Source organism: Vibrio sp. Isolate33 (genome assembly GCF_022397895.1).
Taxonomy (GTDB): Bacteria; Pseudomonadota; Gammaproteobacteria; order Enterobacterales; family Vibrionaceae; genus Vibrio; species Vibrio pomeroyi.
The window spans coordinates 56,630-114,300 of the sequence record NZ_JAKEUP010000004.1 but is presented as its reverse complement, the minus strand read 5'-3'; the positions used below and the strand labels follow the sequence as shown (position 1 = coordinate 114,300).

Here is a 57,671-nt window from a genome sequence, read left to right as displayed (position 1 = left end):
AGCATCTCGCGTTTACTACTTGGAAGCCTGTTTCAATATCCTCAATGAGCTTATCGATAAGCTCCATTGGTGAAGTTTCGTCGCCATGAACACCGGTTGAAAAAATGATGTTCTTGGTTTCAGAATTAAAATCCGCGGGAATCACTTCCAAGACACCGCGTTGATGAAGCTTAATTTGAACACCGTTACTCAGTACGGTCTGTCCTGCAAACACTTCTTGCTCAAGATCTAGGCTGTCAAAAAGAAATGATTGGCGAAAGAGGGTCTTCGTCATGCGCTACTCCTTAATTGCACGGCCGTATGTTAATAAATTGTACATAGAAATTGTGTTGCTAGGATCGCACTTATCAACAGAAACTCCGTTATCACTCACAAATACTACCCATATATTTTTATATTACCTGCTGACTTTACTAACCGACATCTGTTCCAAATAACTTTCTCTATTTAAAGAGACTTTTGGTTGTTTCGGCTTTTCTCAGGTTATGCCAGCAAGATAAGAGCCACGTAAGCTAACACAGCTCTTACCTGCCATGAACAGATTGAGATCAATTAATCTTCCTGATCGAGCAATCTTTCAAATTCATCGATTTGAACTTTGACCATGTCGATGCTTTGTTGCCAGAAATCAGCCTGAGTCAGGTCCATTCCCAAGTGTTTTTGAACCACTTCTTCCGCCATCATGCTACCCGTATCACGAAGCAATGAAACGTAATCGCCGTAGAACTGCTCGCCTTTCGCATCACGTTGCGCGTAAACACCTTTGCTGAACAGATAACCGAATAAGTATGGGTAGTTGTAGAAGCTCACCTGAGAAATACTGAAGTGCAATTTGCTCGCCCAGAAGTAAGGATCAGCTTCTGTCATTGCATCGCCGTACCACTCTTTCCAAGTGCTTTCCATTAAGTCACACAATTGCTGAGCCGTCAGTTCACCTTTCTCACGCTGCTCGTAGAACGCTTTTTCAAATTCAAAACGTACTGGAATGTTCACCATCAAAGCGAGTGAAGAAGACAGCTCTTCCCACAGCATTTCAAGTTTCTCATTACGTGTCTGAGCTTGTGTTAACAAGTGATCACGAACGATGTTTTCAGCAAAAATAGAAGCTGTTTCTGCAAGCGTCATTGGGTAGCGAGTCTTACACAACGGCATGTCTTTCATTACCCAGTTGTGGAACGCGTGGCCCAGCTCGTGTGCCAGTGTCATTAAGTCAGAGCGGCTACCACTCCATGTCATGAACACAAGCGGCGTGCGTGTCGCAGCAAACTTAGTACAGTAAGCACCTAAACGCTTGTTGGCTGCTGGTGCTGCATCAATCCAACCATTCTCAACCATCAAAGCAACAAAGTCAGCCATCTCTGGGCTCACTTCTGCGAAAGCGGTTTTGATCACTTCAATCGCTTCATCAAATGGATAAATCTTAGATTCGCTGTCACCTAATGGCGGCATCGCAGCTAAGTGGTTCCAAGGCTTCATTTCATCTAAGCCGTGAACTCTTGCCATCAATAGACCCGCTTTCTGACCTACTGTGCGATTAGCTTTCGCCACCGACATCATAGTGTCTAGCGTTTCAGGCACAATTCGGCTGCCGTGCAAGCTTGGATCTAAGAAATGCACATCTGCGATTTTCGAACGCTTTTTATTTTCAGTCAGACGCCAACCTGCAAGCGCATTTAGAATCGAAGCAAATGACTCTTGGTGTGTCTTCATTGCACCTTGAACCGCGCGCCATGCAGGCTCTTGTTTGTCGAATTCGCTACCGTACAACAAGCTCGCCGCTTGCGAGAAACCAAGCGTTTCTTCTTCACCATCAAGTTTTAGCGACAGTTTCAAAGAGCCAGTTAGGTTGTCGTATAAACGACCCCATGCGTCGCGGCCATCTACTTTCATGGCTGCTAAAAGCTGTTCTTCGGCAACACTGAGTCGGCTGCTTGATAACTTACGTGAGCTTTCAATCGCGAAGCGTTGGCCCGCAACATCGGCACTCTCGTGTTCTAAAACCGCATCAATAAACTCTGGTTCAGCGTGAATTAACGTGTCTTCATAAGGGCTAAACGCTTGAGACATTTCAGAGTTAAGCTTTGCGACACGTCCAAGCAGCGCTTTGGCTTCTGTGTGGGTCGCGTCGACCGATGCGTGGCAGTTAGCAAAGGTATTGATAGTGCTCAGTAGCGTGCCTGCCGCTTCTGAGGTCTGGATTGCGTTTTGCATTGCCAGAATGATGTGACGCTTTTCAACATGCAGGTACAAGAGTTCGATACACTGTTGAATGAGTTCGATGTCTTGTTCGATTTTTGCATCATCAAGATCGCGATAAGCAATGCTTAGATCCCAACTCGGTGTTGTCATGACTAAATTCCTTTCACGTAGGTAGTAGTGCCAATCTGGCACAGCGGTTATAGACACCGCTTTATACTTCTAATACTTTTTCTATTTACAGATCTAATTAGATGTTAATTCTTAAAACTGTATTTTTTGAACACTCAGAGAACAGGCAGCCCTATCGCTTTGACGCTGATAAAGCTCTGCGCAAACTGAGTGACTTGAATATGAGTTATTGATGCATTCTCTATCGATAACTTCGAGTACAAGCTCGGATTTTTCCAATCAATATCAAGGCAATGCGCCAATAACATTCGAATTACGCCACCATGAGTAACCAGCAATAGATTGTCACTTGGGTTATTCAAAAGTTGCGACCAAGCTTGAGTTACTCTGTCGTGGAAGCCCTGTAAACTTTCTGCACCAGTCAGCTGATGATTTGCAGGGTCTTGCCAAAAAGTGTCTAGCATCGCCCACTTATCTTCAAGCTCATCAAACGCGATGCCGTCCACTTCACCAAAGTTCATTTCTTGAAATTTTGGTGCAACTGATAAAGGTATAGACACGCGCTCTGAATAAAGGCTCGCTAGGTCACTGCAGCGTCTTAATGGCGAGGTAACCACACCATCAAAAGCCACATTGTGCTGCACCAAGGCTTCGCATATTTGCTGTTGAAGTTCTGGATTCACCAATACGTCAGATACACCGTTTAGCGCCGCCTTCCCTTCCACCTTACCGTGTCTTAGCAAATAGATATTTTTGGTTGTTCCATTGACCATGTATGTGACCTAGCCTTGAGCATCAAACGAATGATTTGAGGGTTTTAAATTCAACGGTAATCCTGCGGCGATCAGCGTAACTCGTTCGACAACACGAGCGAGCGCTTGGTTCATTCGCCCTGCATTGTCTACAAACAAGCGCGAAACCTTACCCAGAGGAACAACGCCTAAACCCACTTCATTAGAGACCATGATGATGTGTGCAGGGCTTTGCTCTACGCTTCTGACCAAAGCTTCAACTACAGCTTCGACTTGCTCATTGGTCGCTTCATCACCCAGTTCAAAGATAATGTTGTTGAGCCAGAGTGTTAGGCAATCAATCAATACGACATCATCTTGATTAAATGACTGCAATTTCGCTGCTAATTCAACGGGCACTTCATGCTCAATCCACTCTTTACCACGACGATCTTTATGATGAGCGATTCGCTCGCGCATTTCATCGTCTAAATAGGTGGCTGTCGCTATGTAATGCAAACGCCCATTTGAACATGCTTCAAGTGCACATAATGCTTGTTGTTCTGCAAAACTCGACTTACCCGAGCGCGCGCCGCCTAAAACAAGATGGCGATGACTCTGATACGCTTGATTGTTGGTTGTCATATGTTGCCTCTAATCCTGAATGCGTTACATCAAGCCGTTATAAAAAGCAGCGGCGAACACAACGTGAACCAGTAGTTCCATCAATTGTTGAGCCGCGCCCAAACAGTCACCAGTAAAGCCACCAATGCGTGCAATTAACCACTTTTTGAAGCCCATTCTAAACAGGTAAGCAATCACAGCTAAAACACACGTAAACGCCAATCCAAACCACAAGCTTGGTAACAGGCCAATCAACATGAGGAAGACTAGTTCACCCTTGGTTTGTTTGTTGGCTAAAGGCTTACTCTTGCTCGTGTCTAAATCGCTGACATAAGGCATGTCATAAATAAGGGATGCCGCAACCGCACGGCTAAAGGTGTAGCTCGTCACGATGACCATAAACAACCCAGCCATGCTGACGAGTTCATTGAGCAGAACCCACTTACCTAGCAACGCCATGATCAGCGCAGACGCACCGTATGTTCCTATGCGACTGTCTTTCATGATGGTCAAGCGACGTTCCAATGTCATGCCGCCACCGATGCCATCCGCCATGTCAGTTAAGCCATCTTCATGGAAAGCGCCGGTGAGCATTAAGCTAAAGCTCATCATCAAAAAGATGGCAATCGAACTTGGTAACACAGTATCAAGAAACAGAAACAAACCACCACACAAGGCGCCAAGCAACAAACCGACTGTTGAGAAATAACGACCAGAACGGTTCATACGCTCTTCTGAATAGGGCGTATTCTTTGGCATTGGCAAACGAGAAAAGAAGCCCATAGCCAACGAAAACAGCTCCCACTGATAAGCAGTGCGATCTTTCCAAGATCTTTGTGGCGTATCACTCATTAAACCGTGACTCCAGCGCTCTCGAAGCTCGCCATGTTGTTATAGAACTCAGCTGCCGCTCGGATGATTGGCATAGCTAAAGCTGCGCCCGTGCCCTCGCCTAATCTCAAGCCAAGGTCGAGCAACGGTTCAGCGTCTAGCAACTCTAATAAGATTTTGTGCCCTGACTCTTCAGAGCGATGCGCGAAGATCATGTAGTCACGGCAATTCGGTTCAATTAAGGTCGCGACATACGCAGCGACTGACACGATAAAACCATCGACCAATACTGGTGTTCTGTTTTGATAAGCACCAAGGAAAGCACCAACCATTTGAACGATCTCATAACCGCCGACTTGAGCCAAAATCGATTTAGGATCAAGTCCTTTGCAGCGAGCTACTCCCTGCTCAACCACCGCGACTTTTCGTGCGAACTGTTCGTTGTTGATACCAGTGCCTAGGCCAACACATTCAACTGCAGTGCGGTTTGCTAATGCACTTAAAATTGCTGATGCGCTGCTAGTATTGCCGATACCCATTTCACCAAACATGATGATATTTGTGCCATTCGAAATGGTTCTAGATACAAGCTCTGCGCCCAGTTCAATCCCACGTTCTACAGTTTCTAAACTCATTGCGGCTTCATTGGCAAAGTTATTGGTTCGTGTACCCAAACGCTGGGGGATCAATATTGGGCTATCAGATTCGACTGGTAACAATATTCCTGTGTCGACCACGGTAATATCGATGTTGCTCACTGCGCAAAAACAGTTAATCGCCGCGCCGTCGTTTAAAAAGTTCAATACCATCTGTTGTGTGACAGCACTCGGGGCAATACTCACACCTTCATCAGCAACCCCATGATCACCTGCAAAAATGATGATGCTCGGCTTGTTCAATTCGATATGTTCAACCGCAGACTCTTTACCTTGGCTTTGAATCAGAGCCAGTTGATGAGCAACCTTTTCCAGTAAACCAAGAGCGCCTAACGGCTTGGTTTTTTGGTCAATGCGATGTTGGATGTACTGCGAGTATTTTGTATCTAACATAATATTAGTGGCACTTAGATTGAGGAACGGGGTTTAACGATCTTATCCGCTGGAGCTAAATAGTTAACGCTTACTTAGGACGAGCGACAGAGAACACATTGGACAGCGTGGCGTATTCGCCTCCGCCCAGTCGAGATAAAGGATCAAGTGCTAGTGCATCAATCTTCAAGCGTTCGCTCTCTTTATCGATCACACCTTCAGAGATATACACCTGTTCAACTTGAGCAAAGACAAGGCTTTGCGGTACTTCACCGACTTCTTTAACTTCATACAATGTGCAACCAAAAGCCACAGCGCACTCCTTCACTCTAGGTAAAGAAAAACCTTCAAACTCAACCAACTCGATATTATTCGCGGTTACTTCAGACTCACCATGGTCGAGCGTGGCTGCTGTCGCCGTCATTACTTCTGCAGAACTGGCTGACGCGATGTGAATGACCAACTTACCCGTTTCTAGGACATTACGAGTGGTGTCTTTGATTTCGCCCGATGGCTTCTTCCCGACCGATAACATCAGTAGCGGCGGATTGCTGGAAACAGGCGTGAAATAAGAGAAAGGCGCTAGGTTATACTCTTGTTCTGAAGATTCCGTCAATGCCCACGCAATCGGGCGAGGAACGACGGTTTGTGTCATCAGGTGATAAATCTGAGTGGGAGCGAGAGTATCAAGCTTGAGGTTCATAGCACGTCCTTGGTCTATGTGAATTACGACTCAGTTTACGTGTTAAGCAAAGCTGTATCTATGCCTAAGTAACAGAAACCGCAGAGAGTGTTCTTAATTTAAACAGTTCCTGACCGTTTTTCTCAAATTGAGAATCAAAAAGACACGAGTTCAATTCCAAATCTCTTCTAAGACGAAAGATCAACAGCTTACGTTTTGGCATCGTTTATGCTTTATATAATGTAACTGACTAACCTCTCCTTAGTGAGTTAAGCAAAAAGCTTTTCAATCTCTCTCCATTGTTAAGTTAGAAACAAAGTAAGTTCAGTAAGACGTAACACAAAGTGATTGCCCTCACTTAGCAACAAATAGTCGACTACTAGTAAGAACAAAAGAAAGATTTAGGAGGTGTAATGATTCCAAATTCAAGTAAAAGAAAGCCAAATAAATCCGGTAAGAAAGCTAGCAAAAAGGTAAGGAAAATCCCACTGTCCTTTACCTGAAAAGTAACAAAGCAAATAACAAGCCCGTCGCCCAGCGGGCTTTGTTATGTTTGGAGCTAAATTAATACCGGACTCAGAACTCTACTCTCCAACCACACCATTAACGACCAAGTCTTAGCCCCTCATTTATCAAACTTTTATTCGCTTAAAATTCAAACACTGTTTATATTAAACAAGCACTTGCAAACGGGTTAAGGACAGCTATGAGCATTTCTGGAGACAAAACATCAGTTGTAGTGGCTGGTGCTACTGGGCTAATTGGTCGTCATGTGATGAGCCTACTCATCGATGAACCTGCGGTTGACCATATTTATGCCTTATCCCGCAGAGCAATAGATTCGCAGTTTCATTCCGACAAACTCCACACGCTCATTCACAGTGATCTGCAAGTCACCAGTTGGGACGATACCCAAGCCACACCCAATCTAGGGGTTATCTGTTTAGGTACGACCAAGAAAAAGGCTGGTTCGAAAGAAGCATTGCGTAAAGTCGATGTAGAGTTGGTCAGCCATGTAGCTCAATCGATGAAGTTTCTAGGGGTTCAACGTGTTGCGGTTGTGTCCAGTTACGGAGCGTCCGTCGATTCCTATTCGCACTACCTCAAGTGTAAAGGACAGATGGAGCAGAACTTAAAGCGTATCGGTTTTAAGCAACTGTTCATTGCACGTCCCGGGCCACTGGCTGGCGAGCGAGAAGAACCAAGAGCCGATGAAAAACTGCTTCAGAGCATCTTTCCTCTGCTGTCGCCATTTATGTTTGGCAAATTCAAAAACCTGCGCCCAATTCAGTCGAAAGACGTCGCACAGGTCATGTTGTTCCGATTGTTCGAAAATAATTTCCAAAATATCGAAATTTACTCGTCAAGCGACATGCTTAATTTATTGGCAAAATATCGCTAAAAAGCTCATCTATTCACCACAATGTTGGATATCCACTCATTCTATTCAGTGGATATTACCTATCGTTCTATTTAATTACTTTTCCTTATTTTACGTTTTGTTACAGGTCGCTACTGTAGCTAACAGTATTTGCGCCCATATATCTAAGCGCCCTATCGATTCAAAGAAATTCATAAGGAAAACAAATGTCATTTTCAGCTATCGCTGCCTTAGCGGTATTCACTGGTATCCTCTTCTTTCTCTACGGACAGCAGAAAAAAGAAAACACATTATCGCGCTTAGTTCTATTAGGTTTAGTTTTCGGTAGTGCTTTCGGCCTAGGTCTTCAGCTGCTATTTGGTGAAGGCAATCCTGTAATTAAAGAAACGCTAGATTGGGTAAACATTGTTGGTCGTGGTTACGTTGGCCTACTGAAAATGGTGATCATGCCATTAGTATTGGTTTCAATGATTGCTGCGGTAGTGAAGCTTGAAAAAGGTGGTTCACTGGGCAAAATCTCTGGCATCACAATCTCTGTATTGCTAGCAACCACAGCGATTTCTGCGATTGTCGGTATTGTTGTGACTCAAGCATTCGGCCTATCTGCTGAAGGTTTGACAGAAGGTGCGCGTGAAACAGCACGTATCGCAACGCTAGAAAGCCGTATTGGTACTGTTTCTGACCTAACAATTCCACAAATGTTGGTTAGCTTCATTCCAACCAACCCATTTGCAGACCTGACGGGCGCTCGCTCAACGTCTATCATCGCGGTTGTTATCTTTGGTGTGCTAACGGGTATTGCTGCACGTAAAGTAATGGCAGAGAAAGAAGAGCTAGAATCTCCAATTCGTACGTTTGTTGAAGCGGCTCAATCTATCGTGATGCGCTTAGTTAAGATGATCATGGCACTAACGCCATACGGCATCGCAGCATTAATGGCGAAAGTAGTAGCAACATCAAGCGCTTCTGACATCTTAAGCCTACTCGGTTTCATCGTCGCGTCTTACGTTGCAATTCTGTTGATGTTCGTTGTTCACGGTGTGTTGGTTTCTTTTGTTGGTGTAAACCCGAAAGAATACTTCCAAAAAATCTGGCCTGTTCTGACATTCGCTTTCACTTCGCGTAGTTCTGCAGCAACGATTCCACTGAACGTTGAAGCTCAAATCACGAAGCTAAACGTGCCACCAGCAATTGCTAACCTATCTGCCTCTTTCGGCGCAACAATTGGTCAAAACGGCTGTGCGGGCATCTACCCAGCAATGCTAGCAGTCATGGTTGCACCTACGGTTGGTATTGACCCAATGGACATCAACTTCATTCTGTCTCTGATTGCAATTATCACGGTTAGCTCTTTCGGTATCGCAGGTGTGGGTGGCGGTGCAACGTTCGCAGCACTTATCGTACTGCCAGCTATGGGCCTTCCTGTAACGATTGCAGCACTGCTTATCTCTATCGAGCCACTTATCGATATGGCCCGTACAGCACTTAACGTATCTGGTGCGATGACAGCCGGTACAATCACAAGTCACCTATTAGGTAAGAAAGACAAGCAACAAGATCTGGAACAAGCAAACGCTTAATTCTGAATCGAACAGCTCGACCAACAAAAAAACCGATGCATGTGCATCGGTTTTTTATTATCTCTTTTATGTCAGAGCCACTGTGTAAACAGTAGAACTTAAAGCACTAATCGAATCACTTTCTCAGCTAATGCTTCATCCTCATCTTCACTTAATCCGCTAATACCAATAGCGCCAATCACCTGCCCTTGATGTTCAATTGGAACACCACCTTTGAAGCCAGTGATCTTTGAATCCGTCCAGTAACTGAGGTCTTTCCCTGTTTCTCTTGCCCAAGCGCCTAAGTTACCACTCGGTTGTCTATCTCTAGCAGAGGTATAAGCCTTATTCTGAGCCAACAAACCCGCTTGCACGCTGACGTTGTCCATTCGGGAGAACGCCAGCAGTTCACCATGTGTATCACATACACTCACAGCGATGGCTTGGTCGTTGTGCCCTGCTATATCGAGTGCGCTGTACACAAGTTGCTGTACTATTTTTTGATTCAACATATTCATCCCCTATGGCAACGCCTGACCACGTGAGTACACGTATAAGTTGTACCACTCTTCACGAGTGAGATTAATCTGAGTCGCAACTGCAGATGCCTTAATTCGATCGAGATTAGTAGTGCCGATGACAGGCTGAATACCAGCAGGGTGACGAAGTAAAAACGCCAACACAATCGCTTCACTTTCTACGCCATATTGCTTGGCTAACTGCGCGACATAATGCGCGGTCTTTTTCACGTTCTCGTGCTCTGAATACAAGCCTTGTTCTGCAAAACGACCTTGTGCCAAACAGCCCCAAGCTTGCAATTGAATGCCCTTCATTTGGCAATGCTCAAGCGTGCCTGCAGCAAAATTAGATTGATGGTGCCCTTGCGAGTTAATCATCACGCCATCATTAAGCCAATCAAGCTTTACCAAGCTCATTTCAATTTGGTTCGCGACAATCGGCTGACCGAGCGCCGACTGTAAATACTGGATTTGGTGACTGTTCATGTTAGACACACCGAAGAAATCCACCTTGCCCTCCGCTTTCAGGTTCTCAAGCGTTCTTGCCATTTCATCCAATTCCATCAGCGGATCAGGCCGATGCAAAAGCAACACGTCGAGCTTTTCGGTATTCAGACGGTTCAGAATGCCTTCTACCGACTGGCTTACCCAATCTGCCGAGAAATCATAACGGCCAACGTTGCCTTCACCTTCAAAGCGAATACCACACTTGGATTGAATGAACATCTGGTCACGCAGTTCAGGTGCTTGTTGTAACGCTTGGCCAAAGGCTTGCTCTGCTTTACTGAAAGTATAAATATCAGCATGGTCAAACAGGTTGATTCCCGACTCCAGTGCTGTGTCGATTACGCTACGTGTTTGCGCTACATCAGCGGTCGTGACCGGGTTGTCGTTCCAGCCACCTCCAAGCCCCATGCATCCATAGGCGATTTGCCCAACACCCTCTAGATGGTTTGATAGTGGGATGTTCTTTTGATTATCGTTTTTGTTTGTTGAATCAATGCTGTTCGTCATACCTGATCTCGCTTAGAAGGTTTGATGCCAATAGATATGCTTCTATCATATTGTTCTTTTTAAAAAACAGAATATGCTAGTTACGAAATGATTGTTTGGTATAGCGAACAATATAAATAGGCAGCTTTTAAGGAATACGCGAATGAACGAGCACAAAAGAATAGAACGATTGATCCTATTTGTAGAACTTGCTCAACAACTTAACTTTACCAAAGCAGCGGAAAAGCTTGGTATATCCAAGAGCTACCTTTCAGAGCAAATCAAACGACTAGAAAGCGATTTACAGTGCCCTCTTCTTGTAAGAACCACGCGCAGCGTTCGACTAACCCAAGAAGGCGAACGCGCACTACAACAAGGCTTAACCATTCGCTCTCAAGTATTGCAGCTTGAGCGCAGCGTTTCCGAGCAACACGACATCGTCAAAGGCACGTTACGCCTTACGGCACCAAAGATGTTTACAGAGGTGTTCCTGTTCGATATCTGCCAGCAATTTAGACAGCAATACCCTGAGGTTCGCTTTGAGATCAATAGCAGTTACACCAACTTCAATCTCAACCAAGATGATATCGATATCGCCTTTCGTGCCACTAATACCCCACCAGATAACATGATCGCGAAACGATTGATTACCTACCAACACGATTTGGTTGCAACTCCCGGCTATCTTGAGCAATTTGGTCGCCCCACCAGCGTGAGCGACTTAAGTCATCATCAATGTTTAGCGACACTGCATCAAACCGAGTGGCCTTTAAAATCGGCGAATATCGATGTGTCAGGTTGGCTCTCAAGCAATGACAATCACTTACTTAAGCAACAAGCCATGGTAGGAAACGGTATTATTCGTATCGCAAGTTATTACGTTGACAAAGAAGTTGAGCGTGGTGAGTTAGAGCGAGTATTACCTGACGAGTGTCTACAACAAGGTAACAGTATTTATCTGTTCTATCCGCAAGTCATCTACCCTGCTAAAAAGCATCAAGTGTTTATTAAGTTTGTTCAGAATTACTTTGAAAGTTTAAGTCGATAAATGATGGGTAGTGATTTAAGGCAAGCGAAAGTAACTGATTTAAATAACACGAAATAGGGTTTAAACAACTCCTTCGTTTATATACCTATATTTTATTAGGGGTTATTGAACAATAATAAATCGCTTTTAGTCGTGCTCCGATTAGTTATCGTATTTAATCACAATAAATCGTGCATTTGTTCAATAATACAATGAGTTAACTATGAAGCATCATCATGATTGATATATGATGCAACACCTCAATATGCTGCATCAAATTGACACCAGTTCAGTAACGGGATCACCATGAGCTTTATTATACTTTTACTTCTTCTACTCTTCGTTTTCATAACACGCTTACTTCAATGGCGAGCAACTTCCACTTTTTTGTCTCTTGTTCTCATATCGTCATTTGTGTTGATTAGTTCAGGTTTTATCCCTCGCTATTTATTAGACGACCTGCAAGCGAATTACGAAAGTAAGCCAAATATCCAATGGTCGGATAATAATGCGATTGTTCTTCTTGGTGCTGGAACGCAGTTAATTAAAAGTACACAAGAGTTCGAGCCAGCCTTTTTCTCTTATGGCCGAATCAGTGAAACGGCAAGCCAATATAAAGAGTGTGCAAAAACACAAAATGCATGCAAAGTGATCATCAGTGGTGGTGACGCTCAGAATAACGGTGTCACAGAGGCTGAAGTTTACGAGCAACAACTGCTTAGACTTGGCGTCCCAATGGACGATCTTATCCAAGAGCCAAACAGCGTCAACACTTGGAAAAATGCGCAACTGACCAGCGACCTGATGAAACATCACCAATTCGACAACATTGTGCTGGTTTCATCTGGCCTGCACATTCGCCGTAGTGAACTTTACTTCAACCACTTTGGATTGAACGTGATTCCGGTAAGAGCCGATTACATGGCAGCTCAAATTTCATGGCTGCCACTGTGGTATAACTTTGCGGTAACAGACTTTGCTCTGCACGAACAAATCGGGTTTGCTCGCTACAACATCTACAACTTTATGGGCTGGAATAGCAAACGTGAAAAGCCAGGGGATGCTTAATCGCGTCCAATTAACTTAACTCGATCGATACATAAAAATGCAGCAACAATCGAAAGGTTGTTTGCTGCATTTTTTGATCCTACCTATCACAATATTTTTTCTTATTTAGGCTTACATCTACACTCCCTATCCTGTAAGCAATAATTCTTTCTAATCAATCTTGCTGACTTATTTTTCCAAACCCATTTCCTAAATAACAAAGTTACAGAAACACAAACGTTCAACAATTAACCACCCATTAATTGGATGGTTGAAAGTAATTAAAATCAATCAAGATAAGTCTTTATCAAACGACAAGTTGATCAGTACAACTATCTGATATTTATAAGTATTTATTTTCAATTCATTTCAGTACTTTTGGCTTTGTTTTATATGACAGAGTACACCCCGCTAGAGACCCTCGGCTGTAACAAATACTCATAACAACACATATAAATCGCATCTAAAAACAATAGCCAAATAATGGCACCTAGGAATTAATTCATGCTCAACGTCAGTAAAACCATTCTATTTAGCACTGCCCTATCAGTACTACCTTTGACGGCCCATTCAAAAATATACTCAGACCAAATTATCTTAGACAAACTTGGGGATGATGTTTGCCGTTCCGACTATCGCCCACTTACACATACCGAAGCACAAGAGCACAAAACAGCGCTTATCTCTCGTATGAACGTGTGGGACATAGCAGGCCTTCAAGATGACTGGGTAATCATGGGCTCAGGCTATCACGGCCTCATTAAACGAGACCAAGACAGCGACGACACATGGTGTTATCCCAACCACCCAGACGCAGGTTTGCCTTACTATCAAGAACAGGCCATTGAAGAGCACAACAACCTCGAGGTTCAACGAGCCTTAGTCAGCGATAATGCGAGCTTTATTCGCCCATTAAGTTACTTAGCACATAACCTTGGTTACGCTTGGGTTGGCGGCGACAACGGACGCTACGTAGGCCAAGATATGGCGATCAAACAGCTTAACGATGGCTGGGAGATAAAGGGCAACAGCGATGGTTCATGCTCTGGTGAACGTTGTGACGAAAAGACAACAATCACGGTCGATAACTTCTCTTACACTCTTGATAGCACGGCATTTTCTCATGGTGAGGTTAGCGAACCAGAACAAGCGCTGATTAATACCGTGTCGGCTTACGCGATCAATGACGGCGACGAACCGAAGCAGATCATCGTTGACCTTCATTTTGAGCAATCTACCCAGTGGCGAAAAACCAACAGCTGTGACCTCTCAGAATCAGTAGCGATCAACGAGAACTTTACTTGGCCTCAGGTTGGGAAAACAGATGTAACAGTAGTGCTTGAACAAGACCAGCGTTTCTCTGATACCAACAACGGTTCTCGCTCTGAATCCACAGAGAGACAAGCCATCATCACCGTACCGGCTAATTCTGTTTTACCGTTCAGAGTCGAGTTTTATCGCTCAAGTATCTCTTACCCGTACCGCATCAAAGCAAACATGAGTTACGACGTCAGTCTCACCGGCTTCTTACGCTATAGCGGCAATGCACTAAGTTCACACCCAACGGACCGACCAACAATCTCACACACCTTCACCATGGGTGCTACCAGCGAAGAACAAGCGAACATTCGCTATCAATGGGATCACCGCTATATTCCTGGTGAGATGAAATGGTGGGACTGGAGTTGGGCGATTAACGCGAATGGCTTAAGCAGCATGCAATATGCCGCGGGAGCAAGTGTACGCCCGTTCTACACACACGTAACAGGCCAATTCAGTGCCGAATCACAATACTCTGGGATGATCGATATTGGAGAACAGCACCCAGTGGATTCATTTGATGCTATAGCAACGCTTGGTGATCACACAACCTACCACGCAGGTGAGATTGAGGTCGTTACTGACTTCGACCCAGAAGCTTTAGCACAACTTGGGTACCAAGACGCTCAGCTGATGATTAATCCTGTTCAGCACTAGTTGAGTCTATCTTTAGATTCATTTTTCCTGACTCAATAATGGCTACCAAGCTTCTAATCATCACGTACTCGAATGGATTAACACTGACTTAAAAGTGAAATCACAACGAAACAAAAGTTTGAGTTAATGAAGCCGGCTAAAGACAGAGATCCCTAACAGGAGGAGCTATGAAATACTGTCCATGTTGCTCAACAGAGCTCATCTCACGAGATGATGTACACATTTGTCCACGTAACGAAATCGGTGACTGCTATTTTGACGGGTATGAGCAATCTCATATTGAATATCATCAGCTCAAAGACTACCCACAAGATTCAGCGTTCGATATTGCCGAGATTATTGCTGATTAACGCTTAATACGAGAGAAAATTTAAAACATATCTCAATTAAAGAGCGTAAGCACACTGACATGTCGGCTAAAATTAAAAGGCCCTGATGGTAGTACCATCAGGGCCTTTTATGATCTTTCTACGCCATAAAGTACAGCGGATCCAGAAGTAATTAGTTAACCATTACCACATTAGATCATCTGGGATCACGAAATCTTTGTATGGGTCATCTTCGTCTACTTCATCAGATGTTGTTGCTTGAGTATCAACGATTGACTCTTCATCGCGCATCGCAATCTTGTTCGCTACAGATGTTGGGATAACAACATAGCTCTCGCCTTGACGTGCAATACTTAAGATACCTTTACTTAGTTGCTTTTGAGTCAGCTCTTCTACGTATAGGTATTTCACCAAAGTACCATCGGTGAAGTTGTATTTGATATCGCCATCTTTCGATTCGATTTTGTTCATCTCAATCAGCTGCTTCACTTGAGCTTTAATTTCTTTACTCAACTGTTGGTCTTTCAGCTGTTGGTTTAACTCTTTATCTTTCGCTTGCTGCGCCAGTTTGGTTTCTTCTGCTGCCGCTTTTGCTTCACGAGCTTGAACGCGAGACTTTTTCGAGCCTTTCTTCGCCTTCTTTAATTTTTTCTCATTTACCAAGCCAGCTTTAAGCATCTGCTCTTGGAGTGTTAACTTTGCCATGACTTTCCCAGTTCAGGATTAAAAACGGCACCATCATACCTTTTTTTGAGGAATCTGTTTACTGAACAATGGCAAAATTTCTATTGATAAAGCTAGGCCGCCAGCGTTATCTCTTATCGTAAATCACAGAATCCACATGTGACTACTTTCCGACCTATGATTTCAGAAAGAACACCCCACCAATAACCAACCTAAAGCTTGAAAGTGTTCCTCCTTTGTTTGCGTGCGCGCGTATCACTTATCATTCCGACAAAGCAATATGTTAGTTTTCAATGATTAATCAAATTTATAAAACCATGGCATATATCTAATATTTGGATAATTCTGATAGAGTTATAACTCCAATGTCATAACTCTTTACTACGTTATTCTTTAAATCAATCAGTAAGGATAACCTGAAAATGAAAACTCAATGGACTTGTCTGAGTGCATTACTTGCATCAGCTTCATTCATTTCAACCTCGGCGATTGCAGATACCGATGTGTACCTGACCAATAACACCAACCAAGTGATGACGATTCAAGCCAACCATAGTGGCACTGATCTACTTCAACTTGGCGACGAGTGGCAACAGCATGTTGAGCAGATTGGCCCGTGGGAAACCAAGAAGCTGATCAGTTTCAATCGTTGGACAGGCGTAAAGTCTGGTAAAACGTACGAGTTTGACACAGTGGTATCAAACTCAATTGGTGAAAGCGTCACGCTCAATCAAACCATGAAGGGGCACTGGTACAACTCAACACTGCAACACGGTTTGAGCGCGGCAGACGTGAATTTAACACTGCATGATGATCGCAATATTCATCGCAGCTCAACTAACGCTTTTGATGTGAATACTGAACTCGTGCTTAAAGCCGATTCAACCGCTCGCTACGATGATATTTACTACACCATCACCCCACAGAAAGTGGACGAACAACCAGAGCCAGACGCCAACACGCTGAAAGTCATGACATACAACATCTGGGCCCTCCCCGCTATCGCTTCACACATCGGTGATCGTTACGACCTCATCCCTCAATACGTTAAGGGCTACGATGTGTTAGCGCTTCAAGAAGTGTTTGCCAACGGGCGAGATGAATTCCTGCGTGAACTTGCAAAAGAGTACCCTTATCAAACCAAGATGCTCAATAAAGATGGCATCAACATCTATGACGGTGGCGTGATCATTGTGAGCCGCTACCCTATCGTCAACGAGGCACAGTATGTGTTCCCTGATTGTACGGGCACAGATTGTTTTGCTGATAAAGGCGTAAATTACGCTGAGGTCATAAAAAATGGTCAGGCTTACCATGTGTTTGGTACGCACACTGCCTCATTCGATACAGACACGGCGCGTGACTATCGTCAGCGTCAATTTAGACAGATGCGTAAACTTGCTCAATCGCTGAACATACCATCCTCTGAAACGGTGATTTACAGCGGCGATTTCAACGTGAACAAGCTTAAGTTCCCAGGCGACTACCAACAGATGTTCGCCAACCTGCAAGCCACTGAGCCTGAGTACTCAGGTTATACCGCTTCAACCTTTGATCCTCGCATCAATAACTTTGCTGGTGAACCCATGTCTGGCGGAGAAAACGTCGAATATCTCGATTACGTGGTAGTGAGTTCAGAGTACGCGCAAAAAGCTCACAACAATAACCGCGTTGACGTTCCTCGCTCTACAAGCAGTGAATTATGGAAGCACTACAACCTTTCAGACCACTTCCCTGTTAGTGCTGTCATCAAGTAACGCGGTGAACGGATAATGCATCGAGTTATATTAACCCTAATGCTCGTCGCTGTGACGAGCATTGTTGGCTATTCATGGTCATCAAAATCGATTGAAGCACCGTATTCATCTGTCCAACACACAGAAGTAAAACAGCACGTTTCTAACACGACGGATGACTATAGTCCCACATCAAACATAGCAGGCCTTTCAGACAACTCCGTTTCACAAGGTAAACCAGTCCAAACTGACAACCTACACGGAAAAGCGTATACAGAAAACCTAACTGAACTCGAAGGAAAGGCGCTGTTAGATGAGCTCAGTGAGTTTTGGAAGCTTTGCCAACAAGTGGGCAATTGCACTGAACAACTCGCGCAGTTGAAAACTGAGTTACCGATGGAATGGTTTGAACTATTAAGTGATTACCCAAAGCTTTCTGCCGATTGGCAAGTAAGGGAAAGCACAATGCCACTCGAATCTATAGACTCTTTGGAAGCACGAGTAGAACTGTTTAAGCAGTCTGCACAAGAGGTATGGGGAGAGTTAGCCCACCAGCTGTTTGCCGATCAATTTGCACATTTGGATTTTACGCTTAGCGCAAACACACTTGAGGAAGTCGAAGCAACTGAGTTTGTCTCACACTACCAAGCTTTGCTCTCGGAATGGGGAAGTAAAACGGGAACGATAAACGCCGAAACTCCGGCTCAACAATACGAGCTTGCTGTCTCCTTACTGCCTAACAGCTATAGCTCTACTGAATTAGCGACTATCAAAGCTGTACTTCAAGAAACATATTTGGATGCAGCACAGGCCGATAATATCGCAGCGCGTGAACAACAAGTGGCGCAACAACAGCACACTGTGATGACGTATCACGAACAACTGGATCAATTGAAATCGACCTTAGACTCTGAACGTTCTGCGAATCATGCTAATTGGGACACACAACAATGGAATGACTACTATCAACAGAAAATAACTGAATTTCGTGAGCAGTTCTTTGAATAATATCAGGTCAGACAGTCAAGCTAAGTTAAACCGTCACGAAACTGTGCGGGCGTTTTACTCATCCACCCTTTAAACGCCCTTCTGAAGTTTGCAGGATCGCTATAGCCAAGCCTTTCACCGATGTCATCAATACTCATGCTTGTACCGAGCAATAGCTCTTTGGCTAATTCGACCCGGACTTCAGTAAGTAAGACTTTATAACTGGAATTATGAGAGACCAGTTCTCGCCTGAGTGTGCGAGAACTGCAACCAAACTCTACGGCGAGTTGCTCTATAGTCGGGAAGCAACCTGCGGTTTGATAAAAGATCGTTTTGATCTGATTCGTTATAAGATGTTCAGAATCCAATGTCTCCACTATCGACTGACAAGAAGCGAGATAGCGTTTAAGCGTTGCGGCATCATGGGTAGCTAATGTTTGTGATAAAACCGAGGCGTCAAAGCGCAGCTCACAAACGTTGTGTCCAAAAACCACCGGACATTGAAAGCGCTCTTCATAAAGCTTGGAATAACTTGGCTGAGCATAAGGGAAAGACAAAGTTTGAATGGCTAACTCGTCTCCCGTTAACTCATTGAACAAAGAAACAATCGAACTAAGAAAATACTCGTTACAGAACGGAAGTAGGTCTCCTACCTCCAAGGTGTTTTCAATTTGAATAACCGCATGTTCAGCATCAACAATCAGCTTAACCGAGAAGATAGGCCCGTTTAAACGCAGGTATTTAAAGCCTGATTTAATCGCCTCGCCCACATTCTGACTGGTCGAAAGTGCGTAGCCCAAAACACCGAAGTTGCTCAAGCTGGCGTATTCTCCCAACCATAAACCCAAACCATCGTGTGGAAAGCTCTGGTTAGCCGCACTGAAGATGGACAGTTTATCCGCATAAGTAAGCTTCCCATTTGGGTTTTGCCAATCTAGGCTCTCTAACCCGGCACCTGCAAGCAGTGTTACAATATCCACGCCTCTTTGCGCCAATGTATTCAGCAATAACGCGACATCCAATGTGCCCAATTGGTGGCGATGCTCCGTTGGCATGTACTCCGCGATAACTTCCAATTAAATCCCCTTATACTGAGCCTATTCCCACGCTCATGACTACTCAGCTTCAACAACCAAGCTAACAAAATCGTGATTGATAACCTGCTCTTGTCCGATTATGACCTCCCAATTCTACGCCACTCGTCGCACAATGCTGTTAGTTGTTAAATTTATGTGAACCATCGCAATGATAAAAACAAACCCAGCTCCATACAGTTTGATTGATTCTAATGGTCAGCCTACGATTGGGCATTTCGATGGCATTCCAAAACATCTCAACATTGAAAAATTCGACTATCGAAACACCATGGATGCCAAAGCCAACACGTGGAAAAAGCACTTCCATTACAAGCAGTTTCAGTTTGTCAGCATTGTTACCGAGACTCACATAATCGGTGTGGCTATTGCTGATATTCGTTACCTGAGTTCGGCGTTTTGCTACGTCTACGACATCGAGAATAACGAGTTAGAAGAGTGCTCATGGTTACGACCACTGGGCTTTGATAAACAGGTAACGAACTCCCCTTTTGAAGGCATCACACACATCGCAGGACAAAGCATTGTGTTTGATATTGAGGACGGAAAGTGGAAAGTGTCACTCAACACGAAACTTATCAAAGCCAAGGTTTGCGTAGAGCCAGAAAGAGACAGCTTACCCATGGCGATGTGCAGCCCAACAGGTTACTCGGGGTGGACATACACACAAAAGCATAACGCGTTAAAAGTAACGGGCAGCATTGAGATTAACCAACAATCTATTTCCTTAGACCAAGCTCGTGCTGGGTATGATTTCTCAGCGGGATACATGAGGCGTGAAACCAGTTGGTGCTGGGCAAGCATCAACACACAATCCAATAAGACCGATATTGGCCTCAATCTCGCAGCGGGTGTCAATGAAACCGGAGGGTGTGAAAACGTATTGTGGGTGAATGGCACCAGACACTTGCTAAATGCGGTGCAGTTTACGTTCAGTCGTCAAGACACGAATCTACCGTGGAAGATAACCTCACAAGATGGTCGTATTAACCTGCTTTTCACCCCTATCAACAAGCGCAGCGAAAAGCTAAACCTATGGTTGCTGAAGAGTAACTTCCGCCAGTTCATTGGCTATTTTTCTGGCTCGATTCAAGACAACGTTGGAATAACCCACCAACTCGATAATGTTCTCGGCCTGACCGAAGATCATTTCGCTCGTTGGTAATACATTCCAGTGCCGGTTCGCATATATAACCAGTTCTCAAATACGGCTGGCTCTTAAATACAGATAATGGAGATAGGAACAAAAAATGAACATCGACGCATTAATCAATCACCCAGAATGGCTGCTGTTGGTATTGGCTCCGTTGTTCATGATCTGTATGTTGGCCGAGTATTTCATTGGTCAAAAGCAAGGCAGATTGCCAGACAATTCGAGTTACAAGCTATCGGAAGTCATGTGTAACTTCACGCTAGCAGGCATGCATCAACTCTCCGATTTGTTAACCGGGCTGCTGATCGTTCAGCTCTACCTGTGGCTGTTTGGTTGGCGCTTAATGGACATTGAAATGGGTGTGTTGAGTTTCATTGTATTAATGGTTCTACAGGACTTTTTCTACTACTGGTTCCATAGAGCAAGCCACCGAGTCCGCTGGATGTGGGCAGCGCACGTCGCGCACCACAGCTCTGAACGTATGAACTTTAGTACCGCATTTCGTCAAAGCCTAATGTACCCACTTGCGGGAATGTGGCTATTTTGGGTGCCACTCGTCATCATAGGTTTCGACCCTAAATGGGTGATCTTTGTTGTGCTTCTGAATCTGGGTTTACAATTCTTTGTACATACTCAGTGGGTACGAAGCCTTGGGCCTCTGGAGTATCTTTTTAATACCCCATCCCACCATCGTGTTCATCATGGCAGAAACCCGCAATACATAGACAAAAACTACGCTGGCGTTCTTATTATCTGGGACAAGTTATTTGGGACTTTTGAACCGGAAGTGGAAACAGTGCGTTACGGCGTCACTAAACCTGTAGAGAGTTTCAACCCGATAACGGTGACCTTTCAAGAATGGACAGCCATCTTCAAAGATCTGCAAAACCAAACGCTAACCATGAAGCAGAAAGTAAAGTTAATGCTCTCACCACCTTCTAACTAGATAACCTACATAAAATAGATTGTTCAACCTAGTACACTTTATGAAAGTCGATAAAATTAAAGGTGAGATCGCTTACCCAAAAGTCCCCGTCCAAGTCTGCACCTTGGACGTATCTTTTGTCACCCATCTCTAAGGTGATAATGTACTTTCCGGCGATCAGCCCTTCTACCATGTAAAAACCGTCACTCTCGATCTCACTCGAATACTCCGTTCCTTTCTGGATATGTTTGAAGTGCAGATACGCATTACTCTCGATAGCGCCCTCCACTGTGCCATCTACCCCAAATGACACCACCATTTCGATGTTCGCATGAGTTAATCCAACCTGTTTGGTATTCACAAACACAGGGTTTTGAATAGGCGTGAGGTTTAGATCTAGTGCCCCTTCATCAATATAGATAGGCAAATTACTTCGAGCAGGAACACTCGAGAATTCAAAGCGCCCTTTTGCATCACTTACCGCGCGTTGGTCAAGTATCTGCAGGCTCACTCCGGATATCGGTTGTTTGTGGTGGTCATAGACAACCCCAGTCAACTTAGAGTGGTTGTATCGGTTCCATTCGACGAACTCACCGATGTCCTCATCGAAGTAGGTTTTAGCCCCAAATTCGGTGGTCATTTCAACACCGTATTGGTCCTCTGTTCCTTCCAACTTAAACAACAGATAAGGATTCACACGCGCCTCTAAAGAGGCAGTAAACGAGACATCTTGTTTCTGGTAACGAGCAGATACGTTGGTGGTGAGTTCTTGGAATACATTAAGAGGATCAAGCACACACTCTTTACATGCGTTTCTTAAAGAGAGCTCTGTGCGTTCATGATGACCAGATCCATTAACCGTTCCAGAGATATTCCACGAAGTATCAGAAAAACCACTTTTGGCGAGCTCTACTGTGTGTAAGTAGGTATCTTCATGGGTGTCCTTTGCGTATTGATAATCGCCTGCATAAGAGAGAAACAGATTGCTCGACACTTTGGCGTTCACTTTTGGCTCGACACTAAGCTCGTCTTCATCGTCTCTCACCGTTAAAAAGGCCGTGAGATTTGCAAGCGACAAGTTGTATTTGAATACGTCATACTCCATCGACTCTGAATCCAGCTCATCGGTTTTATTAAGCTCGATTGACGCAGATTGATCGCCACCGAGTAAGATATCAAACTCCATTGGAAAACGATTAAAGTCGGGTAACCAACCGATATGACCTGCAAACCAATGAGTCGGTAAGTATCGCCCCTGAAAGCCAACCAAGTCCTTGCCATGTTGCCTCCTAAAAGCGCTGCCCACAGTAAAGTAATCAGCAAGCCCATACTCCAAAGATACAGCACCCGCTCTGTCTGTACCTTCATTCCCGACCACCTGTACGCCCCACTCATTGCGTGGTAAAAATGCATCTTCTAAACCGGCGACGGTAATCTCTTCTTCCTGCCAGACACCTTTCGATAGATAGTAGCGAAATTTGATGGTGTCACCGGGTGAGATGTTGTCTTCTTCAACAACAAAGCGTCCAAACTCATCAGAACGATACGTCGTTTGATAGATGCCATTAACCAACACATCGATGCTGATATTGGGCTGAGTAGTACGCTCCAGTTGTAAGTTGCCAAACTCTGGCTGACGCTTTCGGTTGGTGTAATAAAGCCCATCTTCGAGTGTTTGATTGACAGTAAATACGCTGCCATCTAGCAGAACGTGTCCAATTTCAAGTGAACCTTCTCCATCATGCGCCTCAACCGCAATGTTGTAATAGACGATAGGCTGATCTTCTCGCGAATCAATAGACAAGCGAGACAAGGAATGTTCGGTGCTTAGGATGGTGTCGGAAATGGCATAAACATCGCCGCCGGTTTCACTGTCGTGGTAAACAGAAGCTGCTACTCTTGTTGCTAAACCCACGGTCGCAAGCGGCTCTATGGCCGGAGTATTACTAGCACGCTTCAACTCTTCTGCTTTCTTACGGGATTCATTTTTGATCTTAGAGATCACCGCTTCCAACTCGGTTAACGAGCTGAATTCAGGAGAAACGGTTAGCCGATAGTCATCAATATCCCATCGGACTTTGGCGGGAATACAGGCTTGCAAGCTGTACCAATGAATGTAGGTTTCTGAGTCAATTACTTCAAACTTGATTGATTGGATATTGTTGTCATCGCGATTATTGTTTTCATCGCGATAACAGGCGGCTTGCTCGGTATCGACAATATAAGGAGGAGACTCTCGCCCAACATCTTGCGGCAAGTAGATTTCACAATAGCCGTTGTCATCGCATTGCCCATTCATCTCTAGCAGAGAAAACGCAGCATTTGATATCGAGATAAACGGTTCTTCGTAATCATCCATCATGACACGATAGAAACTATCACCGACTTGCCCTACTCGAACTTCGATATGAGCAGGATAAAGTTCAGTCGCCTCGCTTTCCCCTTTTGACTGCGAAAGAGCGACAAATGGAAACAGGCAACAAAGCCAGGCAACTCGACAAACCAAATGTTGAAACATGAATCTTGTCGTTACTCAGTCGAGTGCACAATCACTGGCAACACACAGTTCAAGCTACAGAACACATTCGTACAAAGGCTGGTCGTTCTGCACCAGTGAAACCTTCGAGCCCTTTGGTAGCGGTTTGGTTAATTCTGCATTGCGAAGTAACACCACCTTTTCGCTGTGTTCGTCGACATTCAATTTAGCGTTGAACTGGAAATTACCATCATTCGTAATCTTGAGGTTCTGATCATCACATTGAAACTTCACATCTTGTACCTGCTCGCCTTTTTGTACGTAAACCGGTACATAACTGTTGATATGAAAGTTGAGTTGAAACGCTGAACCGTTGTTAGAACGAACCTTTCTCGATAGATCAGGCGGGGAAGCTTCAACAGCCTTCGCGATAGGTGAAAACCATAGGTAAGCTCGGTATTCACCATCTGGCATGTCGTCTGGCAATGCGTTCATGCGTAAGCGAACGGTGCGTCTTTGGTTGGGTTTCAATTCACGAATAATCGGCGGTGACACTTTAATCCAATCAGCGATATTTTCAGACTCAGCAATATTTTCGTCAGTACGAACTAACCCACTGGCCTTGACTGCTCGATAGATAGGTTTGATCTCCAATCGAATCGGCTCATCCGAATTGTTCTCCACCACGATTTTTTCCGTCACAGAGGTATCAGCATCTAAGACAAAACGAGTTGGAGCGATTAGGAGTTGAGCAGAGGCTTGTGCCGTGAAAAGTAAGCCGAAAACACATGAGATAAACAACTTCATTTATAATTAACCTCAAAAGGAATTGTACTGGTATAAACGCCAGCGGGATGATTAGCGCCGATTTTCACTCTTGCACCAATGCACAGTAATTTGCTTCTTCCATTGCCTTTGATTTTGGCTCTGCCTCGCTTTGATAAGCCGCAACCAAAATAGAACTTTTTAATACGAAGACGTTTGGATTTACGAGAATGGTTGAGGTACTGCTTAGAGGGGAGCGAAACCACGATCTTTTTACCCGGCTCACCTTCTACATAAAAGCGAACTACGTAAATCTGACTATTAGCCGGATTAGCATCAGCATTTTGACCCGATCCAGAGATATACATACCCGGAAATTTCACCTCCATATTTTCAGGAATGATTTCCAGAGCATGAAACGGACTTGAATAAAAAGTCAGACCGATATAAATCGCGTATTTGAATAGAAACTTCATCGTAAAAATGGCTGCTCTATAACAGCCATAATATTATACTGGTTTCATTTAATTACTGGTAAGTCACATCTACTGCAACGTTTGCAGTATAAGTACCAGCAACTAATGTTGCACTTGAAGTACGTGCAGTGCCACCAATATTAAGGTTCGCATTACCACCCGTTAGGGTTATAGCGCTATTAAAGTCGAATTCAGCCGCAATCGTATTTGCACCGTTAACTAAGTTAGTGTCAGAAATACTTACTGTTACTGCATCACCTGATTCTCCAGAAAGCGTAAACGCCGCAGCTCCCGCATCACCTTGAGCGATAACAACATCAGTTGTGTTATCTGAAGTGATGATACCGAAGTCTAGATCACTGGTTTTTGTCATTGTAATTGCTTGTTTTACTTCTAGTGTTGCATCAAAAGTGTCACTCACAGCGAAAACGTTCGCTGAAGAGATAGAAAGTGCAGATACAGCAACAACCTTAAAGACTTTGTTCATTTCTTTAATCCTTTATATAAATTCGGCTTTATTATTAGGGTTACCTAATAGTCAATCAGAGTTAACAATTAAGTAACAACAATCCTATTTAGAAAATATATATATTGACACTTATTTATAAAGAAATGAGGCGCAGTGAGAATAAGATCACGCAAATTGATATAAATAACACTAACAAAAATAATGGTATTTAGGTGTTTTTATTAATTAGATATAAAACTGGTTTTACACTTAATCCCTTTAATTTTATACGTCATTATTTTTATAAAACCCGCTTTATTAAAAATATCTGCAAAATAAACCAAAGTAACAACCAAGCATTTTATTTAAATTAATCACTATATAGATCACCGTGTTGCAATATAGTCTCAAAAATGAAACAAACCAGTATTAATGTTAAATTGTAATAAAAGTGAAATAATATTTTAGTATTAAGAATTTTAAACCTAAGATTTAAACATGGGTTTAAAACATAGCCTTTAAACAGTATTAAAAATGAGACACTTAGATCTATCCAACTTAATTCCCCCTGCAATCATAAATACCCAATGACTCATCAAAACTAAGTGAATTATATTGCCGAAAGACTACTAAATTGGGGAGAGCGTTAGGCATGAAGATCTAACGGTTTAAACGGTCGTCTGATAGCTTAAACATCTGCACCTTGATAGTGACCCTGACTCTCCACCACCGCCGCTCATGTAAACCGTAAACAGGCAGAACCGTTACGAAAAAATCGCCACAATTCGATTCAAAAGCTTCCTTGTCGACTCGATTGAATAGTAAAGCACCGTTTTCCGGCAATTTATTTGTGATCTGGGTTGCACGCGTACCGCATACTATCAGATACTGAACAAAACTAACCTTCAGCCACAGTAAACGTAATCCGCTTACTGTTCAGGAATTTCAATGAGTTCAGATAATCAGCCTACCTACTTCTTTTTCGATTACGAAACATGGGGCGTGAGCCCAGCGAAAGATCGTCCGAGTCAATTCGCAGGTGTTCGTACCGACCAAGATTTCAATGTTATCGGAGAGCCTTTGGTTATCTACTGCCAACCTCCTGCTGATTATCTTCCTGCACCTGAAGCTGCGCTAATCACTCGCATCACACCGCAAAAAGCCATGTCTCAAGGCCTACCTGAGCCTGAGTTTATTGCCAAAATACATGAAGAGCTTGCAAAGCCAAACACCACAAGCCTTGGCTACAACAGCATTCGATTCGATGACGAAGTAACACGATACACCTGTTACCGAAACTTCATTGACCCGTACGCATGGAGCTGGCAAAACGGTAACTCACGCTGGGATCTACTCGACGTGATGCGCGCCGTACACGCACTTCGCCCTGATGGTATCAACTGGCCACCAAATGAAGAAGGTTACCCAAGCTTCAAACTGGAACACCTATCTGTGGCAAATGGCATTGAACACGAAAATGCGCACGATGCGATGGCCGATGTTATCGCGACTATCGAATTAGCGAAAAAGCTGAAAGCCGCACAACCTAAGATGTTTGATTACCTCTACAACATGCGCCACAAGCGTAAGTTGAATGAGCTTATCGACATCGTAAATATGACACCTCTAATGCACGTGTCAGGCATGTTTGGTCGTGACTGCAATTACACAAGCTGGATTGTTCCTATGGCTTGGCACCCGACCAACCAAAACGCCGTTATCGTTGTGGATTTAGCGAAAGATCCTAGCCCACTGCTTGAGCTAGATACTGATGAGCTAAGAGACAGACTCTACACCAAGCGAAGCGAGCTAAGTGAAGATGAACTACCAGTGCCGATTAAACTGGTACAACTCAACAAGTGCCCTATTCTCGCACCAGCAAAAACCCTGACGGCTGAAAACGCGGAAACGATCGGCATTGACCGTCAGCAGTGCTTGAAGAACCTTGCACTATTACGTGAACATCCAGAGATTCGTGAAAAGTTGATTGGCTTGTACTCACAAGAGCGTGAATACGAAAAAAGCGATGATGTAGACACACACCTTTACGACGGCTTCTTCTCTCCAGCAGATAAGACCGCGATGAACATCATTCGTGAAACTGACCCGAACAACTTGGCCGCTTTAGACATCACTTTCAGTGACGAGCGTATTAAGCCGCTGTTGTTCCGTTACCGCGCTCGTCATTTCCCATGGACACTTGATGAAGCTGAGCAACTAAAGTGGGCGAACCATTGTCGTGAGTTTTACGAGAGTCGCTTAGAAGAGTACATGCTGAATCTAGAAAACCTCGCACATGAAAACGAAAGTGACGAGAAGAAAATGGCTATCTTGAAAGCGGTTTATCAATACGTAGAAAAGCTAGCTAGTTAATTCATTATCAAGAGATGTGACACTTTGAAAGAAAGATTGATCAAACTCGTTTACTGCTTAATCTCCTTCACCTTAATCATAGGTGCTCTCACTGCAGGCAACGCGTTACAACAATATCTAGAGACCTCAATTCCAGGCAGTATTTTTGGCATGTTGATTCTGTTTACTGCCATGGTGATAGGTATTGTTCCATCACACTGGGTACAACCCGGTGCCAGTCTGATTATTCGTTTGATGATCTTATTGTTCGTCCCAATCAGTGTTGGGTTAATGGATCACTTCGACATGCTTATTGCTAATGCACTTCCTATCATGGCCAGCGCCGTTGGTGGCACGCTCATCGTGTTAGTGTCTTTATCATGGTTCTTAGACCGCTTGCTTTCGAGAGGTAAATAATCATGTGGATTCTACTGACTATCGTGGTGTTCCTGTTTGCTCGTTGGGTAAGCCAAAAAGTGAACTCACCGCTGTGTAACCCGTTACTGATCAGCATTGGCATCATTATTCCAATTCTGTTGTTCTTCAAAGTGCCTTTCGAGACTTACTACGCAGACAACACTTGGATTACTTACATGCTTCAGCCAGCGGTTGTAGCCCTTGCTTACCCTTTGTATGAGCAGTTGCCTCAAATTCGAGCTAACTGGCGCATTATTACCTTTGCTTGCACCTTAGGCAGTGTGATGTCGATGACCACAACAGCAATCATTGCGGTTGCTTTTAAAGCCGACCTTAGCTTGATTGCGAGCCTGCTAGGTAAATCGGTGACGACGCCGATTGCGATGGAAGTATCGAGCCATTTAGGTGGTGAAGCAGCCATTGCGGCAATATTGGTTTTGATCGTAGGTCTGTTCGGGGCGATCTTTGCCTACCCTATCTATAATCTGATTGGTATTAAGAGCCCAATCGCCAGAGGTTTAACCATGGGTACGGTTTCTCACGCTCTGGGCACCGCGACCTGTGCGGAAAAGAACCAAGAAGATGCCGCATTCAGTTCGTTGGCTTTGGTGCTCTGTGGCGTTATCACCTCAATCATTGCACCTAGCGTGTTTTCAGTTGTGATTTGGTTCTATTCTTAACCGAAACAATCACTACGCGATTCAGCCCAACCAGAATGCTGTTGATTACAGTGTCTGTTTGGGCTTTTTATTTGCATTTATTTAGCAATAGCAGTCAAGTCACGGTCTTTTACGAGCAATAAGTGCGATATCAGCTGTATAAATGGCTCTTGTAATCGATTTCAAGTGTGACCTCACTCTAATTATGCAAACCAATGTAACAACAACGATTCAATAGTGATCGCTATCACAGAAAATTCCTGAGCATTGCATAAACTTAAAGCCTAAGGTCAATTAAGGATTCAACATGAACAGTCGTATTACCCTGGCGCTGGAAAGTGCTCCATCATCAATGAAAGCGCTTTTAAGTGACATCGTATTAGCAGACAACTTTGACGCGACATTGTCTCCAGAACAGTTCTCTAGCCTGCTTCAAGCAAGTGGTTTAGCGGATGACGAACTACGTATCGCACTACTTCCTTTTGCTGCTGCGTATTCATACGCTCCATTATCTGACTTTTACGTTGGTGCAATCGTGCGTGGTTTGTCTGGTACTTTGTACTTTGGTGCAAACCTTGAAATCGCTGGCGCCCAACTTGGCCAAACAGTACACGCTGAGCAATCTGCAATTAGCCATGCATGGATGAAAGGCGAGCAAGGTATCTCAGATATCACCATCAATTTCAGTCCTTGTGGTCACTGTCGTCAGTTTATGAACGAACTGACCACAGCGAAAGAGCTTAAAGTTCAGCTTCCACAACGCGATGAGATGTCACTACAAGAATACCTTCCAGACTCTTTCGGCCCTGCTGATTTAGGTGTGACTACTGGGCTAATGACTAAGCTTGATCATAAGTACACGACTGAAGAAACAACTCCTATTGTTGTAGAAGCACTAGCAGCACTTAACCGCAGCCATGCGCCATACACCAAAAATTTAAGTGGTGTGTCACTACAGCTAACAACGGGTGAGATCTTTACTGGTGCTTACGCTGAAAACGCAGCATTCAACCCTAGCCTTCCGCCACTACAAGTTGCGTTGATTCAACTCAAACTTGCAGGCTTCGACTTTGAAAAAATTGAAAGCGCAGCATTGGTTGAAATCGCTGAAGGTAGCATCAGCCACCTAGCGGATACGCAATCTACATTAGAAGCGATTAATCCCGACATTCCAGTGACTTACTTAGCAATCTAAGTACATCTAGTTAACAAAAATTTAAATAAGCAGCTCTATTTAACGGGGCTGCTTTTTTTATGCTTGTAATTAACGCCACAAGTTGCGCAAACGTTTGCTTTTGTCATTCAAATAAGTATGATCACCCCGTTTTCAATCAATCGTTCAAAAGATCGGAAGGAATTTCTATGTTTGGTACTGCTACTCGCGAAAATGCTACTCGTGTACTTCTATTAGGTTCAGGTGAACTAGGAAAAGAAGTTGCTATCGAGTGCCAACGTTTAGGTTTAGAAGTTATTGCTTGTGACCGTTATGCAGACGCACCAGCAATGCAAGTTGCACACCGTAGCCATGTATTAGATATGTTAGATGGTGATGCTCTTCAAGCTATCATTGAGCTAGAAAAACCAGATTATGTGGTTCCTGAAATTGAAGCTATTGCCACCAGCAAGTTAGTTGAACTTGAAGCACAAGGCCAGAATGTCGTTCCAACTGCGAATGCAACCAAGCTAACGATGAACCGTGAAGGTATTCGCCGTTTAGCCGCTGAAGAGTTGAAACTAAGCACTTCACCTTACCGCTTTGCAGACACCTTCGAAGACTTCGCCGCTGCTGTTGAGTTCGTGGGTATGCCTTGCGTTGTTAAGCCAGTAATGAGTTCTTCAGGCAAAGGCCAAAGCGTTATCAAAACCGAAGAAGATATCCAGAAATCTTGGGACTACGCACAAGAAGGCGGTCGTACTGGCGCGGGTCGTGTGATCGTTGAAGGCTTCATCGACTTTGATTACGAAATCACTCTTCTAACCGTTCGTGCAGTCGACGGTGTTCATTTCTGTGCGCCTATCGGTCACCGCCAAGAAGACGGTGATTACCGTGAATCATGGCAGCCACAGGTCATGTCTGACAACGCACTGAAAGCGGCGCAATACACGGCAGAGCAAGTGGTTAACGCACTAGGCGGTCACGGCATCTTCGGTGTTGAACTGTTCGTTAAAGGCGACCACGTGATCTTCAATGAAGTCTCCCCTCGCCCACACGATACTGGCTTAGTGACTCTGATGTCTCAAGACTCATCGGAATTTGCACTACACGTACGCGCATTTACAGGTATGCCGATCAAATCAATTACTCAGTATGGCCCTTGTGCCTCTGCAGTAATCCTTGGCCAAGGCACATCAACGAATATCCGCTTTGAAGGCCTTGCAGAAGCGCTAGACGCACCACAAACGCAGGTTCGTCTGTTTGGTAAGCCTGACATTGATGGTCGTCGTCGTCTTGGTGTGGCGCTAACTCGTCGCAACAGCACAGAGACAGCGATCGAAGACGCGATTGAAAGTGCATCTAAAGTAAAAGTGATTTACTAGTCCGCTACTCAACTCTGAACAATCGCGAGTTCAAATCTGAACAATAAAAAAGACGGGCTATCGAGCCCGTCTTTTTGTTGGTGTTATTTATGTTAGCTTAACTAAGCAGACTGAACTTAAGCGTCTGACTCAATCAAATACACTTCCTCACAGAAGCGAGACAAACCTTTCTTCGCAATCTTAGGATGTTCATCGTCTGCGATGTCCTGATTCAACAATGTGATCTTATAACCTGCGAACAACTGATCGATTTCTAGCTTAGGTACACTAAACGGAGGCCCTGCCATTTCGCTTTGGTCGTAATCCAGCGTTACCAGAAGAATCTTACCACCCGGTTTCAGTAGCTGTTTCAAACGCTCTACATACTGCACTCGCATCTCCTCAGGCAATGCCACTAAAGAAGCGCGGTCATAAATAATGTCGACAGGCTGAATAGGTGCTGTGAAGTAGTCACCCGTGTAAACACTCAGTTCATCGAATTGGTAAAGCTCATGCTGACCATTAATTTGAGTCACAGTCGGCGTGTAAAAATGCTCTGAGAAAAATGCGCGTACCGCGATCTGGCTAAGCTCAACCCCTTGAACCTCTTCATGCTTAGACGCTAACCAAATCAGATCTTCGCTTTTGCCACAAAGTGGGACAAACACACTCTTCTCGTAGCTAGGGTCGGTTTTTTTCCAAAATTCAATCAGAAGTGGGTTTACATCTTCAAGGTGGAAACCAATTTGGTTGGCTGCCCATTTATTGTGCCAAAATTCAGGATTATTCATCTTTCGTTCATGTTAAACAGTCATAATGCAAGGGTACAGTATAGAGAGGTAAGAGCAACCTTAGCCTGGTTTAAAGTTCCAAATTGGTTTCAATAAAATCAGAAACTGGCCGAGTTCAAAGTTCTTAAAATTCGGGAACAAACGCTTGAATTATTTGTCTATATGTTCACATTTTAAAGCAATATTAAACGTTAGAGTTGGTTTCTGCCTTAGCTAGCCCCATTTAATATGTAGTGAGTTTAGTTAAGCTGTTTTTACTCTTATGCGTTACTGGTTACCCCTTTTGACTACCCGTTTTTGTAACCTTGTATTTTGGAGTTTGAATGAGTGTATTTCTCCGTACGACGGCCCTAATGCTTCTAGTATTGAGCCGAGCGCCTGCATTCGCAGCAGCACCTGTTTCAACAAGTTCAACTGATCAATCGCGCACTCCAGCGCAAAACCAAGTTTCATCAAACGTATTCCGCCATAGCCTAAGCGGTCTATATGGCATTAAAGCATTCGACTCACGTCCGACTCAGCCTTATACCGATTTCGACGTCCTTTACAGCAAAGCTCACCAAGCACAAGCTGAGCTAGAAACTATCTGTAAAAGTACTGCCCTACTAACCAATTCAGAAGCCCTGTTCGCAGGTGTTAAATCTCAAGCTCGTGCAGAAGAGAAAATTGACCTTGAGCTTGATGGCGACGTAACAAGAATTACCGACTTAGCTCGTGCAACGATTATTGCAAACGACGTAGAGAGCTTGGTTGAAGTGTATGAATCACTAAGCCGTGAAGCGGATGTTGTGAAATTGAAAAACAAGTTTAAGTCACCTGCTGATTCTGGCTACCGTGACCTTAACCTGTTAGTTCGTTTGCCTAAAACCAACATCATTGCTGAAGTTCAACTTCACTTGAAAGCGATTGCTGATGTCAAAAGTGGCCCAGAGCACGAACTATACGAAATCATCCAAGGCATTGAGCGTCACGCAATTGCAGAAAAACGCCCAATCAACGACATCGAAGCGGCGCAAATCAATAGCCTAAGACGTCAATCTTTGGAGCTTTACCAACAAGCATGGCAGCCGTACATTACAACGCACATTAAAGCGGCTTAACACATTGATAAGCTAATCCAATAAACACCCAAAGGGCTGCACACGCAGCCCTTTTTAATACTTGTTTAGTAGCCACCCTACTGCCTATCCCAAATAATCCAATTCGTCCATTAGTTAATCCCGGATCTTCCACACTCTGCAATTCGCTTTTTAAACTCCTCTAACGAATTAATGAGATCGTTTAAATTTAGATCTCAGTCTCTTTTCTCCGTCGAAAATTTTTGTTTCTATAGCGAATAAGCTTCTGACAAGAAAAGGAATTACATCAATGCAGAATAACAAATCCATGCTTTCCATCGCGCTACTTGCTGCGTTTTCTGCACACGCCAGTGCTGACGAATGTGGAGAGATCACCATTGCAGACATGAACTGGAACTCGGCGAGCCTTATTGCCCATGTCGACCAATTCATTTTGAACAACGGTTACGGTTGTGAAGCGGATTTAATCCCCGGCGACAGCGTCCCTACGGGCACGTCAATGATTGAAAAGGGTCAGCCTGATGTTGCTCCAGAGCTTTGGACTAATGGCATCAAAGAAGCGTTGGATAAGGGTGTTGCGGATAAGCGCCTACGTTACGCAGGCAAGTCTTTGGTCAACGGCGGTGAAGAAGGCTTCTGGGTACCTAACTACCTTGTTGAACAGTATCCAGAGATGACGACAATCGAAGGTGTCATCAAACACGCTGAGTTATTCGAGCACCCAGAAGACGATGAAAAGTTCGCATTCTATAGCTGCCCAGCAGGATGGACGTGCCAGATAACTTCCGAGCACTTGTTTAATGCTATGGGTTTAAATAAACATGGATTTGAAATGGTGGATCCAGGGTCAGGTGCTGCACTGGCAGGAACCATTGCTAAAGCTTATGAACGTGAGAAGCCATGGTTTGGTTACTATTGGTCACCAACACCTGTGCTAGGTAAATACGATATGGTTAAAGTTGATTTCGGAAGTGGTACCGACATTGAAGAGTTCCGTAACTGTACGACACAACCCGATTGTGAATCTCCTAAAGTGACCATGTACCCACCAGCACCGGTCCACACTATCACCACAGAAGCCTTTGCTAATAATGAGCCTCTTGCTTATCAATACTTTGAAAAACGTGGTTTTACTAATAAACAAATGAGCGAGTTGTTAGCCTGGATGGAAGACAACCAAGCCGACGCCGAAGAAGCCATGTATTACTTTCTAGAAAGCTCACCACAGGTATGGAAGCCTTGGGTATCAGCAAGTGTCGCCACCAAGGTGGAACAAGCGCTATAAGGCTTATCAAAGCTAATACAGTTTATTCAAACAACGAGAAAGTCTGGCCAGTTGCCAGACTTTCTATCTTCTGAACACCGTAAATGAGAACGTTCAGAAACTATTGTTGAGACTTAAGTTCTGAAAAGTAATCTTGCCAACTAACATGCTTGCGTCCTGCCGCTTGTTCGAAATGGCTCGGGTTATCCGACTTCCCTTCAAGGATACCTTGATAAATACCAGTGATAACCGTTCCAATGAAGTCACCCAATTCAGCCACTCGGTCTAGTCGATACTCTTCAACACTCATCGACTTGAATGTAAGGTTCGTCCCAAACGCGCTATTCATGTAATCCGTGAGCTGTGTTTGAGTAATGGCATCACCGTGTAGATTGTAGGTATTGCCGTTGTGCTTATCTTCAACGAGCATGCGGGCGTAAGCGTAACCCAGCTCTTCTCGGGTTGTATAACCACACTTGCCTTCACCTGCACAGTTAAAGATGCCTCCCGCTTTCTTATAGCTATCAATGTATTCGATGTCGGGTTCGATATAGATACCATTGCGGCCGTTCACCCATTCAAGTCCGCTCTCGCGAACATCTTGCTCTGTTTGACGATTACTTTGAATAACAGGAGAAAATGCTGTGTTCTCCTCGGCCCCTTGTACGCTGGTATAAACAATCTTTCTCACGCCTGATTTTTTGGCGGCTTCAATCACATTACGATGCTGTCCAATACGCTTATCCGGAGCATCCATACCAGACACTAGCAATACAACATCTACACCTTGTAATGACTGTTCGAGCTGCTCGGCATCCTCATAATCGCCCGGACGCACTTCGACACCCAAGCCGAGAGCTCGCTCTGGTGTTCTTGCTAGAGCGACCACTTGATCTTTCGAGGTTAATTTGACGGTAGCTTCTACGATAGCAGAGCCCAACTTCCCACTTGCAGCGGTAACAGCAATCTTCATCCCTTATCCCTCCTGGCCATCGAGCAGTTATCTTTATACATTCAGTAATATACTAAACCATCTTAAAGCTTAATTTGGTCGAATTCACAAGCACGAACGAGCGACGTGAGAAAAATAACGAAGCGAATCATTTAGTGGAAGGTTGAAATGTCATATCGTTTCATCAGTCAGACGAAACGTGGACTCTAATCGCTAGAAAGGTGAAACGAGACGTCACAACACTGAAGCCATAGAGGTTCGGATAGAAAAGAAACGGATGGGAATTGATTAAAAAGTGGATTAGTGATGGTCAGGTACAAAAAGACCACGCTAGGCGTGGTCTATTGCTTGGCTACTTCTCGATTTTAATATTCTCGACACGGGCCTTTAATTTTTGTCCCGGTCTAAAAGTAACAACACGTCGAGCAGAAATTGGAATGTCTTCACCAGTTTTCGGATTACGACCAGGTCGCTCGTTTTTCTCGCGAAGATCAAAATTACCAAAACCAGACAGTTTTACCTGTTCGCCATTTTCGAGCGCTTTACGAACTTCTTCGAAAAACACTTCCACCGTTTCCTTGGCATCCCGCTTGCTGTATCCGAGTGTCTCAAACAGGTTCTCAGCCAAATCGGCCTTCGTGAGTGCCATAAAACTTTCCTCAAAGCTATGTTAAACATTGCTACCATCGCCAGTAGCGCCAAAGCATTTACCCTATTCAATCAATGAGATAAGGTCATTTACAAGGAAAGTGTATGCCAAGCTTCTGATTTTCGCCAACTTTTTTATCTGAACTATTGAATTATTCTTTCAAATCAGAAAGATAACTCGCTCCTAAACTCACACATATAGCTAAAAAACCTCTACTTCACAGCCATCAAACAGAGTTATATTCCAACCAAGCCAACTTAACCAATATTTAAAACTTTAGTTTTCTAAATATTAATTTCTGAGACTTTTCTCCGATACCCAATAAAATCAGCCACTTGATTTGATATCGAACTCAACAGAGGTTACTAAATAAGCGTTATTAAATATGAGATTCGTATCATTTCAGCATTTAATTCGATTGGGTCAATATCGAATTCAGATATGTGCCGCGCTCGTCGACGTTTTAAAACGGTATTGCCCAGCTGAACCTCTGTTTGCAATCTTAAAACGTCGCGCTTCCTTACTTCATTTAAAACTAATAATAGTCACACTTAGTACTAACAAAACCAAAAGTACGTTTCACCACCCAAACTGTTATGTTATAACATCTCTATGTTATTTTTAATTTAGTGGATTGAATGAGAGACGTCGAAGCGATCATTAAGCATGTTAAACAAGGCTGCAAAACCAATGGCAAACAGTTTACGGCAAAGAGACTGTTGATATTGCGTGCGTTGGTACACGCCGACAAAGCGCTGTCTGCCTATGAAATTGTCGATTACTGTAAAGAGCACTTTGATCAGAATGTTCAGGCGATGTCGGTTTATCGAGTGTTGGAGTTCCTAGAAGAACACCACTTAGCGCATAAACTGAAAGTCTCCAATAAGTTCATACTTTGCGACCATATTCTTTGTGAACATGAGCATGGCATCCCCCAATTTTTGATCTGCTCCAAGTGCGACAAGATCAGCGAGCAAACCATCCACCCTGCCATTATTCGTGACCTTCAATCTCATGCTAAACAAGAAGGCTTCACCGTTGTTAGCCCTCAGTTAGAGATAAGTTGTGTGTGCGACGAATGTGCGAACCAAAATGAGCCCGCTTCCACTCGATGATGCTCCTACTCTCTTAAACACTCTCAACAGTATTAGCCCTATCAACAAGGAGAAAGTGAAACGCTATGTCTGCAACGCTCATAAAGAATGCCCGCGTGGTCAACGAAGGCATCGTCACCGAAACAGATGTAATGGTCGTCGACCAGCGAATCGAAAAGATCGCGAACCACATAGAGCCAAGCCCAAACGATGAGGTCATTGACGCTCAAGGCTGTTACTTAATCCCTGGAATGATTGACGACCAAGTTCACTTTCGTGAGCCGGGTTTAACACACAAAGGCTCAATCGCTACTGAGTCACGAGCTGCGGTCGCAGGCGGTATTACCAGCTATATGGAGATGCCAAACGTAAACCCTGCCACAACGACCATTGAAGCCTTAGAAAAAAAGTTCGATATTGCAGCACAAAGCTCTCTAGCAAATTACTCGTTTTATCTGGGAGCGACCGAAGACAACCTCGAACAAATTAAACGTCTCGACCCAACTAAACACTGTGGTGTAAAGGTGTTTATGGGCGCTTCAACGGGCAACTTGTTGGTTGAAGATCCTCAAGCACTCGATGCCATATTCCGTGATTCTCCCGTCCTAATTGTCACCCACTGTGAAAGCGGGCCTGTTATCGCCAAAAACCAAGAACAATTAAGAAAAGAGAAAGCGGTTTTCACGATTGAAGATCACCCCATTCTAAGAGACGACAAAGCCTGTTATGCCTCTTCTTCTTATGCGATTGAGCTAGCTAAAAAACACAACAGTCAACTTCATGTGCTGCACATCACGACAGAAAAAGAACTCGCTCAGTTTGAAGCCGGTCCCATTCTAGGAAAACGCATTACCGCAGAAGCTTGTGTCCATCACCTATGGTTTAGCAATAAAGATTACGTAACACTCGGTAACCAAATTAAGTGCAATCCAGCCGTCAAATACCCTAGTGATAGAAACGCTCTATTAGCAGCGTTGAGCACGGGCCAAATCGACATCATCGCGACAGATCACGCGCCACATACATGGGAAGAGAAACAAGTTCCTTACGAACAAGCACCTGCAGGATTACCTCTGGTCCAGCACGCCCTATTGAGTCTATTTGACCACGTACGTACTGGAACTTTAACTGTCGATCAGGTGGTCGAGAAAACCGCACATAACCCAGCGATCCGTTATGCGATACAGGAACGCGGCTATATCCGTGAGGGCTACTTCGCCGATTTAGTATTAGTCGATCCACAGACACCAACTCTAGTCAGCAATGACAACAGCTTGTATCAATGTGGATGGTCACCGTTCGCAGGGCATGAATTCTCAGCTCAGATCAAGCACACCTGGGTCAATGGATCCAAGGTGTATAGCAATCCAGAATCCCCAGAGAACCAAAATACGCATACCGCTGATACATCAAAAGACATATCGAGTGATATGGTCACTTCAGCAATGAGGCTGTCATTCGAGCGCTAGTCCAGCAGTTATTACCATCAATAAAAAGAAATCAATATGTTAAGAAGAAATCCAAGCGGTCACATGCCAGAAGTATCGGAGACCGCTTTCATTGACCCGACCGCCATCATCTGTGGCAAGGTCATCATTGAAGACAACGTCTTTATTGGTCCTTACGCTGTGATTCGTGCTGACGAGGTCAACGAACAAGGTGACATGGAAGCCATTGTGATTAAGCGCGACACCAACATTCAAGATGGTGTGGTTATTCACTCAAAAGCTGGCGCAGCCGTCACTATTGGTGAACGCTCATCCATTGCTCACCGATCGATCATTCATGGTCCTTGTCAGGTCTGTGACGACGTATTTATTGGCTTCAATTCCGTCGTGTTTAATGCGGTGATTGGCAAAGGTTGTGTGATTCGCCATAACTGTGTGGTGGACGGACACGACTTACCTGAGAACTTCCATGTACCACCAATGACCAACATCGGTTCAGGGTTTGATTTGAACAATATCTCAAAGGTACCACCTGAGTATTCTGCGTTTTCAGAGTCCGTTGTTTCGGCAAACCATACCCTTGTTCAAGGTTATAGGAGAATTGCCAATGAGCTCTGATAAAAAGCCTCTCTTGGGTATTCCAACCAATATCATTACTGGCTTTCTCGGCGTGGGTAAAACCACGGCGATTCTCAACCTAATGAAGAACAAACCCGCAGATGAGAACTGGGCTATTTTGGTGAACGAATTTGGAGAAATTGGCGTTGATGGCAGTTTGATCCAAGGGAACGACAGCAAACAACAAGTGTTTATCCGAGAAGTGCCTGGTGGCTGTATGTGTTGCGCAGCTGGTTTACCGATGCAAATCGCACTAAATCAACTGCTGTCTGAGGCGAAACCTGACCGCTTATTGATCGAGCCGACAGGACTTGGTCACCCTAAAGAAGTGCTAGAAGTCTTGTCTTCTGAGCACTACCGTAAGGTGTTGTCACTTCAGAAGAACGTGACTTTGGTCGACGCCCGTAAGCTATCTGACACACGCTACTCTGAACACGATACCTTCAATCAGCAAATCACCATTGCCGATACCATCGTGGGTAATAAAGTCGATCTCTACAAAAGTGGCGATGAAGAAAAACTGACTGAATACGTCGCACAGGTTTGTCATCCAGACACCAAACTCATATTTGCTCATCACGGTAAGATCCCTTTCGGTGAGTTTGATGGAGACACCAACTTTTACCATCAACAAGCTCATGGGCACCATCACCACCATCATCATGAACAAGACAAGCCACTCGCTTCAGAATTACCGATGCCAGAGAGCGGTATGATAAAGGCGAGCAACCAAGGTGAAGGGTTTGAAAGTATTGGTTGGCGATTCGCGGCTGACAAACTGTTCGACCGTCAGCAATTGCTTAAGGTATTAGTTGGACTCAAAGCCGAACGAATGAAAGCGGTGTTCATCACTCAAAGCGGCATCTTTGGTTACAACCTAACGGAAGATGGTCTAACAGAGTGTGAACTTGATGAATGCAATGAAACCAGAATTGAGGTAATTGGTCAGGCCATAGACAGCGACCTAGAAACTCAACTGCTTCAATGCTTAGTCAGTTAATCGCTAAGAGCAAATCTACTTTCCCCTGAGTGACATAATCTCAGTCACTCAGGGTTCAAATGAAAGCCACTTGGCCCTGGACTTAAGATGTCGATATATCATTGGTCTTTTTCTGATGGCTAAACGATATAGTCTTTCATACATTGAGCCTGTAAGTTGCACCTCCAAACTCGTTCTATTCACCTAATCCAAATCAGGCCATCTCAATGTCAAAACACAGCATTAAAATATTGTTACCTCTGTTCCTTTTCCCTTTATCTGCACTGGCTTCTGACTGTTCGCAAAAGATTGGCTGCGAGAAAAAAGCGTGTGAAATTGAAATGAAGATTGATATCGCGAAAGCCAACGGATATGACAACAAGCTAGAAGGACTGACAGACGCTTTAGATCAGGTAAATACATACTGTACCAACGAAGAACTAAAATCAGAGCTAATGGATGACATTGAAGACGCGCAAGAAGAAATCGTTGAGTACAAAGAGGAACTTCAAGAAGCGCAAGACTTCAACGAAGACGACAAGGTCGCTAAATACCAAGGAAAGATCGACGAAGAAAAACAAAAAATTGAACAGTACAAACAAGACCTGTCTCAGTTAAATTAAGCCTGACTGGTTTTAGACGGTTTAACTGTCATACCTATTGGCGTCCAACTACTCGCTACAACAATGATCAAGATATCGCCATGAGTGTCGTGAATTACAACACTCATGGACTATTTAGCGGACTCGTTAGCTGCTAAAAGTTCTAATTCACCGAAACCAAGCGCTTGTCGGCCAGTGCCATAGCAATGTTGGCTTTAGCGTAAGCACTTTCATTAATGAAATGTGGATAGATGTCTTGTTCACGCTCCCAGTAAATATCATAGCCAAAGAAAGTCGCGAGTATCGGCTCACCCTGCTTCACTACCTCGAAATCTCGACCACAGATCGCTGGGTGCACAGTAGCAACACGCATACCGTCTGGGCCAAGCGGAACATTCACCTCTTCAACATAGAAAAAGGCATCGTAGTCTTCTAACGCTTGTACTTGGTTGAGGTTGTGCTTCTCAACGTAATCAAGAACCATGGTCAGCATCTGCTTCATCAGTTTAAGAGTATCGAACTTCAGTGAACCATGTGCCTGAGCACCAACTTCAATCATTACACCACACTTCCCGGCAGTACAAAGGTAAGGCTGCTCATCCCAAGGCTTTCTATCTTCAAACAGAATATTAGCTTCTGGCATTCGTTGTTTCACATACGCGCCCATTTTTTGATAGAAAGCATCATTGGAAAGCAAGATTAATGTCGCCCCCATATTGCTGGTTGTGTTGTGCAAATCCACAATCAGTTGTTGCTCTGTGCTCGCGTGTCTATCTATAAACTGTCGCGCAACTGTGTACTCAGCTAAACCAGCAGTGTCGTCGTGATTAGCATTAGAAAACTGACGGTTTAGGTCCGTATCAAGGTATCGAACGTTCTGCTCTACCGCTTTAGGGTTTGCGATAACTGAATTCGTAGAGAATGTAGAACGATCGGCGGCATACATGCGCTCTTTGATCAGTTTGTTTAGGTAGATTCCAGAAAGCTCGTTACCGTGAGTTCCGGCAACCAGTAAGACTTGATTGATGTTATCCATGTAATTGATTTCCAAGTATCGAAAGTGCAAGTCATCCTTGCATTATTGTTACGATATAACATAACAACAATATACCTATTTCTCCAGAAGACTTAACGAGCAAGCATCAGATAATTCCAAGTAACTATGAGAACGCTAAACCGCAACGATATTTCACCTCGAAACCTACACATGAAAAGGCCCCGTGATGGCGAGGCCTTAGTTCCTTAATCAACAATGTAGCTTCAATGATTAGTTTACATCGTGCTTCTTTACTGCAAACGACATCATGATTGCTTAGCGAGTTTTCCTTCCGTTTCTTTGTCATCTAATGTTTTGGTGATCGCTGCCTTCGCAGGTTTCACGATTAAGCCAATCCCAACTAAGAACAGCACAGATGCAACCACTTGTGCGACTGACAATACTTCGTCATACATAAAGTAACCACTGATCAATGCAAAGATTGGCACGAGCAAGGTTAACGGTGCGGTCGTGCTTAACGGATATTGGATTAACAACTTATTCCATACCCAGTAACCAAACAATGTGGTTGGGTAAGCCTGAAACAGAACAGCAATCGTCGTGTTCCAATCCCATTGTTCCATCCCCTGCCAGATGATTTGATCACCGTGTAACATCACAGCAAACAACACCAACGGCACTGGCGCAAACAGCATTCCCCACACATTAAATGCAAAAGCCTGCTTAGTTTTAGACGCCTTAACAATCACGCCCATTAGCGTCCAACTGCAGGCTGCAATCATAATCAAGACAACACCATTAACGGTGACATTGCCCTTTGCCGCCGAGACTAATACCGCGAGTGCACACATAGCTAACATCGCACCCATTAACTTACGAGCCGACGCGCTTTCTTTGAAAACCCATACCCCAACAGCCATACCGATTAATACGTTGGTAGAAAGCAATACCGACGACAACCCTGATGAGAGTCCAGCTGTGATTGACCATGAAGCCATGCCCCAAATACCCACACCAAACACTAAGCCATAACTCACTAAATAGCGCCACGCGACATTCGGTCTTGCCACAAAAAATATCACTGGAATCACCGCTAGCGAGAAACGCGCTGCGGTTGCCAACAACGGATGCACATTGGTCACACCCATTTTGATCATCGAGAAATTAAATCCCCAAATTGCCATCACGAATACCGCTAACAACAAATCATTTCTTTTCATACTGACCCCTCCTTTGTTTTGAAAGAGTATCCCTTGAACAATAAAACCGGTACAGATACAATTTTTACAATAAAAACCAGTACAGTTAACAACGGTAGTGACCATGAGTATCTACAGAAAGCTTGCGAATCAGTTCATTGATGAAATTGAAACCGGGAAAAGGCCCGAAGGTGGACGCATGCCGTCGCTGCGCCAATTAGCTAAGCAGCAAGCCATCAGCATATCGACCGTAGTCAGCTGTTACCAGGAATTAGAATCACAGGGTTGGATTCATTCTCGCCCGCAAGCCGGGTATTTTGTCTCGCCTCACAAGCCAGTTCATTCAACACCTGAATGGGCACAGTTTGAGAGTAAGGTTTCCAAAGTCAGACAAACATCATCGACTCATAACTCAATCAATGGACCTTTAGGGGTCTCAAGCACCACTAATGATGAACAATCGATTGTTGAGCTAGAACGCAGTTTCCGCCGTTCTATCAAACGTATGGGCGACAGGCTTAATCACTACCCTGATACACAGGGCGAGCCAATGTTAAGACAAGCTTTGTCCACCCACTTCGCCAAGCTCGATGTGCACTTTTCACCTGAAGAAATGGTGATCACTGCAGGCTGCATGTCGGCGATTAAAGCCGCTCTCGAATCCTGTACCAAAGAAGGCGACACCATTGCCATCAGCTCACCTTGTTTCAACGGTATTCTGGAGTTGCTCGGCAAAATGTCACGCCATATCATCGAGATCCCGTCTTTGGATGACGGTGTCGACCTACAACAACTGGAAGCACACCTGAAAAACAAACGTGTGGATGCTGCTATCTTCTGTACCTCACATATGAATCCTCAAGGTATCAATATGTCAGCCAGTCAAAAGCAAAAACTGGCTGAATTGGCGAATCACTATCGAGTACCCATCATTGAAGACGATGTCTATCTAGAGCTCTCTTACTCATCACACACACCATTGCCTGCAAAATACTATGACAAAGGTGGATACGTGCTGTGGTGTGGTTCGGTATCGAAAAGCCTTTCACCCAGCTATCGTTTAGGCTGGTGTTTGCCAGGAAGGTACATAGACGAGTACAAAGCTCAGTTTTCTGCAGCGAGTTATGGGGTCGCCCTACCGACCCAACTTGCGGTTGCTGATTTTATCGAGTCTGGTCAGTACGCCAAACACGTTAGAAGACGATGCTCTCAAATCCTCTCTTTACGTCAGCAATACCTAAGCTATTTAGCCCAACACCTTCCTCAAAATGTGAAGATCAGTAACCCACAAGGTGGCATGGTGCTTTGGCTACAAATACCCAATCTAAATCAACAAGCTTTTACTCAAGCGGTTACGGCTCAAAACCTTGATATCAGACTTGGCCATCTGTTCAGCACTCTTGATCTTTACAGCAACTGTCTGCGCATCAATTTTGGTTATTCACTTGAAGGAGAAGCCAAGCAACAATTGGATGACTTGATTAAACTTATTCATCAATGTGTCAGTGATTAGACTGTTTTCAGAGCTTTCTCTCACAGCTTTGATTCTTAGTCCGTTCATCGCTAATTGTTATAAAAGAGGCGGTTATTATTCTGATTAGAATTGGGTTAAAGCTCGTTACCGTAAGGAAATCCATTCGCCTCAAAACCCTTAAATGCTGAGTTTGCAAGCACCCACAAAATTATGCAACTTGGCTAATGACACATCACTTTTTATCTTCAATATACAGCCGTCAGCGCTGGCGTTATCCTGTATTTGAAGAGAACTATTATGAGTGATAAAACCAAAAAAAAACCATTACCTTCCTTTATTGAAGAACGCTTGAGCTTCTATATTCAAGACCTAATTACCCAGAACAAAAGCCAGAAACACTTGGTTTTGGGTAAACGTCCATCGCGCGATTCCGTTGTCATGCAAAGCAATGATTATTTATCTTTGTCACACAACAAAGCAATCCAACAAGCCCACCAAGCGGCGATCAGCGACCACGACGACAATGTGGTGATGTCTGCGATTTTCTTACAAGATGCAGACTCTAAACCTGCATTTGAAACCGAACTCGCCAACTATGTTGGAATGGAAAGCTGCCTGCTTTCTCAGTCTGGTTGGGCTGCCAATATTGGGTTGCTTCAAACTGTCTGTCCACCAAATACGCCTGTGTATATCGACTTCTTTGCGCACATGTCGTTATGGGAAGGTATTCGCGCGGCGGGTGCGACAGCTCATCCATTTATGCATAACAATATGAGTCACTTACGTAAGCAACTGGAACGTCATGGTTCTGGTGTGATTGTTGTTGACTCGGTTTACAGCACCATTGGTACTATTGCCCCGCTCCGCGACATCTACGAAATGGCGCAAGAGTTTGATTGTGCTGTTATCGTCGATGAATCGCATTCATTAGGGACACACGGTGAAAAAGGTGCAGGCTTAGTGCAAGCTCTTGGGCTCACTGACCAAGTCGACTTTATCACCGTCAGCCTAGCCAAAACCTTCGCTTATCGTGCAGGCGCAATCCTTGGGTCTAAGCAGCTCTCTGATACTTTGCCGTTTGTCGCTTATCCCGCAATTTTTAGCTCAACCGTATTGCCGCAAGAAGTGATTCGTTTAGAGAAAACATTGGATGTAATTAAAGGTGCAGATGACAAACGAGAAGCCCTGTTTAAGCGAGCACAGTCGCTTATTACGGGCCTCAAACGGATCGGCTTTAACATCCGTAGTGAATCTCAAATCGTCTCGCTAGAGTGCGGAAATGAAAGAAATACAGAGCGAGTACGCGATTTCCTTGAAGAGCGAGATGTGTTCGGCGCAGTGTTCTGCCGTCCAGCGACTGGGAAGAATAAGAACATCATCCGATTTTCAGTGAATGCCGACATGACGCCACGCGACGTTGACCATGTGCTCACGGTTTGTCATGAAGCGTACCATCACCCAGAGTTAGAGTTCGTATAACTCTGAACACACTAATTCTTTAACTAAAAAACGGCAGGACAGAATGGATGCTACCATGTCGCTAAACAAAAAGAGCCCACCAATTCGCTGAGCTCTTTCTTGTATTTGAGTCACCTACAAAACACTCTTGTAGCTCAACCTATAACATTCACTAGATCCAGTGAGCAATCTTATCGAACAGCCGATTTTTATCCGCGGGTTTGACGATGAAATCAGACATACCTGATGATTCCATTTTTTCCAAAGTGACGGGGGAACTGTCTCCGGTATGGGCAATAATCGGCACTGAAGAGTATGCTTTGTTGGCACTTCGAATTCGGCGAGACGCTTCCACACCATCCATGACTGGCATTTCGATATCCATGAGAATCAAGTCAATATCATCACTATCCAACGCGTCTAACGCTTGCTGACCATCTTCTTTCTGCACAACATCAAAGCCCTGCTTTTCCAGTAACATCGCGGTAAAACGGCGCAGAGATTCGTTGTCATCCACCACCATGATCGTACGCTTATTCGCAACCTCTAGCGGTTTTACTGGTACAGACGCCATCACGTAATTGGAATCGAAAAGTAAGCGGTCGATGGTCGCTTTGGTATTGAGTAGCCAAACCTGAGTTTCCACCCAAATAGGCTCGAAAGAGACGTTACGCACACGCCTAATCGGATGATGCTCATAGAGGTAAATGATTCGAGCTTCGGTAAACGAAAGCAGTGACTCAATTCTCTCCAAACAACTAGCTCGTAGATCCAAGCTCTCCATATCAACGAAAACCAAATCAAATTCGAACTGATATTCCTTATTTTTAAGCGCAGAGGCAACATCCATAATAGTGAGGTCAAAGCCCATAAAACGCGACATCTCGGTCATTTTACTGGTCAGAACCTTCTGGTCACTGATCATCACCACACTCTTTAACTTAGTCAGCTCGCTCTTTATCTCTTTCACTGAGTTGGATGTCAGAGATGGGAACGTCATCGTGAATTGCGTCCATTGTTCCACTTCCGACTGACATTTAATTTCGCCACCAAACGAGCGCATGACCTTCTGACAAAATGGCAAGCCTAAGCCGTAGTTACCCGATTGGCCTGTGGTGTAGAAGTCTTGGAAGATACGTCGAATCACATCGCTTGATATGCCAGAACCGTTATCCGTCACCATGATTTGATTGGTGACTTCATCACTGCACATCGTGACATGAATATGGAAATCTTCAGGGCTGCGATGGTGGAATGCGTTCTTGAACAGGTTGTACATCACGTACTTCAACAAGGTATCGCTACCTAAGAAGTCAAAGTCGCTTTGTACGTCTAAAGAGATTGCAGATTTATCGGCGGTGCGTTTGTAATTAAAGCTGGTAATCGAATCCTCAACGACCGCTTGCGCCGAATGCTTTTTAAAGGTCGAGCGAGACACACGGTTTTCATCAATCGAAGTCAGTAACAAATCAATAGTTTCATTACCTGAGTGGATGATCTCCATCGCTTCATCACCCACTTCTCGCAACTGGATAACGTCTTCATTGCTCAGCGCATATTGCCCTTTATGGTCGCCACTTTTAGGGTTCGGCAGTATGGATTGCATGACATCAATAGACGTTAATAAACCACTTAAAGGGTTTCGCATCTCGTGGGCAATACCGGCACCAAAAGACTTAGCCAGTGACACCTTATTTTCATGTTCCACCTGATTACGGAAGTAGAACAAATTGCCGAACAGGTAGATAAACAAGAAGATGGGAACATGCGTCCAGTCCATTGTAATTTCTAGATAGAAGCCTTGTGCCACCCAAGCACATAAAGTCGCAATGCCGATTCCGGCAAAAGTTTGAGCGAACATAACTTTAGTGACGTGCACTAATAAAATATGCAGGAATATGGCCGACATGAAAGACATAACCCAAACATTGGACCAATTGTTCATCAGCAGCATATAAAAGAAGAAACACGGCAAGCAGAGGGTTACTGCAACCTGGTAGTAAGCCGGAAGGTATTTGCGCCATTCAAATGGCACACGATTACGAAAAATAATGCCTAAGAATAATAACGAACACGCTAGACGCAGCGGTAGGTTCTCATAAGGTTGAGGGAATAAAAATTCCCATACAATGTAGTAAATGGGAAAGCCGACAAAGCCCATCCAACCCACAAGGGTGAGATTAGGTTCTGCGTATTGATAAACTTTGCGAATAGCGTTCATACGAAATACTTTGTTCTCTAAGCCCTAACGTTTACTGGTTCTATGGTTTAATTTTTATTCTTATATTTAGGCGCCGATTATATTACACATCCCCTGTCAGCAGTGAGGTTTCAATCAAATATATATGAAGGTATTTGCTTTTAATCTTAAATTTTGGGGCTTGTGTTTATGCTTATAAAAACAACAAGGCCTCGTGAATACGAGGCCTCCTAATAGATATGCAATGCTAGTTCAGTAACGAGCCTAACGTATCGGTAAATAGATGTGAGTTATCAAATCGCATTCGTCCACTTCGTGAACAAGATTCACATAGTGGAAAAAGCATGGAAAATCCCTTAGTTCCTCTCCACTTTCAGGTAACCAATTTCGATACAAGTAGTAAACGGTATCACTGATTAGGTCATGGCTTCCATTGTGAACAGCAACAGCGCATCGACCGCCAGGAATAACACCAGACTTCACACCAAAGGCATTTTTCGGCACATTGCCTTGGTGTACTCCGCAAATATCAAAACGAAACTCGTCTTCCACGGTATCAGCCGGGTCGGAATAAGGCACCCCATAAGTGTGGCTCGTTTTTACGGGAGAGAGCCCTGTCGATTTTCTCCAATCAATAAACTTGGCTGCCGTGTTGTAGACAAGCTTAGGGCTTCCCTTATGTTCAATTAAAGCGACTTGTGTTTCACAAAACTCTACGACTTTTACGTCCATTACCCTGTCTCCAATTTTCGGTGGGTTAAACTCATACTTTGAATGCCAAGATGGCCAATGTGGCTGTTTTCTAAACTGGGAGGGCGTTTGCCCAAAGTTTCTAGAAAATGCACGAGAAAACCCCTCGAGACTTTCAAAATGCGCTTCAAAGGCAACGTCTGTAACACTGTGTTCTGGCTCAAAAGCTAATCGAAAAGAAGCTCGTTTTAAGCGCGCCAACAGTACATATTGAATGGTGCTAATACCCATGAATGATTTAAAAACACGGTGAAAATGGTATTTAGAGCTCGCGCCAACAGAGCTTAACTCTTCCAAACTCAAAGCTTCATCTAAATGGCCATCGATGAAGTCACATACCTTCCGTATTCTTCGTTCATGGTGCTTCACTACATTCATTTTTCTCGTGCCCAGTTAAGAATTCATAGAAATGATACCCACAGAGAATCGCATTCGCCTGACTGAGATTGCGATGTTCGCTAGGTAATGTGCTTTTAACACTATCGATAAGTATATGTTTTTATAAAAACGAATGGAGGCTATGTTGATTTTAAAAGGAAATATCTCATGATGAGAAATTGAAAATAGGCTCTTTAGCCAATACGGAGCTAAAGAGCCTTACTTTCCATAGTTAGCGGTCACAGTCGAGCTGTACTGCTAGCCAATGTACTTAGCGAATAGAATCAAAAGCTAAGTGAGTTCCAGTTTCGCATTAATGCTGACGATTTCTTGCTGCCATTTCTGTTGCAGATCTGGCTTCTGGTGTTTCGCTTTGCGTGACTGGTCTTGTCTTAGTAACTCTTCCAACTCTAACAGCCTTTCCAACAGCAACTCGTCATCATTTTGAGCTAGCTCAGGCGATTGATTTTCACTGGTCGTGGATCGTGATAACACAGTGCTCCGAGTTTCCCCTTCCACCTCTATGCTATCAACCTGATTACCGACAGCCATAGCCTCATAAACCGCGTCTAAGTAAGTCATTTCCACCAGCTGACCGTCATTGATATACCAGAATCGATTACATGAACTCTCGATGAGTTCTCGATCATGGCTAACCAGCAACAGGCCGCCTTCGAAACGAGTTAAACAATCAGCCAATTCTTCCTTACCTTCAATATCCAGGTGGTTCGTTGGTTCATCAAGCAGCAGGAAATGATACTTAGCCAGAGATAGCCCGACAAACAGTAGCCGGGAACGCTCGCCTCCACTCAGTTCAGCGATCTTTTGATCGTGTCTTTCATAAGAAAAACCCGCGCTGATCAAAGCCATTTTTCTGGCTTCCTGAGAAACCGGATAAAACGGGTACAACGAATCTATCAAAGAATGTTCATCGCTCAATTGGTTCAAGCTTTGGTCGTAATAACCCACTTCAGCTTGAGGGTGGAAGTAACCATTATCTTCAAGTTGAGAGGCTTGATAGCTTGCCCATAGGACCTTCAACAATGAAGATTTACCTGCGCCGTTCTTACCTAAGATGGCGACTCGGTCACCACTCTTAACCTGCTGGAACAGAACTTCAAACAAAGGTGCTTGATCTTGCGCGGCAGCGATTGGCACCGAAACTAGTTCAAGTAAGCGATTAGCCTTCATCGACTCACCCGACAGGCTTAGTGTCCATGGCTCAATCGTATCCAAACGCGTCATGCTCGTTCGCAAACCAGCGGCACGTTTCTCCATACTTTTGGCTTTGCGTGCTAGGCCTTCGTTATCGAAATCCCTGCCCCAAATAGCTAATCGCTGCGCACTCTTTTCAATGCGATTAATCTCCTTTTGTTCAGCCTCTTGCCTTTCAGCATCAGCTCGGTCTTTCTCCTCTAAAGCCTTCCTTGCTTGTGTGCAGGTTTGACTAAAGGTTTGCAGTTTTTTATCACGCAGTACCCAAGTACAGTTGGTTACATGATCGAGTAACCTTTGGTCATGTGACACCATCACAAAAGTGCCCTTCCAATCCATCAGAAATTGCTCTAACCAAAGCAAGGTTGGCAAATCTAAGTGGTTGCTCGGTTCATCCAGTAGTAGAACGTCGGGTTCGACAATCAGGGCTCTTGCCACCAGCACTCGTGCGTATTGACCGCCACTTAAGGTGCCAATCGGCTGATCCCAATAGCTTTCGTCAAAGCCTAAATTAGACAAGATGATTTGAGCGCGCCATTGCTCGGATAGTTGAATCTCTGTCGGCAGGTTATCGACAACGGAATCGAGCATAGACATGCTCAGCAGCCGTTTAGGGAGATGTTGCTCAATAAGCGCAACTTCAGCATAAGAGGCGAATGAGACACTACCAACATAGTCTGGTAAGTCTTTGTTTAATAAACGTAGTAAGGTGCTTTTTCCACAACCATTGCTGCCAATTAGGCCAATGCGGTCACCCTTTTTAATGGTGAAAGAAAGCCCATCAAATAAGCGGCATGATGTTAGATCGTAAGAAATAGATGATGTAGATATTAATGTAGTCATTTGTTTACTCAAGTTTCAAGCGCAAGAAAGCGCTGTCGTCATTCGCTGACAACAACCAAGTAAACTAGAGTGAAGAAACTCTATTGAGGGTTATGTTTAATGCTTCGCTCAAGTTTTGGTTATCGCAGCACGATAGTGTTAAAACTTGAGTTTTGGTCGTACCAAAAAATATGCGCAAAGTTAAATTCACACACTTTCATAAAAATCCTCCTTATATTTGTATTGAGTTGAACATTAACGCTAAAAATAAATCACATTAATCGATGAGTCAAAATATTTAGCCGCATTCAGCTTAGCCTGAATTTACCCTAAACTTACGTAAGCTAGGTCACTGTCACTCTGTGCATTTTCCTTGGCGTATCGCCGTAATCTATCACCGCGTAATGCTGCGTTACCCTGTTATCCCAAATCGCCAATGAGCCTGTGCCCCATTTGAAACGAACTTGAAACTCGGGGCGTCGGGCAACTTCAAACAGTTGGCTGAGTAAAGCATCACTCTCTTGGCGGTCGAGCTCATTGATATAACGCGTAAATTGTTCGTTGATATAGAGTGTTTCTTTACCTGTTTCTGGATGAACTTGAACAACAGAGTGAACGACTGGAGGATTTTCCCGAGCAGTTTTGATTAACGACTTGTGCCAATCAAGCTCAATCTGATCCGACTCTATACCTTCAAACGCGACCAGCGAATGGGTCGCTGACAAGCCTCTCAGCTTTGCTTTCATATCTTCATCTAACGATTCAAGTACAGCCGTCATCGAACACCAAATCGTGTCCCCTCCCACATTGGGTATATGCTGAGCATACAACAGAGAAGCTTTCGATGGTAATTCGCGCCAAGTAAGGTCCGTATGCCAGTAGCTTTCCATCGGCGCATTGCCACGCGTTGTTTCTATCACACTCACCTGAGGTACATGTTCGACGCGAGGGAAAAACGGATGCGCCGGTTCAAGTTGCCCAAACCGCTTTGCAATCATCAAATGCTGTTGTGGCGAAAGGGTTTGATCATCCAGAAAAATCACTTGATGAGTTAGAAGCGCCTGATAAACCTCATCAAGTTCAGTCGCACTGCATGTAGCGAGATCGACTCCATGAATACGAGCTCCGATGTGAGGGGTAATGGGTTCGATTTTCAACATAAACTCGCTTATTGATGATGTGACATTTCAGAGTCAATTTAGATACTGACTATTAAACCGGATAATGGAGAGTTTTCTTTCGACACGCTGCTAAAACATCAAAAAAAAGAGCTCCTAAATAGGCGCTCTTTTTGTTTTTTGATACTTCCTGTATCCGTAGACAAGTCCAATCTGTAGTACTTTCACCGAAAGCCAGATCATCGATATCTCCAGTTGTGTATCACCAATAAATCTAGCACACAATCTTTAGGCTTTTCTGAGACACAACCGAGATATTCAACTTAGTGCCATTCCATCTCACCGCTTAGCACTTTGGCACCCAGTTCTAGATCGCCTTCCGTCGCCTTAAATTGTGGGTATGCTTTCTTCATGTAATCAACGATCTCAACAGACGTTGGCTTACTTGTACCTGCCAGCGCATCTTCGATGTCAGCTACGTAATCCAATGTAAATTGCACGCCATTTGTACCCGTTGGCATTTCACCTAAGTAGTGACCCGGAATGACCACTTCAGGCTTAAGTGCTTTCATGCGCTCTAATGATTGTGACCACTGGCTACGAATCTCTTTCGATGCGGTATCTGCCATCCATACATGCACGCCACTATAAACCGACACACCGCCAAACACAGTTTTTTCAGACGGAACCCATAAGTAAGCTTGGTGTGTGTTGATTTCTCTCACCTCGATGGTTTCACCTTCAATGCTCAGCGTGGTGTCGTTAAGAACGGTTGGTACAATGACTTTAGACGGTGCGTTGTCTTCTAAAATTGGCCCCCAATATTCGAGCTTGGCATCTTTGGTACGCTTGATATGTGCAACAACCGCTTCACTGGCAACGATCTCTACGTTTGGAAATGCCGCTACAATCGGTTCTAAGCCAAAGTAAAAATCTGGGTCGCCACTGCTGATATAAATCATCGATAGCTCTTTGCCAGTCGCTTTGATTTGCTCCACTACGTTTTTTCCGTCTGCGACACTAAATTGTGCATCAAACAGAATCACTTCCTTCTCTCCCGAAACCAGCACAGAGGTTGCTGGGAATATTGCATTTTCGCACGGATTGTAATGAGTGATGTTTAACTCCGCTGCAGAGACAACACCCGATGCAGCTAGCATAGCTCCTAAACTCATTGTTCCTAAAAGCGCGGTTCTTGATACAAGAATTTTAGATAACTTTTTCATAGCTTTATTCCGTTATTAAGAGCTGAACGCCTGCCAACTCATTGAGTGTGCAAACATCTTATTTGATTGGAATTAGATGAAATAGACATCAAATTAACTTTCACTGTTGCGGTTTTCGGACATATGCTAATTTTCTGGTAGCGATTAGATTCAAAAATCATTTGGGTAATAAGAACAATGGATAAACTCGAGGCAATGAATGTCTTTGTCACCATCGTTGAGCGTGGCAGTTTGAGTGCAGCAGCCGAACACCTAGAGCTTTCTCGAACCAAAGTCACACGCTATTTGGGTGAGCTCGAAAACTGGATGGATACTCGCCTGCTTCATAGAACCACTCGAAGCTTGAGCTTAACCAGTGCGGGGAAAGAGACGCTTGAAGTCGCGAGAGAGCTGCTTGCCCTTGAAGCATCGTTAGCAGGTATCAGAAATCAAAGCCGCGAGCACTTAAAAGGCCAACTGCGTATTACTGCGAGTTATTCGATTGTCGACAGTTTCTTGATGGACGTGATCAGCCGCTTCATCGACAAATGGCCCGAGGTTTCGATTGATATCGTCTCTACCGATCAAACGGTCAATCTTGTTGAATCGCGCATCGATTTGGCAATTCGCATAACCAACGAACTGACGTCCAATATTGTCGCGAAGCAGCTCGGTGAATGTCGATCTGTGATTTGTGCGTCGCCACAATATCTAAAAGAAAAAGGCACCCCCAAAGACGCGCAAGATCTAGCTCACCACAACTGTTTGTCATTCAGTTATTTTGGTAAAACCGCATGGACGTTTAATGGCCCGAATGGATTGGAATCAGTGCCGATTAAAGGGAACATCAGTGCGAATACGTCTGAGGTTCTGCTTTCTGCCACACTCAAAGGCAACGGTATCTGCTTACTGCCCTTTCCTTCTGTAGAAGGCTTAATAGAAAACGGACGATTGGTTCCTCTGCTCTCTGAATGGAAACCGAAAACGCTAGGTGTGTACGCGGTTTATGGAACACGTAAACAAGTCACACCGCTGTTAAGAGCCTTTATCGATCACCTATCTAACGAGATGGAGCAATCGACAAGTTGGTAGGTTAGCCTTGTCATTAACAAAGCTGATGCGGAATAAGGATTATTCATTTTACTTATCTTCCACCCGACTCTATCGTGGTTAGATTATCCAATCCGCATCAACGAGTGCGTTAATACTATTAGGGAAATATTTATGGCTGCCATTACCGATTTAGATGTTCTTCTCAAATCGATGTCACCTGAGCTCATCGAAGGTAATTATGTTTTCTGTACTGTCGACGGAGCTTTGTCAGACTACATTCAACTCGACCCAATCGCGACCTTTCGTGAAAAAGAAGGCTTAACCTTGGTGCTCGCAGAGGATGCAGCACATCAAGCTCAACTCGATTTCGATGGTGTGTTTAGCTTGATTACTTTGTCGGTACACTCAAGCCTAGAAGCGGTTGGGTTAACAGCCGCCTTTGCTACCAAGCTAGGTTCATACGGCATTAGCGCCAACGTGATAGCTGGCTATTACCATGACCATATCTTCGTTCAAAAAGACAAAGCAGACGAAGCAATGAGCGCGCTTAGGGAGTTTTCAGAAGCGAGCTAACAAAGCGTTCACCAGATACAAAAAAAGCGACGTAATCTACGTCGCTTTGGCTTATTGCTTAATGTCCATTCACTGATCAGGCATCAGCGAACGAGACCGTTAAGCAAGCTTAAAAGTGGCCACTTTGTCACTTAAACCAGCGGCTTGGCTCTTAAGTTCGTTCGACTCAGTTAAGCTGTCCTGTGCGCCTACAACTAGGTGGTCGGTAACATCTTTAATGGTCGTCACGTTCTGGGTAATTTCACCCGTCACGTGTGTTTGCTCTTCAGCAGCCGTCGCGATTTGAGTCGCCATATCGCTGATCAAAGCAACGGCAGTATTGATCTCTTCAAGCGCGTGCGAAGCTCTGTCGGCATCTTCTACTGAATGTATTGCCAGTTTAGAACTGCTTTCCATCAGCTCAACGGCTTGGGTCGTTGTGCGCTGCAGGATATCGATCGTCGATTTGATCTCTTCCGTTGAAGAGTGGGTACGTTGAGAAAGCACACGAACTTCATCAGCGACTACCGCAAAACCACGGCCTTGCTCGCCCGCACGAGCTGCTTCAATCGCCGCATTCAAAGCAAGTAAGTTAGTTTGCTCGGCAATGCCTTGGATTGTCGCTAATACTGTCGAGATCTCTTGAGCGTGCTTGTTAAGTTCGCTAATCACATTGCCTGCTTCGTTCACTTCATTGGCCAAGTTATTGATTGAGCCTTTAGTGTCGACAACCAGAGCATGACCACTATTGGTGCTTGCCGCTGAGTCTTGTGCAGCTTTTGCGGTTTGCTCGGCATGTGATGCAATCTCTTGAGTTGCACAAGCCATCTCGGTTACTGCTGTCGCCACCATAGTGATTTCTTGTTGCTGGTGGTTTAGCTCATCCACAGAACGATTTGCACGCTGGGCACTTTGCTCCGACTGGTTGTTTAGCTGTTCTGATTGTCCACGGATATGACCGATCAACTGCTGTAAACTGCCAACAAAGGTATTGAAGTTCTGAGCAAGCTCACCCACTTCATCTTGATTATCAACATGAATACGTTGAGTTAAATCACCACTACCATTCGCGATTTGTGCCAACGCTTGAGATACATGATTAAGTGGACGGAATAAAATCGTACACAGTAGGTTGAACAACACAGTACATACGATGACAACCAGCAATGTCACCAACACTTGGCCAATCACAGCGTCAAATAACGGTGCGACCAAAGAGTCATGGTTAACCACACTGATGGTGATCAGGTTAGTCCCATCAATCGCACGCGCATACAGTACATAGTCGTTGCCGTTTAAGTCGATAGAGGTGTCTTTACCGCTCACCAACGCTTTTTGTACATCTGCGAAATCAAGCCCAAGTGAGCTGATATTCTTGTTCAATAGCTTGGTATCAGCGTGCGTGTAAACCGTGCCCTTATTGGTCGCGATGAACATGTAACCTTCACCTGGAAGAATCACTTTTTCAAGGCTATTGAGAATGTCGGTGATTTCTACATCCGCACCTAATACAACCTGCTGACCATGCAATTGCATTGCAGTACCCAGCGACACAACGTTAGCGCCCGTTGCCGCCGCAACTGTTGGGTTGTCCATGAACACTTTGCTTGGGTTTGCTACCGCATTGGTGTACCAACCCCATAGACGCGGGTCATCGTTACCCGGTGGCAACACAACACCGTTCGCGTTCTTTTGCGAACCATCAGGAAATGCCAAGAAGACATTATCAAAAGAGGCAGAATCACGAACCTGTTTTAGGTGAGTCACCAAACTTTCTTGTTTAGACTCTTTCGACAGAGAAGTGAGCGCACGCTCTTTGGATAAGATCCAATCTGATACGTATTGGTTGTAAGAAGCCGATGCCCCTTCTAGGCGCTGTTCCACCTCTGTATCCAATCGTTGCAACGATGCACGAAATGAAAGTGCCTCGACCAAAATCCCCCCCAGGATGATGGCCATACTGGCAGAGATCGCCAGCTTATTTTTAAGCGAGAGTTTCTTTAACATAGGAAACCTATAATTTTTATATA

The 57,671-nt window shown here is 44.3% G+C and carries 52 protein-coding genes (1 of these 52 cut by a window edge); 26 read left to right on the top strand and 26 right to left on the bottom strand.

Going from position 1 to position 57,671, the window contains the following annotated elements:
- From L1D37_RS09130 to L1D37_RS09100, 7 genes are all read right to left on the bottom strand, one after another.
- Positions 1-274 carry the 5' end (the start) of a succinylglutamate desuccinylase gene (locus tag L1D37_RS09130; RefSeq protein ID WP_017059157.1) on the bottom strand. 755 nt of this gene lie to the left of the window's left edge, so the window shows 274 of its 1,029 coding nt (coding positions 1-274); it begins with the start codon at positions 272-274; the stop codon falls past the left edge of the window.
- Positions 275-552: 278 nt separating this feature from the next.
- Positions 553-2,349, bottom strand: coding sequence for a M3 family oligoendopeptidase (locus tag L1D37_RS09125; RefSeq protein ID WP_239847816.1), 1,797 nt, complete (start codon positions 2,347-2,349; stop codon positions 553-555).
- 134 nt (positions 2,350-2,483) lie between these two features.
- Positions 2,484-3,101 (bottom strand): alpha-ribazole phosphatase family protein, encoded by a 618-nt coding sequence (gene cobC / locus L1D37_RS09120; protein ID WP_239847691.1) that lies wholly within the window; start codon positions 3,099-3,101, stop codon positions 2,484-2,486.
- 9 nt (positions 3,102-3,110) lie between these two features.
- Positions 3,111-3,704, bottom strand: a complete 594-nt coding sequence (cobU, locus tag L1D37_RS09115; RefSeq protein WP_239847690.1) for a bifunctional adenosylcobinamide kinase/adenosylcobinamide-phosphate guanylyltransferase — start codon at positions 3,702-3,704, stop codon at positions 3,111-3,113.
- Positions 3,705-3,728: 24 nt separating this feature from the next.
- Positions 3,729-4,535, bottom strand: a complete 807-nt coding sequence (locus L1D37_RS09110) for an adenosylcobinamide-GDP ribazoletransferase (RefSeq protein ID WP_239847689.1) — start codon at positions 4,533-4,535, stop codon at positions 3,729-3,731.
- Positions 4,535-5,563, bottom strand: coding sequence for a nicotinate-nucleotide--dimethylbenzimidazole phosphoribosyltransferase (gene cobT / locus L1D37_RS09105; RefSeq protein WP_239847688.1), 1,029 nt, complete (start codon positions 5,561-5,563; stop codon positions 4,535-4,537). Before cobT ends, L1D37_RS09110 begins: the two co-directional genes overlap by 1 nt.
- A 70-nt stretch (positions 5,564-5,633) precedes the next feature.
- Complete coding sequence (locus L1D37_RS09100) at positions 5,634-6,245, bottom strand: flavin reductase family protein (protein WP_239847687.1); 612 nt, start codon at positions 6,243-6,245, stop codon at positions 5,634-5,636.
- 685 nt (positions 6,246-6,930) lie between these two features.
- Here L1D37_RS09100 and L1D37_RS09095 point away from each other — a divergent pair.
- Entirely contained in the window at positions 6,931-7,626 is a 696-nt protein-coding gene (locus L1D37_RS09095) for an NAD(P)H-binding protein (RefSeq protein ID WP_239847686.1), read from the top strand.
- 185 nt (positions 7,627-7,811) lie between these two features.
- A complete protein-coding gene (locus L1D37_RS09090) occupies positions 7,812-9,185 on the top strand; it encodes an L-cystine transporter (RefSeq protein WP_239847685.1) in 1,374 nt (457 codons plus the stop codon).
- A gap of 98 nt (positions 9,186-9,283) precedes the next feature.
- Here L1D37_RS09090 and L1D37_RS09085 read toward each other — a convergent pair whose 3' ends face one another.
- Together L1D37_RS09085 and L1D37_RS09080 are read right to left on the bottom strand one after the other, a co-directional pair.
- The gene (locus tag L1D37_RS09085; RefSeq protein ID WP_239847684.1) at positions 9,284-9,676 is read right to left on the bottom strand and encodes a heme-binding protein; all 393 of its coding nucleotides are present in this window, start codon (positions 9,674-9,676) and stop codon (positions 9,284-9,286) included.
- A gap of 9 nt (positions 9,677-9,685) precedes the next feature.
- Entirely contained in the window at positions 9,686-10,696 is a 1,011-nt protein-coding gene (locus L1D37_RS09080; protein WP_239847683.1) for an aldo/keto reductase, read from the bottom strand.
- A gap of 142 nt (positions 10,697-10,838) precedes the next feature.
- Here L1D37_RS09080 and L1D37_RS09075 point away from each other — a divergent pair, with 142 nt between their 5' ends.
- The 4 genes from L1D37_RS09075 to L1D37_RS09060 all read left to right on the top strand — a co-directional run bounded on the left by L1D37_RS09075 (position 10,839) and on the right by L1D37_RS09060 (position 15,076).
- Positions 10,839-11,723 (top strand): LysR family transcriptional regulator, encoded by an 885-nt coding sequence (locus L1D37_RS09075; protein WP_239847682.1) that lies wholly within the window; start codon positions 10,839-10,841, stop codon positions 11,721-11,723.
- Between the two features lie 285 nt (positions 11,724-12,008).
- The gene (locus L1D37_RS09070) at positions 12,009-12,770 is read left to right on the top strand and encodes a YdcF family protein (RefSeq protein WP_239847681.1); all 762 of its coding nucleotides are present in this window, start codon (positions 12,009-12,011) and stop codon (positions 12,768-12,770) included.
- A gap of 483 nt (positions 12,771-13,253) precedes the next feature.
- The gene (locus L1D37_RS09065; protein WP_239847680.1) at positions 13,254-14,726 is read left to right on the top strand and encodes an aerolysin family beta-barrel pore-forming toxin; all 1,473 of its coding nucleotides are present in this window, start codon (positions 13,254-13,256) and stop codon (positions 14,724-14,726) included.
- 167 nt (positions 14,727-14,893) lie between these two features.
- Complete coding sequence (locus L1D37_RS09060; protein ID WP_017629754.1) at positions 14,894-15,076, top strand: hypothetical protein; 183 nt, start codon at positions 14,894-14,896, stop codon at positions 15,074-15,076.
- A gap of 162 nt (positions 15,077-15,238) precedes the next feature.
- On the opposite strand, the gene L1D37_RS09055 is transcribed toward L1D37_RS09060, so the two are convergent.
- Positions 15,239-15,760 carry a DUF2058 domain-containing protein gene (locus tag L1D37_RS09055; protein ID WP_210442400.1) on the bottom strand — a complete coding sequence of 174 codons (522 nt, stop codon included), beginning with the start codon at positions 15,758-15,760 and terminating at the stop codon, positions 15,239-15,241.
- A gap of 401 nt (positions 15,761-16,161) precedes the next feature.
- Here L1D37_RS09055 and L1D37_RS09050 point away from each other — a divergent pair, with 401 nt between their 5' ends.
- Entirely contained in the window at positions 16,162-17,496 is a 1,335-nt protein-coding gene (locus L1D37_RS09050; RefSeq protein WP_239847679.1) for a sphingomyelin phosphodiesterase, read from the top strand.
- A 39-nt stretch (positions 17,497-17,535) separates the two neighbouring features.
- Positions 17,536-18,483 (top strand): chromosome partitioning protein ParA, encoded by a 948-nt coding sequence (locus tag L1D37_RS09045; protein WP_239847815.1) that lies wholly within the window; start codon positions 17,536-17,538, stop codon positions 18,481-18,483.
- A gap of 20 nt (positions 18,484-18,503) precedes the next feature.
- On the opposite strand, the gene L1D37_RS09040 is transcribed toward L1D37_RS09045, so the two are convergent.
- Positions 18,504-19,538, bottom strand: coding sequence for an AraC family transcriptional regulator (locus tag L1D37_RS09040; protein WP_239847678.1), 1,035 nt, complete (start codon positions 19,536-19,538; stop codon positions 18,504-18,506).
- A 169-nt stretch (positions 19,539-19,707) separates the two neighbouring features.
- On the opposite strand from L1D37_RS09040, the gene L1D37_RS09035 reads away from it, so the two are divergent.
- Positions 19,708-20,721, top strand: coding sequence for a DUF2804 domain-containing protein (locus L1D37_RS09035; RefSeq protein WP_239847677.1), 1,014 nt, complete (start codon positions 19,708-19,710; stop codon positions 20,719-20,721).
- A gap of 85 nt (positions 20,722-20,806) precedes the next feature.
- Complete coding sequence (locus L1D37_RS09030) at positions 20,807-21,655, top strand: sterol desaturase family protein (protein ID WP_239847676.1); 849 nt, start codon at positions 20,807-20,809, stop codon at positions 21,653-21,655.
- Positions 21,656-21,683: 28 nt separating this feature from the next.
- Here L1D37_RS09030 and L1D37_RS09025 read toward each other — a convergent pair whose 3' ends face one another.
- Genes L1D37_RS09025 through L1D37_RS09010 form a run of 4 tightly spaced genes read right to left on the bottom strand, consistent with a single transcriptional unit; the run spans position 21,684 to position 25,838 of the window.
- Complete coding sequence (locus tag L1D37_RS09025; protein WP_239847675.1) at positions 21,684-24,152, bottom strand: carboxypeptidase-like regulatory domain-containing protein; 2,469 nt, start codon at positions 24,150-24,152, stop codon at positions 21,684-21,686.
- A gap of 54 nt (positions 24,153-24,206) precedes the next feature.
- Positions 24,207-24,917: a DUF4832 domain-containing protein gene (locus L1D37_RS09020; RefSeq protein WP_239847674.1), complete on the bottom strand. Its 711-nt coding sequence runs from the start codon at positions 24,915-24,917 to the stop codon at positions 24,207-24,209.
- The gene (locus L1D37_RS09015) at positions 24,914-25,351 is read right to left on the bottom strand and encodes a DUF4402 domain-containing protein (protein ID WP_102433211.1); all 438 of its coding nucleotides are present in this window, start codon (positions 25,349-25,351) and stop codon (positions 24,914-24,916) included. Before L1D37_RS09015 ends, L1D37_RS09020 begins: the two co-directional genes overlap by 4 nt.
- A 52-nt stretch (positions 25,352-25,403) precedes the next feature.
- Positions 25,404-25,838, bottom strand: a complete 435-nt coding sequence (locus L1D37_RS09010; RefSeq protein WP_055318636.1) for a DUF4402 domain-containing protein — start codon at positions 25,836-25,838, stop codon at positions 25,404-25,406.
- Between the two features lie 909 nt (positions 25,839-26,747).
- Here L1D37_RS09010 and sbcB point away from each other — a divergent pair.
- The 5 genes from sbcB (at position 26,748) to purT (ending at position 31,765) form a co-directional block, all read left to right on the top strand.
- A complete protein-coding gene (sbcB, locus tag L1D37_RS09005) occupies positions 26,748-28,172 on the top strand; it encodes an exodeoxyribonuclease I (protein WP_239847673.1) in 1,425 nt (474 codons plus the stop codon).
- Between the two features lie 24 nt (positions 28,173-28,196).
- Positions 28,197-28,568 carry a CidA/LrgA family protein gene (locus L1D37_RS09000; protein ID WP_017080643.1) on the top strand — a complete coding sequence of 124 codons (372 nt, stop codon included), beginning with the start codon at positions 28,197-28,199 and terminating at the stop codon, positions 28,566-28,568.
- Between the two features lie 2 nt (positions 28,569-28,570).
- On the top strand, positions 28,571-29,248 hold the full coding sequence (locus tag L1D37_RS08995; protein WP_017629975.1) for an LrgB family protein: 678 nt from the start codon (positions 28,571-28,573) through the stop codon (positions 29,246-29,248).
- Between the two features lie 286 nt (positions 29,249-29,534).
- A complete protein-coding gene (cdd, locus tag L1D37_RS08990) occupies positions 29,535-30,422 on the top strand; it encodes a cytidine deaminase (protein WP_239847672.1) in 888 nt (295 codons plus the stop codon).
- Positions 30,423-30,589: 167 nt separating this feature from the next.
- Entirely contained in the window at positions 30,590-31,765 is a 1,176-nt protein-coding gene (gene purT, locus L1D37_RS08985; protein WP_239847671.1) for a formate-dependent phosphoribosylglycinamide formyltransferase, read from the top strand.
- Positions 31,766-31,881: 116 nt separating this feature from the next.
- Here purT and L1D37_RS08980 read toward each other — a convergent pair whose 3' ends face one another.
- Positions 31,882-32,535 carry a thiopurine S-methyltransferase gene (locus L1D37_RS08980; RefSeq protein ID WP_239829452.1) on the bottom strand — a complete coding sequence of 218 codons (654 nt, stop codon included), beginning with the start codon at positions 32,533-32,535 and terminating at the stop codon, positions 31,882-31,884.
- Between the two features lie 323 nt (positions 32,536-32,858).
- Between L1D37_RS08980 and L1D37_RS08975 the strand changes: the two genes are divergently transcribed.
- Complete coding sequence (locus L1D37_RS08975; protein WP_239847670.1) at positions 32,859-33,635, top strand: RelA/SpoT domain-containing protein; 777 nt, start codon at positions 32,859-32,861, stop codon at positions 33,633-33,635.
- 268 nt (positions 33,636-33,903) lie between these two features.
- A complete protein-coding gene (locus L1D37_RS08970) occupies positions 33,904-34,899 on the top strand; it encodes an ABC transporter substrate-binding protein (RefSeq protein ID WP_239847669.1) in 996 nt (331 codons plus the stop codon).
- A gap of 100 nt (positions 34,900-34,999) precedes the next feature.
- Here the strand turns inward: L1D37_RS08970 and L1D37_RS08965 are convergent, their stop codons facing one another.
- Positions 35,000-35,851 (bottom strand): SDR family oxidoreductase, encoded by an 852-nt coding sequence (locus L1D37_RS08965; protein WP_239847668.1) that lies wholly within the window; start codon positions 35,849-35,851, stop codon positions 35,000-35,002.
- 331 nt (positions 35,852-36,182) lie between these two features.
- The gene (gene ihfA / locus L1D37_RS08960) at positions 36,183-36,479 is read right to left on the bottom strand and encodes an integration host factor subunit alpha (RefSeq protein ID WP_004734853.1); all 297 of its coding nucleotides are present in this window, start codon (positions 36,477-36,479) and stop codon (positions 36,183-36,185) included.
- 638 nt (positions 36,480-37,117) lie between these two features.
- On the opposite strand from ihfA, the gene L1D37_RS08955 reads away from it, so the two are divergent.
- From L1D37_RS08955 to L1D37_RS08935, 5 genes are all read left to right on the top strand, one after another.
- Positions 37,118-37,594, top strand: a complete 477-nt coding sequence (locus tag L1D37_RS08955) for a transcriptional repressor (protein WP_239847667.1) — start codon at positions 37,118-37,120, stop codon at positions 37,592-37,594.
- A 65-nt stretch (positions 37,595-37,659) separates the two neighbouring features.
- A complete protein-coding gene (locus L1D37_RS08950) occupies positions 37,660-39,042 on the top strand; it encodes a dihydroorotase (RefSeq protein WP_239847666.1) in 1,383 nt (460 codons plus the stop codon).
- 36 nt (positions 39,043-39,078) lie between these two features.
- Complete coding sequence (locus tag L1D37_RS08945; protein WP_176681403.1) at positions 39,079-39,639, top strand: carbonate dehydratase; 561 nt, start codon at positions 39,079-39,081, stop codon at positions 39,637-39,639.
- Positions 39,629-40,639, top strand: coding sequence for a GTP-binding protein (locus L1D37_RS08940; RefSeq protein ID WP_239847665.1), 1,011 nt, complete (start codon positions 39,629-39,631; stop codon positions 40,637-40,639). The genes L1D37_RS08945 and L1D37_RS08940 overlap by 11 nt, the downstream gene beginning before the upstream one ends.
- A gap of 206 nt (positions 40,640-40,845) precedes the next feature.
- On the top strand, positions 40,846-41,241 hold the full coding sequence (locus tag L1D37_RS08935; protein ID WP_239847664.1) for a DUF1090 domain-containing protein: 396 nt from the start codon (positions 40,846-40,848) through the stop codon (positions 41,239-41,241).
- Positions 41,242-41,383: 142 nt separating this feature from the next.
- Here L1D37_RS08935 and L1D37_RS08930 read toward each other — a convergent pair whose 3' ends face one another.
- The gene (locus tag L1D37_RS08930; RefSeq protein ID WP_239847663.1) at positions 41,384-42,256 is read right to left on the bottom strand and encodes an aspartoacylase; all 873 of its coding nucleotides are present in this window, start codon (positions 42,254-42,256) and stop codon (positions 41,384-41,386) included.
- A gap of 266 nt (positions 42,257-42,522) precedes the next feature.
- Positions 42,523-43,437 carry an EamA family transporter gene (locus L1D37_RS08925; RefSeq protein ID WP_239847662.1) on the bottom strand — a complete coding sequence of 305 codons (915 nt, stop codon included), beginning with the start codon at positions 43,435-43,437 and terminating at the stop codon, positions 42,523-42,525.
- Between the two features lie 103 nt (positions 43,438-43,540).
- Between L1D37_RS08925 and L1D37_RS08920 the strand changes: the two genes are divergently transcribed.
- Both L1D37_RS08920 and cqsA read left to right on the top strand, forming a co-directional pair.
- Entirely contained in the window at positions 43,541-44,929 is a 1,389-nt protein-coding gene (locus L1D37_RS08920; protein WP_239847661.1) for a PLP-dependent aminotransferase family protein, read from the top strand.
- Positions 44,930-45,187: 258 nt separating this feature from the next.
- Entirely contained in the window at positions 45,188-46,369 is a 1,182-nt protein-coding gene (gene cqsA, locus L1D37_RS08915) for an alpha-hydroxyketone-type quorum-sensing autoinducer synthase (RefSeq protein ID WP_239847660.1), read from the top strand.
- A 151-nt stretch (positions 46,370-46,520) separates the two neighbouring features.
- Here cqsA and L1D37_RS08910 read toward each other — a convergent pair whose 3' ends face one another.
- From L1D37_RS08910 to L1D37_RS08890, 5 genes are all read right to left on the bottom strand, one after another.
- Positions 46,521-48,569 (bottom strand): hybrid sensor histidine kinase/response regulator, encoded by a 2,049-nt coding sequence (locus L1D37_RS08910; protein ID WP_239847659.1) that lies wholly within the window; start codon positions 48,567-48,569, stop codon positions 46,521-46,523.
- A 243-nt stretch (positions 48,570-48,812) separates the two neighbouring features.
- Entirely contained in the window at positions 48,813-49,676 is an 864-nt protein-coding gene (locus L1D37_RS08905; protein WP_239847658.1) for an AraC family transcriptional regulator, read from the bottom strand.
- Between the two features lie 291 nt (positions 49,677-49,967).
- Positions 49,968-51,734 carry an ABC-F family ATP-binding cassette domain-containing protein gene (locus L1D37_RS08900; protein ID WP_239847657.1) on the bottom strand — a complete coding sequence of 589 codons (1,767 nt, stop codon included), beginning with the start codon at positions 51,732-51,734 and terminating at the stop codon, positions 49,968-49,970.
- A 323-nt stretch (positions 51,735-52,057) separates the two neighbouring features.
- Positions 52,058-52,873: a TauD/TfdA family dioxygenase gene (locus tag L1D37_RS08895; RefSeq protein ID WP_239847656.1), complete on the bottom strand. Its 816-nt coding sequence runs from the start codon at positions 52,871-52,873 to the stop codon at positions 52,058-52,060.
- Positions 52,874-53,154: 281 nt separating this feature from the next.
- On the bottom strand, positions 53,155-54,057 hold the full coding sequence (locus L1D37_RS08890; RefSeq protein ID WP_239847655.1) for a Vmh family MBL fold metallo-hydrolase: 903 nt from the start codon (positions 54,055-54,057) through the stop codon (positions 53,155-53,157).
- A gap of 177 nt (positions 54,058-54,234) precedes the next feature.
- On the opposite strand from L1D37_RS08890, the gene L1D37_RS08885 reads away from it, so the two are divergent.
- Entirely contained in the window at positions 54,235-55,128 is an 894-nt protein-coding gene (locus L1D37_RS08885; RefSeq protein WP_239847654.1) for a LysR family transcriptional regulator, read from the top strand.
- Between the two features lie 132 nt (positions 55,129-55,260).
- The gene (locus L1D37_RS08880; protein ID WP_239847653.1) at positions 55,261-55,662 is read left to right on the top strand and encodes an ACT domain-containing protein; all 402 of its coding nucleotides are present in this window, start codon (positions 55,261-55,263) and stop codon (positions 55,660-55,662) included.
- 99 nt (positions 55,663-55,761) lie between these two features.
- Here L1D37_RS08880 and L1D37_RS08875 read toward each other — a convergent pair whose 3' ends face one another.
- Positions 55,762-57,648, bottom strand: a complete 1,887-nt coding sequence (locus L1D37_RS08875) for a methyl-accepting chemotaxis protein (RefSeq protein WP_239847652.1) — start codon at positions 57,646-57,648, stop codon at positions 55,762-55,764.
- Positions 57,649-57,671 lie beyond the last annotated feature (23 nt).

Coding starts and splice junctions, on each gene's coding strand:
- L1D37_RS08890 (WP_239847655.1), bottom strand. CDS start 54,057: ATGAAAAAGTTATCTAAAATTCTTGTATCAAGAACCGCGCTTTTAGGA.
- ihfA (WP_004734853.1), bottom strand. CDS start 36,479: ATGGCACTCACGAAGGCCGATTTGGCTGAGAACCTGTTTGAGACACTC.
- L1D37_RS08950 (WP_239847666.1), top strand. CDS start 37,660: ATGTCTGCAACGCTCATAAAGAATGCCCGCGTGGTCAACGAAGGCATC.
- purT (WP_239847671.1), top strand. CDS start 30,590: ATGTTTGGTACTGCTACTCGCGAAAATGCTACTCGTGTACTTCTATTA.
- L1D37_RS08945 (WP_176681403.1), top strand. CDS start 39,079: ATGTTAAGAAGAAATCCAAGCGGTCACATGCCAGAAGTATCGGAGACC.
- L1D37_RS08955 (WP_239847667.1), top strand. CDS start 37,118: ATGAGAGACGTCGAAGCGATCATTAAGCATGTTAAACAAGGCTGCAAA.
- L1D37_RS09080 (WP_239847683.1), bottom strand. CDS start 10,696: ATGACGAACAGCATTGATTCAACAAACAAAAACGATAATCAAAAGAAC.
- L1D37_RS09095 (WP_239847686.1), top strand. CDS start 6,931: ATGAGCATTTCTGGAGACAAAACATCAGTTGTAGTGGCTGGTGCTACT.
- L1D37_RS09075 (WP_239847682.1), top strand. CDS start 10,839: ATGAACGAGCACAAAAGAATAGAACGATTGATCCTATTTGTAGAACTT.
- sbcB (WP_239847673.1), top strand. CDS start 26,748: ATGAGTTCAGATAATCAGCCTACCTACTTCTTTTTCGATTACGAAACA.
- L1D37_RS08875 (WP_239847652.1), bottom strand. CDS start 57,648: ATGTTAAAGAAACTCTCGCTTAAAAATAAGCTGGCGATCTCTGCCAGT.
- L1D37_RS09100 (WP_239847687.1), bottom strand. CDS start 6,245: ATGAACCTCAAGCTTGATACTCTCGCTCCCACTCAGATTTATCACCTG.
- L1D37_RS08995 (WP_017629975.1), top strand. CDS start 28,571: ATGTGGATTCTACTGACTATCGTGGTGTTCCTGTTTGCTCGTTGGGTA.
- L1D37_RS09070 (WP_239847681.1), top strand. CDS start 12,009: ATGAGCTTTATTATACTTTTACTTCTTCTACTCTTCGTTTTCATAACA.
- L1D37_RS08940 (WP_239847665.1), top strand. CDS start 39,629: ATGAGCTCTGATAAAAAGCCTCTCTTGGGTATTCCAACCAATATCATT.
- L1D37_RS09125 (WP_239847816.1), bottom strand. CDS start 2,349: ATGACAACACCGAGTTGGGATCTAAGCATTGCTTATCGCGATCTTGAT.
- L1D37_RS08935 (WP_239847664.1), top strand. CDS start 40,846: ATGTCAAAACACAGCATTAAAATATTGTTACCTCTGTTCCTTTTCCCT.
- L1D37_RS08965 (WP_239847668.1), bottom strand. CDS start 35,851: ATGAAGATTGCTGTTACCGCTGCAAGTGGGAAGTTGGGCTCTGCTATC.
- L1D37_RS09085 (WP_239847684.1), bottom strand. CDS start 9,676: ATGTTGAATCAAAAAATAGTACAGCAACTTGTGTACAGCGCACTCGAT.
- cobT (WP_239847688.1), bottom strand. CDS start 5,563: ATGTTAGATACAAAATACTCGCAGTACATCCAACATCGCATTGACCAA.
- L1D37_RS09055 (WP_210442400.1), bottom strand. CDS start 15,760: ATGGCAAAGTTAACACTCCAAGAGCAGATGCTTAAAGCTGGCTTGGTA.
- L1D37_RS08975 (WP_239847670.1), top strand. CDS start 32,859: ATGAGTGTATTTCTCCGTACGACGGCCCTAATGCTTCTAGTATTGAGC.
- L1D37_RS08980 (WP_239829452.1), bottom strand. CDS start 32,535: ATGAATAATCCTGAATTTTGGCACAATAAATGGGCAGCCAACCAAATT.
- cqsA (WP_239847660.1), top strand. CDS start 45,188: ATGAGTGATAAAACCAAAAAAAAACCATTACCTTCCTTTATTGAAGAA.
- L1D37_RS09090 (WP_239847685.1), top strand. CDS start 7,812: ATGTCATTTTCAGCTATCGCTGCCTTAGCGGTATTCACTGGTATCCTC.
- L1D37_RS08930 (WP_239847663.1), bottom strand. CDS start 42,256: ATGGATAACATCAATCAAGTCTTACTGGTTGCCGGAACTCACGGTAAC.
- L1D37_RS09035 (WP_239847677.1), top strand. CDS start 19,708: ATGATAAAAACAAACCCAGCTCCATACAGTTTGATTGATTCTAATGGT.
- L1D37_RS09015 (WP_102433211.1), bottom strand. CDS start 25,351: ATGAAGTTTCTATTCAAATACGCGATTTATATCGGTCTGACTTTTTAT.
- L1D37_RS09060 (WP_017629754.1), top strand. CDS start 14,894: ATGAAATACTGTCCATGTTGCTCAACAGAGCTCATCTCACGAGATGAT.
- L1D37_RS08895 (WP_239847656.1), bottom strand. CDS start 52,873: ATGTTGAAAATCGAACCCATTACCCCTCACATCGGAGCTCGTATTCAT.
- L1D37_RS08910 (WP_239847659.1), bottom strand. CDS start 48,569: ATGAACGCTATTCGCAAAGTTTATCAATACGCAGAACCTAATCTCACC.
- L1D37_RS09025 (WP_239847675.1), bottom strand. CDS start 24,152: ATGTTTCAACATTTGGTTTGTCGAGTTGCCTGGCTTTGTTGCCTGTTT.
- cobU (WP_239847690.1), bottom strand. CDS start 3,704: ATGACAACCAACAATCAAGCGTATCAGAGTCATCGCCATCTTGTTTTA.
- L1D37_RS08970 (WP_239847669.1), top strand. CDS start 33,904: ATGCAGAATAACAAATCCATGCTTTCCATCGCGCTACTTGCTGCGTTT.
- L1D37_RS09065 (WP_239847680.1), top strand. CDS start 13,254: ATGCTCAACGTCAGTAAAACCATTCTATTTAGCACTGCCCTATCAGTA.
- L1D37_RS09045 (WP_239847815.1), top strand. CDS start 17,536: ATGCTCGTCGCTGTGACGAGCATTGTTGGCTATTCATGGTCATCAAAA.
- L1D37_RS09050 (WP_239847679.1), top strand. CDS start 16,162: ATGAAAACTCAATGGACTTGTCTGAGTGCATTACTTGCATCAGCTTCA.
- L1D37_RS08900 (WP_239847657.1), bottom strand. CDS start 51,734: ATGACTACATTAATATCTACATCATCTATTTCTTACGATCTAACATCA.
- L1D37_RS09010 (WP_055318636.1), bottom strand. CDS start 25,838: ATGAACAAAGTCTTTAAGGTTGTTGCTGTATCTGCACTTTCTATCTCT.
- L1D37_RS08920 (WP_239847661.1), top strand. CDS start 43,541: ATGAGTATCTACAGAAAGCTTGCGAATCAGTTCATTGATGAAATTGAA.
- L1D37_RS08925 (WP_239847662.1), bottom strand. CDS start 43,437: ATGAAAAGAAATGATTTGTTGTTAGCGGTATTCGTGATGGCAATTTGG.
- L1D37_RS09030 (WP_239847676.1), top strand. CDS start 20,807: ATGAACATCGACGCATTAATCAATCACCCAGAATGGCTGCTGTTGGTA.
- L1D37_RS08880 (WP_239847653.1), top strand. CDS start 55,261: ATGGCTGCCATTACCGATTTAGATGTTCTTCTCAAATCGATGTCACCT.
- L1D37_RS08885 (WP_239847654.1), top strand. CDS start 54,235: ATGGATAAACTCGAGGCAATGAATGTCTTTGTCACCATCGTTGAGCGT.
- L1D37_RS09110 (WP_239847689.1), bottom strand. CDS start 4,535: ATGAGTGATACGCCACAAAGATCTTGGAAAGATCGCACTGCTTATCAG.
- L1D37_RS09020 (WP_239847674.1), bottom strand. CDS start 24,917: ATGAAGTTGTTTATCTCATGTGTTTTCGGCTTACTTTTCACGGCACAA.
- L1D37_RS08905 (WP_239847658.1), bottom strand. CDS start 49,676: ATGAATGTAGTGAAGCACCATGAACGAAGAATACGGAAGGTATGTGAC.
- cdd (WP_239847672.1), top strand. CDS start 29,535: ATGAACAGTCGTATTACCCTGGCGCTGGAAAGTGCTCCATCATCAATG.
- cobC (WP_239847691.1), bottom strand. CDS start 3,101: ATGGTCAATGGAACAACCAAAAATATCTATTTGCTAAGACACGGTAAG.